This window comes from Pseudomonas sp. IT-P395, assembly GCF_949767675.1.
Taxonomy (GTDB): domain Bacteria; phylum Pseudomonadota; class Gammaproteobacteria; order Pseudomonadales; family Pseudomonadaceae; genus Aquipseudomonas.
The window spans coordinates 56,572-113,919 of the sequence record NZ_CATKPW010000061.1 but is presented as its reverse complement, the minus strand read 5'-3'; the positions used below and the strand labels follow the sequence as shown (position 1 = coordinate 113,919).

The 57,348-nt window shown below is 59.8% G+C and carries 50 protein-coding genes (1 of these 50 only partly in view); 30 read left to right on the top strand and 20 right to left on the bottom strand.

Annotated elements, in window-relative coordinates:
* From ACM6IN_RS28480 to ACM6IN_RS28435, 10 genes are all read right to left on the bottom strand, one after another.
* Positions 1 to 721, bottom strand: partial view of a fumarylacetoacetate hydrolase family protein gene (locus ACM6IN_RS28480; RefSeq protein WP_414917129.1) — the 5' portion only. The gene continues 263 nt to the left of window position 1, outside the view; 721 of the gene's 984 nt are visible here — the first part of the coding sequence; its start codon is at positions 719 to 721; the stop codon falls past the left edge of the window.
* Entirely contained in the window at positions 718 to 1,299 is a 582-nt protein-coding gene (locus ACM6IN_RS28475; protein WP_414917128.1) for a cupin domain-containing protein, read from the bottom strand. Before ACM6IN_RS28475 ends, ACM6IN_RS28480 begins: the two co-directional genes overlap by 4 nt.
* 13 nt (positions 1,300 to 1,312) lie before the next feature.
* Entirely contained in the window at positions 1,313 to 2,560 is a 1,248-nt protein-coding gene (locus tag ACM6IN_RS28470; protein ID WP_414917127.1) for an MFS transporter, read from the bottom strand.
* Positions 2,550 to 5,024, bottom strand: coding sequence for an efflux RND transporter permease subunit (locus tag ACM6IN_RS28465; protein WP_414917126.1), 2,475 nt, complete (start codon positions 5,022 to 5,024; stop codon positions 2,550 to 2,552). Before ACM6IN_RS28465 ends, ACM6IN_RS28470 begins: the two co-directional genes overlap by 11 nt.
* A gap of 4 nt (positions 5,025 to 5,028) precedes the next feature.
* On the bottom strand, positions 5,029 to 6,132 hold the full coding sequence (locus ACM6IN_RS28460; RefSeq protein WP_414917125.1) for a WD40/YVTN/BNR-like repeat-containing protein: 1,104 nt from the start codon (positions 6,130 to 6,132) through the stop codon (positions 5,029 to 5,031).
* Between the two features lie 60 nt (positions 6,133 to 6,192).
* Entirely contained in the window at positions 6,193 to 7,581 is a 1,389-nt protein-coding gene (locus tag ACM6IN_RS28455) for a DUF1329 domain-containing protein (protein WP_414917124.1), read from the bottom strand.
* 12 nt (positions 7,582 to 7,593) lie between these two features.
* Positions 7,594 to 9,291: a DUF1302 domain-containing protein gene (locus ACM6IN_RS28450; protein WP_414917123.1), complete on the bottom strand. Its 1,698-nt coding sequence runs from the start codon at positions 9,289 to 9,291 to the stop codon at positions 7,594 to 7,596.
* A gap of 57 nt (positions 9,292 to 9,348) precedes the next feature.
* Positions 9,349 to 10,485 (bottom strand): FAD-dependent oxidoreductase, encoded by a 1,137-nt coding sequence (locus ACM6IN_RS28445; RefSeq protein WP_150776159.1) that lies wholly within the window; start codon positions 10,483 to 10,485, stop codon positions 9,349 to 9,351.
* Between the two features lie 134 nt (positions 10,486 to 10,619).
* Positions 10,620 to 10,982 carry a Rieske (2Fe-2S) protein gene (locus ACM6IN_RS28440; protein ID WP_414917122.1) on the bottom strand — a complete coding sequence of 121 codons (363 nt, stop codon included), beginning with the start codon at positions 10,980 to 10,982 and terminating at the stop codon, positions 10,620 to 10,622.
* 14 nt (positions 10,983 to 10,996) lie between these two features.
* Positions 10,997 to 11,938 (bottom strand): VOC family protein, encoded by a 942-nt coding sequence (locus tag ACM6IN_RS28435; protein ID WP_414917121.1) that lies wholly within the window; start codon positions 11,936 to 11,938, stop codon positions 10,997 to 10,999.
* Positions 11,939 to 12,195: 257 nt separating this feature from the next.
* Here ACM6IN_RS28435 and ACM6IN_RS28430 point away from each other — a divergent pair, with 257 nt between their 5' ends.
* The 4 genes from ACM6IN_RS28430 to ACM6IN_RS28415 all read left to right on the top strand — a co-directional run bounded on the left by ACM6IN_RS28430 (position 12,196) and on the right by ACM6IN_RS28415 (position 16,372).
* Entirely contained in the window at positions 12,196 to 13,158 is a 963-nt protein-coding gene (locus tag ACM6IN_RS28430) for a LysR family transcriptional regulator (RefSeq protein WP_007910238.1), read from the top strand.
* Positions 13,159 to 13,217: 59 nt separating this feature from the next.
* Positions 13,218 to 14,375 (top strand): alpha/beta hydrolase family protein, encoded by a 1,158-nt coding sequence (locus ACM6IN_RS28425; protein ID WP_414917120.1) that lies wholly within the window; start codon positions 13,218 to 13,220, stop codon positions 14,373 to 14,375.
* 189 nt (positions 14,376 to 14,564) lie between these two features.
* A complete protein-coding gene (locus ACM6IN_RS28420; protein ID WP_414917119.1) occupies positions 14,565 to 15,914 on the top strand; it encodes an amidohydrolase family protein in 1,350 nt (449 codons plus the stop codon).
* 11 nt (positions 15,915 to 15,925) lie between these two features.
* Complete coding sequence (locus ACM6IN_RS28415) at positions 15,926 to 16,372, top strand: GlcG/HbpS family heme-binding protein (protein ID WP_414917118.1); 447 nt, start codon at positions 15,926 to 15,928, stop codon at positions 16,370 to 16,372.
* On the opposite strand, the gene ACM6IN_RS28410 is transcribed toward ACM6IN_RS28415, so the two are convergent.
* The gene (locus ACM6IN_RS28410) at positions 16,357 to 17,292 is read right to left on the bottom strand and encodes a LysR family transcriptional regulator (protein WP_414917117.1); all 936 of its coding nucleotides are present in this window, start codon (positions 17,290 to 17,292) and stop codon (positions 16,357 to 16,359) included. The two genes, ACM6IN_RS28415 and ACM6IN_RS28410, sit on opposite strands and share 16 nt — an antisense overlap.
* Before the next feature lie 374 nt (positions 17,293 to 17,666).
* Between ACM6IN_RS28410 and ACM6IN_RS28405 the strand changes: the two genes are divergently transcribed.
* Positions 17,667 to 18,173 (top strand): AAA family ATPase, encoded by a 507-nt coding sequence (locus tag ACM6IN_RS28405; protein ID WP_123375211.1) that lies wholly within the window; start codon positions 17,667 to 17,669, stop codon positions 18,171 to 18,173.
* A 128-nt stretch (positions 18,174 to 18,301) separates the two neighbouring features.
* Here the strand turns inward: ACM6IN_RS28405 and ACM6IN_RS28400 are convergent, their stop codons facing one another.
* The 4 genes from ACM6IN_RS28400 to ACM6IN_RS28385 all read right to left on the bottom strand — a co-directional run bounded on the left by ACM6IN_RS28400 (position 18,302) and on the right by ACM6IN_RS28385 (position 21,896).
* Positions 18,302 to 18,730 (bottom strand): hypothetical protein, encoded by a 429-nt coding sequence (locus tag ACM6IN_RS28400; RefSeq protein WP_007910226.1) that lies wholly within the window; start codon positions 18,728 to 18,730, stop codon positions 18,302 to 18,304.
* Positions 18,731 to 18,954: 224 nt separating this feature from the next.
* Positions 18,955 to 19,359, bottom strand: coding sequence for an acyl-CoA thioesterase (locus ACM6IN_RS28395; RefSeq protein WP_414917220.1), 405 nt, complete (start codon positions 19,357 to 19,359; stop codon positions 18,955 to 18,957).
* 128 nt (positions 19,360 to 19,487) lie between these two features.
* Positions 19,488 to 20,237 (bottom strand): hydroxypyruvate isomerase family protein, encoded by a 750-nt coding sequence (locus ACM6IN_RS28390; protein WP_095112206.1) that lies wholly within the window; start codon positions 20,235 to 20,237, stop codon positions 19,488 to 19,490.
* Positions 20,238 to 20,330: 93 nt separating this feature from the next.
* Entirely contained in the window at positions 20,331 to 21,896 is a 1,566-nt protein-coding gene (locus ACM6IN_RS28385; protein ID WP_414917116.1) for a carbohydrate porin, read from the bottom strand.
* A gap of 166 nt (positions 21,897 to 22,062) precedes the next feature.
* Between ACM6IN_RS28385 and ACM6IN_RS28380 the strand changes: the two genes are divergently transcribed.
* The 6 genes from ACM6IN_RS28380 to ACM6IN_RS28355 all read left to right on the top strand — a co-directional run bounded on the left by ACM6IN_RS28380 (position 22,063) and on the right by ACM6IN_RS28355 (position 28,900).
* On the top strand, positions 22,063 to 23,337 hold the full coding sequence (locus ACM6IN_RS28380) for an ABC transporter substrate-binding protein (protein ID WP_414917115.1): 1,275 nt from the start codon (positions 22,063 to 22,065) through the stop codon (positions 23,335 to 23,337).
* Between the two features lie 21 nt (positions 23,338 to 23,358).
* Complete coding sequence (locus ACM6IN_RS28375; protein WP_414917114.1) at positions 23,359 to 24,321, top strand: carbohydrate ABC transporter permease; 963 nt, start codon at positions 23,359 to 23,361, stop codon at positions 24,319 to 24,321.
* On the top strand, positions 24,318 to 25,160 hold the full coding sequence (locus tag ACM6IN_RS28370; protein WP_007910217.1) for a carbohydrate ABC transporter permease: 843 nt from the start codon (positions 24,318 to 24,320) through the stop codon (positions 25,158 to 25,160). The genes ACM6IN_RS28375 and ACM6IN_RS28370 overlap by 4 nt, the downstream gene beginning before the upstream one ends.
* A 27-nt stretch (positions 25,161 to 25,187) precedes the next feature.
* On the top strand, positions 25,188 to 26,333 hold the full coding sequence (locus ACM6IN_RS28365; protein ID WP_414917113.1) for an ABC transporter ATP-binding protein: 1,146 nt from the start codon (positions 25,188 to 25,190) through the stop codon (positions 26,331 to 26,333).
* Positions 26,330 to 27,832: a glycoside hydrolase family 32 protein gene (locus ACM6IN_RS28360; RefSeq protein WP_414917112.1), complete on the top strand. Its 1,503-nt coding sequence runs from the start codon at positions 26,330 to 26,332 to the stop codon at positions 27,830 to 27,832. Before ACM6IN_RS28365 ends, ACM6IN_RS28360 begins: the two co-directional genes overlap by 4 nt.
* A gap of 75 nt (positions 27,833 to 27,907) precedes the next feature.
* A complete protein-coding gene (locus ACM6IN_RS28355) occupies positions 27,908 to 28,900 on the top strand; it encodes a LacI family DNA-binding transcriptional regulator (protein ID WP_414917111.1) in 993 nt (330 codons plus the stop codon).
* A gap of 55 nt (positions 28,901 to 28,955) precedes the next feature.
* Here the strand turns inward: ACM6IN_RS28355 and ACM6IN_RS28350 are convergent, their stop codons facing one another.
* The 4 genes from ACM6IN_RS28350 to ACM6IN_RS28335 form a co-directional block, all read right to left on the bottom strand.
* Entirely contained in the window at positions 28,956 to 31,358 is a 2,403-nt protein-coding gene (locus ACM6IN_RS28350) for a TonB-dependent siderophore receptor (protein WP_414917110.1), read from the bottom strand.
* A 67-nt stretch (positions 31,359 to 31,425) separates the two neighbouring features.
* Positions 31,426 to 32,373, bottom strand: a complete 948-nt coding sequence (locus tag ACM6IN_RS28345; protein ID WP_414917109.1) for a FecR domain-containing protein — start codon at positions 32,371 to 32,373, stop codon at positions 31,426 to 31,428.
* The gene (locus tag ACM6IN_RS28340; protein WP_038361341.1) at positions 32,373 to 32,882 is read right to left on the bottom strand and encodes a sigma-70 family RNA polymerase sigma factor; all 510 of its coding nucleotides are present in this window, start codon (positions 32,880 to 32,882) and stop codon (positions 32,373 to 32,375) included. Before ACM6IN_RS28340 ends, ACM6IN_RS28345 begins: the two co-directional genes overlap by 1 nt.
* A 90-nt stretch (positions 32,883 to 32,972) precedes the next feature.
* Complete coding sequence (locus ACM6IN_RS28335) at positions 32,973 to 33,872, bottom strand: helix-turn-helix domain-containing protein (RefSeq protein WP_123375203.1); 900 nt, start codon at positions 33,870 to 33,872, stop codon at positions 32,973 to 32,975.
* 162 nt (positions 33,873 to 34,034) lie between these two features.
* On the opposite strand from ACM6IN_RS28335, the gene ACM6IN_RS28330 reads away from it, so the two are divergent.
* From ACM6IN_RS28330 to ACM6IN_RS28310, 5 genes are all read left to right on the top strand, one after another.
* Positions 34,035 to 35,393: a glutamine synthetase family protein gene (locus ACM6IN_RS28330; RefSeq protein WP_042704900.1), complete on the top strand. Its 1,359-nt coding sequence runs from the start codon at positions 34,035 to 34,037 to the stop codon at positions 35,391 to 35,393.
* A 157-nt stretch (positions 35,394 to 35,550) separates the two neighbouring features.
* A complete protein-coding gene (locus ACM6IN_RS28325) occupies positions 35,551 to 36,639 on the top strand; it encodes a polyamine ABC transporter substrate-binding protein (protein WP_414917108.1) in 1,089 nt (362 codons plus the stop codon).
* The gene (locus ACM6IN_RS28320; RefSeq protein ID WP_414917107.1) at positions 36,636 to 37,937 is read left to right on the top strand and encodes an NAD(P)/FAD-dependent oxidoreductase; all 1,302 of its coding nucleotides are present in this window, start codon (positions 36,636 to 36,638) and stop codon (positions 37,935 to 37,937) included. The genes ACM6IN_RS28325 and ACM6IN_RS28320 overlap by 4 nt, the downstream gene beginning before the upstream one ends.
* Before the next feature lie 238 nt (positions 37,938 to 38,175).
* Positions 38,176 to 39,831: an intermembrane transport protein PqiB gene (locus ACM6IN_RS28315; RefSeq protein WP_414917106.1), complete on the top strand. Its 1,656-nt coding sequence runs from the start codon at positions 38,176 to 38,178 to the stop codon at positions 39,829 to 39,831.
* 17 nt (positions 39,832 to 39,848) lie between these two features.
* Positions 39,849 to 40,403 (top strand): membrane integrity-associated transporter subunit PqiC, encoded by a 555-nt coding sequence (locus ACM6IN_RS28310; protein WP_414917105.1) that lies wholly within the window; start codon positions 39,849 to 39,851, stop codon positions 40,401 to 40,403.
* 6 nt (positions 40,404 to 40,409) lie between these two features.
* Here ACM6IN_RS28310 and xerC read toward each other — a convergent pair whose 3' ends face one another.
* On the bottom strand, positions 40,410 to 41,255 hold the full coding sequence (gene xerC / locus ACM6IN_RS28305; protein ID WP_414917219.1) for a site-specific integrase: 846 nt from the start codon (positions 41,253 to 41,255) through the stop codon (positions 40,410 to 40,412).
* Between the two features lie 447 nt (positions 41,256 to 41,702).
* Here xerC and arnB point away from each other — a divergent pair, with 447 nt between their 5' ends.
* From arnB to ACM6IN_RS28235, 14 genes are all read left to right on the top strand, one after another.
* Positions 41,703 to 42,851 (top strand): UDP-4-amino-4-deoxy-L-arabinose aminotransferase, encoded by a 1,149-nt coding sequence (gene arnB, locus ACM6IN_RS28300; protein ID WP_414917104.1) that lies wholly within the window; start codon positions 41,703 to 41,705, stop codon positions 42,849 to 42,851.
* A complete protein-coding gene (arnC, locus tag ACM6IN_RS28295) occupies positions 42,848 to 43,864 on the top strand; it encodes an undecaprenyl-phosphate 4-deoxy-4-formamido-L-arabinose transferase (RefSeq protein ID WP_007910192.1) in 1,017 nt (338 codons plus the stop codon). The genes arnB and arnC overlap by 4 nt, the downstream gene beginning before the upstream one ends.
* Complete coding sequence (gene arnA / locus ACM6IN_RS28290; RefSeq protein ID WP_414917103.1) at positions 43,861 to 45,852, top strand: bifunctional UDP-4-amino-4-deoxy-L-arabinose formyltransferase/UDP-glucuronic acid oxidase ArnA; 1,992 nt, start codon at positions 43,861 to 43,863, stop codon at positions 45,850 to 45,852. The genes arnC and arnA overlap by 4 nt, the downstream gene beginning before the upstream one ends.
* The gene (arnD, locus tag ACM6IN_RS28285; RefSeq protein WP_414894189.1) at positions 45,852 to 46,736 is read left to right on the top strand and encodes a 4-deoxy-4-formamido-L-arabinose-phosphoundecaprenol deformylase; all 885 of its coding nucleotides are present in this window, start codon (positions 45,852 to 45,854) and stop codon (positions 46,734 to 46,736) included. The genes arnA and arnD overlap by 1 nt, the downstream gene beginning before the upstream one ends.
* Positions 46,733 to 48,385: a lipid IV(A) 4-amino-4-deoxy-L-arabinosyltransferase gene (arnT, locus tag ACM6IN_RS28280; protein ID WP_414917102.1), complete on the top strand. Its 1,653-nt coding sequence runs from the start codon at positions 46,733 to 46,735 to the stop codon at positions 48,383 to 48,385. The genes arnD and arnT overlap by 4 nt, the downstream gene beginning before the upstream one ends.
* Positions 48,382 to 48,726 carry a 4-amino-4-deoxy-L-arabinose-phosphoundecaprenol flippase subunit ArnE gene (arnE, locus tag ACM6IN_RS28275; RefSeq protein WP_007910179.1) on the top strand — a complete coding sequence of 115 codons (345 nt, stop codon included), beginning with the start codon at positions 48,382 to 48,384 and terminating at the stop codon, positions 48,724 to 48,726. The genes arnT and arnE overlap by 4 nt, the downstream gene beginning before the upstream one ends.
* On the top strand, positions 48,723 to 49,127 hold the full coding sequence (gene arnF / locus ACM6IN_RS28270) for a 4-amino-4-deoxy-L-arabinose-phosphoundecaprenol flippase subunit ArnF (RefSeq protein ID WP_414917101.1): 405 nt from the start codon (positions 48,723 to 48,725) through the stop codon (positions 49,125 to 49,127). Before arnE ends, arnF begins: the two co-directional genes overlap by 4 nt.
* Complete coding sequence (locus tag ACM6IN_RS28265) at positions 49,124 to 50,503, top strand: UDP-glucose dehydrogenase family protein (RefSeq protein ID WP_414917100.1); 1,380 nt, start codon at positions 49,124 to 49,126, stop codon at positions 50,501 to 50,503. The genes arnF and ACM6IN_RS28265 overlap by 4 nt, the downstream gene beginning before the upstream one ends.
* Complete coding sequence (locus tag ACM6IN_RS28260; RefSeq protein WP_414917099.1) at positions 50,500 to 52,095, top strand: ArnT family glycosyltransferase; 1,596 nt, start codon at positions 50,500 to 50,502, stop codon at positions 52,093 to 52,095. The genes ACM6IN_RS28265 and ACM6IN_RS28260 overlap by 4 nt, the downstream gene beginning before the upstream one ends.
* Positions 52,096 to 52,131: 36 nt before the next feature.
* Positions 52,132 to 52,650 carry a GNAT family N-acetyltransferase gene (locus ACM6IN_RS28255; protein WP_007910174.1) on the top strand — a complete coding sequence of 173 codons (519 nt, stop codon included), beginning with the start codon at positions 52,132 to 52,134 and terminating at the stop codon, positions 52,648 to 52,650.
* A 180-nt stretch (positions 52,651 to 52,830) separates the two neighbouring features.
* Positions 52,831 to 54,009, top strand: coding sequence for an MFS transporter (locus ACM6IN_RS28250; RefSeq protein ID WP_007910171.1), 1,179 nt, complete (start codon positions 52,831 to 52,833; stop codon positions 54,007 to 54,009).
* A 157-nt stretch (positions 54,010 to 54,166) separates the two neighbouring features.
* Positions 54,167 to 54,853 carry an HPP family protein gene (locus tag ACM6IN_RS28245; RefSeq protein WP_223026841.1) on the top strand — a complete coding sequence of 229 codons (687 nt, stop codon included), beginning with the start codon at positions 54,167 to 54,169 and terminating at the stop codon, positions 54,851 to 54,853.
* Positions 54,854 to 55,084: 231 nt separating this feature from the next.
* Entirely contained in the window at positions 55,085 to 56,191 is a 1,107-nt protein-coding gene (locus ACM6IN_RS28240) for an enoyl-CoA hydratase/isomerase family protein (protein ID WP_414917098.1), read from the top strand.
* Positions 56,192 to 56,194: 3 nt separating this feature from the next.
* A complete protein-coding gene (locus tag ACM6IN_RS28235; RefSeq protein ID WP_095112190.1) occupies positions 56,195 to 57,346 on the top strand; it encodes an acyl-CoA dehydrogenase family protein in 1,152 nt (383 codons plus the stop codon).
* The last annotated feature ends 2 nt before the right edge of the window (positions 57,347 to 57,348 follow it).

Here is a 57,348-nt window from a genome sequence, read left to right as displayed (position 1 = left end):
AGTGAAAGTTCATCTGCGCGCCGTGCGGCTGGCCAAACCACTCGCCGTTCCATTGCACTTGCAGGGGCAGATTGACGCGCCCATCACGCCAGGCTTCGCCGAGTTCATCCGGGGTAATCGCCAACGGGGCAAAGCTGGAGGACGGTTTCGCTTGCAGGAAACCGAACCCGGTGCGCATTTCCCGCGGTGCCAGCGCACGCAGGCTGACATCGTTGATCTGCAGGATCAGTTTGACGTGCTGTAACGCGCTTTCGGCCGAACAACCCATCGGCACATCATCGACCAGCACGACAAATTCGCCTTCGAAATCGATGCCCTGGCTTTCGCTCGGCAGTTCGATGTCATCGTGTGCGCCGATGAAGTCATCACCGGCGCCCTGGTACATCAACGGCGTGCGGTCAGCGCCTTCGATCGGCTCAAGATTGAACGCTTTCTGCATCAGTGCACCGTGACTGAGAAACGCCGAGCCATCGCACCATTGATAAGCGCGCGGCAACGGTGCCATCGCCTGCGCGGGGTCGAAGGCAAAGGCCTCGCGGCAATCGTGGTTTTCAAGCTCACGCGCCAAGGCTTGCAAACGCGGCTCGGCTTCAGCCCAGTTTTCGATGGCTTGCTGCAAGGTCGGCGCTACCGAACGGGCGTCAATAGCCCGGGAAAGGTCACGGGAAACCACCACCAATTGGCCGTCACGGGTACCGTTTTTCAGGGTTGCGAGCTTCATGCTTTTTCTCCCGGGCAGTTTTGCAGTTCAGCGGAGAAACGCCCGTCCAGCAGGATAAACACCATGCGCGCCATGGCCTCGGTACGGTTGCTCCACGCGTGATTGGTGCCGCGCTGAACCACCACGTCGCCGCGTTTGAGGTGGACCTCTTCATCGTCGAGCACCAGCCACACTTCGCCTTCGGTGACGATGCCGTAATCGAGGGTTTCGGTGCGGTGCATCAGTTTGTGCCGCGCGCTGGCGTGGCCGGTGCCGGCATGCGCCTGGCCAATCTCGGCAAATGCGGCCGCAGCAGCGGCATCACTGACGTGGTTCTGCACACTGTCTGGCGGAATGTCGACGACGCGAATCACACTGCCCTGCGGGCCGGGGCTCTGTTGTAAGGGTTTGCTGGTCGGATCGTCGGCATTGTCGAGCTGTGCCGGACTGCCGCTGCTGTTCCATATTTCATGAAACACCGTGCCTGGCACCGCTTGCAGTGCGAAGACGTTTGCGGTTGCTCCGAGACTGGCGACGACGGCGCGGCCGTGGGCGTCATGCCCGGTGACCACGCGTTTGAAGGGGGGAAGCGCTTGCATGGAAACTCCTCGTTCAATGGCCATTACTGATGGAGTCGTGCCCGCCGACATTCGTGCGGGTCAACAGTCCACCGAGCCTCGGCACGGACAGACAAAACAGCGCCACGACCAATTGCAGCCAACCGATCATGGCGAGTGCTTGAGGCAACGCCGTGGAAGCCCCGGAAGTGATGGCGAGTACCACCAGCGGGCTAATGAACTCGCCGGCAAAAATTGCGGCGGTGAAACACCCCGCCGCTCGCCCGCGCTGATCAAAGCCGACTTGCGCCATGATCCAGGTGATCAACGTCGGCAACATCAGGCCGATGCCCAGACCGTTGACCAAGACCGCGACCACCACCTGCGCGTGGCTGCCGGCAGCGGCCATCAACAGCCCGCCGATGCCGGCCAGGCCATAGGCAACCAGCAACAGATGCTGGCTGCGCAGACCGCTCAACAGGCGAAAACTCAAGGCCCCGACAAGCACACCGAGTTGATTGGCGCCCATGGTCATGCCGATCTGCTGCGGCGCATCGACGTGCAACAAGTTGAGCAAGTAGCCGGCCTGCACCGGCACGATGAACAGGCTCAGGCCCGCGAGCAGCGACAACGCATACAGGGGCGTCAGTGCCCGCCATGGAAATGCGCGCGGGGCTGACACAGATGCCGTTGCCGCCGGTTGCACACGGGGTTGCGGTTCCCAGAGTTTCCACGCCATCAGCGGCAGGAAAATCAGCCCGACCGCGTACAGCGCAAACGGTGTGCGCCAGTCTTCCTGACCGAGAAAACCACCCAGCGCGATAAACACCGCAGCGGACAGCGACGTCGCGACCATTTGCAGTGCAAACAGGCGTTCACGGCGTGCGCCGCTGTAGTAGTCGCCCATCAACGTGGTGCAGCAGGTCATGATCCCCGCCTCTGCCAGACCGATGCCGGCGCGGCTGGCGACAATGGCCGGCAGCGAATCCAGCCAAAGTGGAAGCACACCGCAGAGCGTGTACAGGGCCATGCTCGCCAACAACAGCGGTTTGCGTCCAAGCCGATCGGCGATGACCCCGGCAAACGGTGCCAGTACTGCAATCATCAATGCCGGCAAGGTCAGCACGATCGGCACCAGCACCGTGCTGCCCGCGACATCGGCAAAATGTGCCTGCATGCGCGGCAATACCGGTGCGAGCAATACCGCGCCAAGCACTGGCAGACAGCTGCCGAGCAGCAACAGCAACGATTGCGTCAAACCGGCGCGGCGGCCGCTGTTTTCCAATGAAGACTCAACGGCCATGACAGGTCTCCCGATGACGCGATTGATGAACATCTAGCGCCACGGCTCGCGACGGCACGGCCAGATTGATTGCCTCCGCCGGCGTTTCTGCGTCGATGTTCGTGTGCCGTGCAGGCAGCAGAAAGTACGCCAGCGCTGGCAACAGCAGCAGCGCGCCGACCATGTTCCAGACGAACATGAACGCCAGTAGCACGCCCATGTCAGCCTGGAATTTGATCGGCGAGAAGATCCACGTGGCCACGCCAATGGCGAGCGTGATACCGGTGAGCATCACGACTTTGCCGGTGGACACCAGGGCGCGGTAATAGGCCTCTGACAGGCTCGCGCCCTGGCGCAGATGGCCGAGCAGGATGCTCATCACGTACAACGCATAGTCGACGCCGATGCCGACACCTAACGCGATCACCGGCAACGTCGCGACCTTCACGCCGATGTTCAGCCAGACCATCAATGCTTCGCAGAGGATCGAGGTGACCATCAGTGGAATCACCGCGCACAGCGTGGCGCGCCACGAACGGAAGGTGATCAGGCACAGCACGATCACTGCCCCGTAGACCCAGAACAACATCTCGCGGTTGGCCTGCTTGACCACGATATTGGTCGCCGCTTCGATGCCAGCATTGCCCGCTGCCAGCAGGAACTGCACATCATCGTTGTTATTGGCGGCGGCGAATTGCTCGACGTGCTCGACCAGCCGCGTCAGCGTTTCAGCTTTGTGATCAGTGAGGTAGGCGTACAGCGTCAACAAGCTGCAATCTTCGTTGTACAAACCACGTGGCGCACTGGCGGTGATCATGTTGAGCATCGCCTGATTGTTCTGCAGCTCATACCACTTTGCGCTGCCTTCGCTGAGACCGACCAGCATGCGCCGGTTGAGCAAGGCCAGCGAGTTGGTCGAATCCACCCCTGGCAGCGCCCGCAGTTGCCAGTCCAGTGCATCGACCTTGGCGAGGATGTCGTAACGCGCACATTGCCCGGCCGGGGTCTTGACCATCACCGCGAACAAATCACTGCTGGCGCCGTAATGCCGGGTCAGAAACGCATCGTCCTGGTTGTAGCGCGAGTCGGCCCGCAGCTCCGGTGCGCCGGCATCCAGATCACCGATCTTCAATTGCAGGCTGACCACAAAGCCCAATGCCGCCAACGCCAGGCTGATGGCAATGCACAGGCTGGCCCAGCGACGTCGGGTAAACAGATCGAGAAAACGCCAGAAGCCATGACGCCGCGCGCCGGTCTGATCGTTCTGCTCGCTCTTCAGACTCAATTGCGCCGCACGCGGCGTTACGCCGACATAGGACAGCAACACCGGCAGCAGAATCAGATTGGTGAAAATCAGCACCGCCACACCGATACTGGCGATCACCGCCAGATCCTGAATCACCTGGATCTTGATCAGCATCAGCACGGCAAACCCCACTGCGTCGCAGAGCAATGCCGTGAGCCCGGCCAAGAACAGTCGGCGAAAGGTGAAGCGTGCGGCAACGACCCGGTGCATGCCGCGACCGATGTCCTGCATGATGCCGTTCATTTTCTGCGCGCCGTGGCTCATGCCGATGGCGAACACCAGAAACGGCACCAGCACCGAGTACGGATCCAGTTGATAGTCGAGCAACGGCAACAGACCCAGTTGCCAGACCACCGCTACCAATGAGCAGAACACCACCAGCACCGTGCTGCGCAGGCAGCGTGTGTACCAGAACAGCACAGCGGTGGTGATCAGGATCGCCACGGCGAAGAACAGCAGGATCTGCTTGAGCCCGGCAATCAGGTCGCCGACCTTTTTCGCGAAACCGGTGATGTGAATGTCGATCCTGTCGTTCTGGTACTCGCTGCGCAACGCTTCCAGTTGCTCCGACAGCACCGAGTAATTCAGCGCTTGGCCGCCAGCGGTCGTCGCCAGTAACGGCACGTAAATGATGCTCGATGTTTGATCGAACGCTACCAGTTGGCCGAGCTCGTTTGAGCGCTGCACGTTGCGGCGCAAGGCCTCAAGACTGGCCGGTGTGCCGGCATAATCGTCCGGGATCACCGGGCCGCCATCCAGGCCGTCTTCAGTCACAGCGACCCAACGCGTTGCCGGGGTCCACAGCGACTTCATGTAGGCACGATCGACGCCGGGCAGCAGGTAAAGCTTGTCGCTCAAGGCCTGCAAGGTTTTCAGATACTCAGCGTCGTAGATATCGCCCTGGCGATTGGCGACGACGATGCGCAAGGAGTTGCCTAGACCGCTGAGCTGCTTTTGATGTTGCAGATAATTGGCGATGTAGGGTTGTTGCGTGGGAATCATCTTTTCGAAACTGGCGTTCAGCTCGACACGCGTGGCCTGATAGCCCAGGAAAAGCGTGGTCACCAGGCACACCAGCAACACCCACAACCGGTGATTGAACAAAGTGCGTTCCACGACCGAGCCGGAGCGCGAGTCGAAACTCGCCAGGCTGGCCGTGGCGTTGTCGAATGGTTTCATAACCTCACTCCGAAGCTGTAGCAGTGGGCGATGCCAGGCGCGTCACCCCGGTGAAACCGGCCAGCACCAGGCTGCCATCGGCGGCCTGCACGACACTGGAAATCGGTTTGCCCAGCGGTTTGCCGAAAGGCTGCAGGGTGGGTGCGTCGCCCGTGGTGCGAAACATTGCGCCCGCCTGATTGACCAACAACAGCTGGCCGTCAGCGCTGCGGATCGCTTCACTGAAGGACACCGGCATCGGTACAGGCGCGGGCAAAAAGCTGTCGCCGCCGTCGGTGGAAATGAACGCGTTGCCTTTCAATCCTGCCGCCAGCAGCGTGCCGTCATCGCGTACTTGCAGGGCGAAAAAGCTGCCGCTGTACGGGCTGTCGAGCGCGACGAAAGATTGTCCACCGTCCTCGGAACGCGCCACATAGCCTTGCTCGCCGGCGATGAACCAACGCTCGCCGTGTTGCGCGATGGCATACAGATGCGCGCCCATCGGATTGTCGATTTGGCCCATCAGCGACTGCCAGCTCACGCCGCCGTCCTCGGTGGTAAACGCGAGGCCGTAGGCGCCGATGATCAGGCCGTGACGCGCATCGCTGAACTTGAGGCTCAGAAACGGTTTGTCCGCGCCTTCTCTGACCATCCGTTCGGCAGTTTGCACGCGCGCCGCCGCTGCGTCGGGGTCAGTCGCTGTCGGCAATTGCTCGCGTGCGGCGTCCAACTCCAGTTGCGCAGCGCGGTTGCCATCCAATTGCAAAACCCAGTTTTCGCCACCGTCGTGGGAGACCAGCACCGCACCGGCGTGACCGACCGCCCAGCCCGTATTGGCATCGACAAATTGCACCGCCGTAAGGCTGACGGAGACCGGCACCTGCGCCTGCCGCCAATTGATACCGTTGTCATCGGAGAGCAAGACGATGCCGCGTTCGCCGACCGCCACCAACCGCGCACCTGCCCGCGCCAGATCAAGCAAGACCGCTTGCCGGGCCTGCGGCGCGCGCATCGCCGGGGTGTGCAATACATCGCCGACGGCAGCGGCCTGAGCCTGGCTCACGGGTAATACGCAAGGCAGCGCCAGCAGCGCTAACAACCGCCCGAGCACCTGACAGATTCTGTTCATACCGACCTCGAAACCACCTGTGAAACCGGATCGCCGCACCGTGTGGCGATCCGGCCCGATTCAACGGACCCCGGCACCCGCCATCGCCGCCGGCGAGAATTCCGACGCCTTGTAGCGATCGACCACGCCGTACTGCTCAGGCAGGCCGGTGTAGACGTTCTGGATAAACCAGGCGCCGGAGGTCAGGTCGTAGAAACCCGAAGACAGCTGCGCCTGCGCTGGCAGATCCGGCAGCACGGCCGGTAGCGACCACAAGGTTTTGGCGAGTTGGCCATTGGCGTCCCAGCGATCGCCGAGCATCGCTTGCCAAGTATCTTCGTCGAGGTAGTAGCGGCCCTTCGGCAGTTGGTGACGCTTGCCCGGCGCGAGTTGGGCGTCCACCACCCACACGCGGTGCAACTCCCAGCGCACGTAATCGGGATTCATGTGATGGGCCAGAAACAGGTCTTCCGGTTTGCCGGCGGTCAGGACTTTGTTGGTGTTGTAGGGGATATACATTTCCTGCTTGCCGACCAGTTTCCAGTCGAAGCGATCGATGCGCCCCTGGAACACGCTCAACTCATCGAACGACATCACCCCGGCGGTTGCCGGCGTCGGTGTGTCGCAGCAGGCATTCGGCAACTTGCGCACGCGGCGCTGGCCGGTCAGATAGACGTGAGCCTGGGACTTGTCGCCGTTGATATTGGTGCGCCCCATGATTTGCTCACCGGCACGCAATGGCGGGCCGACGTTCAGCAGGCGGAACAGCCAGTAATCACCGGCGAAACTTTCCGGCGTGCCGTCCTGGTAGTAATACGGCATGTCCTGGATCGCCTGGCCGTCGGTGGTCATCACCTGTTTGCCATCTGCGGTCATCAGGTAATGGCGAAAGTGCATGGCCAGTGACGTGCCGCGCCAGTTGAGGATGTGGTTCCACATGGCTTCCGCGCCGTTATGCGGAATCGGGAATGGAATACCGCCAAACGCACCTTCGGGCACCGGTCCAGCGCTGCTGTCGACCAGCTTGGCGCGGGTCGCGTTTTTCAGAGTGTTGTCGTACACCCATTGCGGTGCGGCGGCCGAGCGACGGGTCGGATAGACATCGATGCGATAGGTGTCGGGAAAACGCTTGAACATTTCCTTGGTGCCATCGCTGAGCTTGCCAGCGTATTGCGCCAGGTTTTTCGAGGTGATGCTGAACAGCGGCTTGTCGGCCGCAAACGGATCGCTGCGTTTGCCGCCCGGTTTGTACGCCGGGTCGACCTTGGTGTAACCGCCCTGCCAGGCTGGAATGCTGCCGTCGGCATTGCCTGCGCGCTCGGCACCCATTGGCGTGAGACTGCTCGACAGTTTGGCCGCCTCTTCTGCGGTGGCCGCCGTTGCAACCTGACTCAGGACGGTCAGCGTTCCGAGCAAGGCAAAGCACAGGGCCTTCATCCGTGGGAAGCGATTGTGGTGGTGAGAAGTCATGCGCAAGTCCTCTTAAAACGTGGTCTTGACGGAGAAGGCGAGGTAATCCCGATCCTTCAGCGATTGCTTGTAATTGAACTGGCTGAGGCCGTTGAGGTTGGTGTCCTCAGCGCCGTAGTAATGCGTGTAGGTCAGGCCGGCCGTGACGCGATCGAGGTAAGTGGCGGTGATGCCGATGTTGATGTCGCCACCGTTGTCCGGGCCGAACGAACTGACCACCGCTGATTTGCCCAGCGGGAAATAACTGACGCCGACCGGAATGCTGATATCGATGCCGGAGAAGAACTGGCGGTAGGTCGGCGTGTAGACGACTTTGAAACCGAGGCCATCATCGGTGGCGTTCGGGTCCAGCGCGGCGCGATTTTTGGTGACGCTGAGCAGGCGGTTCCACGCCACTTCGCCAACCAGTCCGGACTCGCGGGCGATGAAGTTGGGGCCAAACGATGCCAACACGTTCAAGTTGACGTGAGCGGTGCGACCCACGGCGTAGAGCGCGTCATCATCGTTGTCGGCAATGACGCCGGGCAGCACGGTCTGACCGTTCGAAACCAGCGGCATGTTCCAGCGCATCGACGCTTCACCGGCGAAGCTGTACTCGTCCACGGTGGTGGAAAAGCTCGCGCCCAGCGCGCGAATATCTTCGGGGTAAACCCAGTAGTACTCGCCGATCTGGCCGGTGCTGAAGTTCGGCGCCGCCGTCGACGGTTTCAGATACAGCTTCGGCGTCTTGTCGTGGTACTGGATGGCGTAGAGGCCGTACTCGACGGTCTCAGCGCTGTATTTCAGTTGCAGACCGCCCTGCCCCGAACTGCGCGCTTCCTTATCGTTACCGTGGAAAAACGCAGCGGGACTGGCCGGGTTGCCGCCGAGGAATGCCGGAAACGGTGCCCCGACGATCAAACGCTCATTGCCTTCGCCGATAGTGTCGCTGGTGGAGAAATAGCTGCCGGCAGCGGGCAGTCGGGTTTCTTCCCATTCAAGTTGGTAGTAGGCCCCGAGCGATACGTCGTCCGTCAGTTGGAAGGTGCCAGACAGTTGATTGACCGGACGGGTGATTTCCTTGAACTGCGTGTTCGGCACCGACTGCGCCTTGACCACGTCAACCGGGGCCATGCCACCGGCAATGCCGTTGGCGCCGAAGAAAAGGCTTTCGCCCCAGATCAGGCCATGACGGCCGGCGCGCACTGACGTTGCGCGGTCGGCCAGTTCACCGTTCCAGTAGACGAACGCGTCGAGGATTTCACCGTCACCACCGTGCAAATGACGGGTGTCATCGGTGAACTCGTCGTAGCCGACCGACCGTGCGTTGGCGCGGCTCGGATCGTTATTGTCGTTGTTGCCCTGGTACTCGCTGTCGTACCACGCTGCGCCGCTCAAACGTGCGCCGAAATCCTGAAACGACAGATCCAGCTCCGAGAGGATGTCGGTGCGATTGGAGATCAGGCCCTTTTTAAAGGCACGATCGCCATCGTCCTGATTGAGCGCAACCTGCCCCTCGGTCAACTTGCTGCTCGGATTCTGCGTACGCCAGGCAGCGCTGTACTTGATCGTGTTGTCCCAGCGCAGCTTGAAATCCGGGTTGCCGGTATCGATGTCGAAAGCGTGAGCGGTCTGGCTGCACAGCACCAGCAGCGCAGCAACGCTCAAACCAAAGGGTGCAGACGAGCAGACCGGGCGACGCGCGAGCGCCGCAGTCGTAGAACTAACCATCGCGTTAACCTCTTGTTTTTATAGTGGTAACTGCTGTGGATGCGTCGCAGGTGGGGCTTAGATTGGCTCGGCAGTGCGCGCGAGCATTTGCTTGACCAGGCCAATGCGATCGAAGGCGCGGTCGTGCTGCATTTCCTTGTCACCGGCCAGCACCGAGCTTTCGCTGATGTATTTGCAACGTTCGAAGCGCCGCGCCATGAAGCGCTGCAGCTGCTGTTCGACGCTGGTGGCGGCGGACTGCTCGCGAGTCAGTTCTTCGCTGAGCACAATCGCGTCTTCGATGGCCATGCCGGCGCCTTGACCGAGGTGCGGCGTGGTGGCGTGGGCCGCATCGCCAATCAGCAGGACGCGGCCGCGATGCCACGGTTCATCGACAAACACCACTTCCATCGGCTTGTAGACGACCTGACTGTTGTCAGTGATTTGCTCGCGCAGTTCGCCGATCAGCCCGGTAAAACCTTGCAGGCGCTGGCGCATCTGCGCAGCCAGATCGGCAGGATCCATCCACGGATTGGACGGTTCGTGGGAGGTCAGAAACAGGTACATCAAGTCGCCGGCCAGCGGCACCAGCCCGGCGTTGCCGTCAGCGCTTTGATAGTTGGCCAGATGATCGATCTGTGGCGCGCGGGGAAAGTTGTAGCGCCACACCGACTGACCAGTGAAACGCGGGGTGTAGGCATCGCCGAAGACCAGGCTGCGCACTTTCGAGAACAGTCCATCGGCACCGACCACCAGGTCGTAGTGGCCGCGATTGCCGTCGGTAAACAACACATCGACCTCTGCGCCGTTGTCGTCCAGCGTTTCCACGCTCAAGCCCAAACGGACGTTGGCACCGAGTTGCAGCGCGGTTTCGCTGAGGACTTTGTGCAGTGCCAGGCGGGAAATACCGACGTTGGCAGGATACTGCGGGCCGGCCAGTCGCTGACCCGGAATGCGCGCCAGTTGTTGCCCGCCCGGGCCGTAGATGGCGACGTCTTCGAAGGCATAAGCGGCGTCCAGATAGCCGTCGAGAACGCCCAGCTTGGCCATTTCACGGACGACGTTGCTCTGTTGAATAATCCCGACGCCGTAGACTGTCCATTCGGACTTGAGCTCGATCAGATCGACCTCGATACCTTTACGCCGCAAGGCGATGGCCGCACACAAGCCGCCGATACCACCGCCCACGATCAGAACGTTGTTCACTGCACTCATGGTGTTCTCTCTTTTTATTCTTGTGATCGATGCTGCGTCGGGCACGGCATCGTTGGATGAAGCTTCCCGGCAAAGCAGGGATTTGACTAATCGCGAGTAAGGATGCGATGTATCGCCGTACGCGATACCTCGATTTATCCCGGCAGCGGCAACTCTTCAGGCATTTGCACCAGCAGCCAGCCATCCTTCTCGCAACTCGGCAGCGCCTCCAGCGTCTGGCCCAGGCACGGGCCGTAGATGCACTCGCCCGTCGCCGGCAGAAATTGCGCACCGTGGGCGTAGCAGACGATCAACTGGCCATCGGCGGACAGGAAGCGGTCCTTGCGATACTCCAGGCGCACGTCCAGATGCGGACAACGGTTGCGATAGACCCGCACCTGATGGTCATGACGCAAGGCAAACACGCTGTCGCGTCCCTGCGCCAACGGGTCGAACCCGCGCGCCCGGCCCTCCTCCAGTTCGTCCAGCCGACACAGTGGCTGCGCAATAGCGCTCATGATCAGCGCCGGCCTCAACCGAGTTTTGGCGGTGGTCCGCCCGGCGCCCATTTTTCTTTGGCGCTGAACAGGAACAGCTGCGAGTTATCCGCCGACAGCGGCGCGCGACGGGCCTCCCAGGCGTCATCGTGCTTGTCCATGTCGGCGTCGTATTCAATGTGGCAGCCCAACGGACTGTTGAAGTACCAGAACCAGTTGGAGCCAAACAGGTGACGGCCCGGCCCCCAGAAACTGGTCCAGCCTTTTTGCTCGAAACGCGTCCCGGCCAGCAGCACTTCGGTGCCACTGCCCATGTGGAAGGTGAAGTGTTCGCAGCCTTTCATGTGCGGCGGGGTCTGGATCATGAACAGGCAATGGTGATCGTCAGAGCCTGCCGGGCGCATGAACGGCCCGGCGCCAATGAAGGTGTCGGTGGTGCGAAAACCCAGGCGCTCGGCGTAGAAAACTTCTGCTTTCGCTGCGTCGGGGACGAAATACACCACGTGCGACAAAGTGCGCGGCACAGCACCCATATCGAGGGTAATGCCCGGTTGGTTAAGTGGCCGCTGTGGCGCATGGCCGGCGGCGTTGGTCAGGTCATCCGGCGCGCTGTATGGCTTGCGCACGCTGACCTGAAAAGCGATGGCGAACCCCATGTCGTCAACGCTGTGCAACACGCCGTGTTGATCACGACGGACGCTACGATCACGCGCCAGCTCATCTTCGATGGCATCCAGATCGCTGAGCGCAGCGACCCCGTAGACCGTCTCGCGAATCGACGGCGCCGGGCCGATTGCCGCCGGCAAGTCAGGATCGTCAGCTCGGCGGATAACCACGGCGGTGCCGTCCAGCGCTTCGAAACGCCCGCCGTTGCTGTCAACGCCGACCGGCGCAAGGCCGTAGTCGCGCAGGCAATCGGTGCAGGCTTGAATGTCATCGACGCCAAAAATCAGGGCATCAAGGCCAATGATGTTCATGGCTTACCACTCCATTGAAATTATGATCCGGTGACTGTCGCCATGGACGCCTTGCAGCGCGCCGGGCCTGACTGGAAACCGGTGGTGGTGTCGGCTGCAGGGCCGACTGCGGCGAAGATTGGCGTACGGGCTGAGCGCTGACTAATCGCGAGTCGGGATGCGACCTATCGGCAAACGCGATACCTGCGACGAAGGTTGACGCGCCGATGGATTCGTTCGAATGTATTGCGAAAATAAATACAAAAACGGACCTGCCCATGCGTTTCAACCATCTGGACCTGAACCTGCTGGTCGCGCTCGATGTATTGCTCGAAGAGCAGAACATCACCCGCGCTGCCGAACGCCTGCACATGACCCAATCCGCCACCAGCGGCGTGCTCGCGCGTTTGCGCACCTACTTTGAGGATGAGTTGCTGGTCCAGGTGGGACGCAAGATGCAGCCCACGCCCTACGCCACGGAATTGGCCAAACCGGTGCGTGAAGTGCTGCTGACGATCCAATCCTCGATTACCGCCAAACCGGTGTTCGACCCGGCCACCAGCAAGCGACATTTTCGCTTGGTGACCTCGGACTATCTGATCAGCGTGCTGTTCGCCCAAGTGATCCAGAACATTCATCAGCAAGCGCCCAACATCACTTTCGAAATGCTGGGCCCCAGCGACAATTCCGGCGAGTTGCTGGTACGCGGCGAGGTCGACCTGATGATTGTTCCCGAGCGCTACATCATTGAAGGCCACCCTTCGCGCCTGCTGTTCGAGGAAGAACACGTGTGCGTGGTGTGGCAAGGCAATACGCAAGTCGGCGACACCCTGACCCTTGAGCAGTACATGGAGATGGGCCATGTCTCGGTGGGCTTTGGCCGTACCCGACACATGAGCATCGAAGAGTGGTTCATGAATCAATACGGCTTCAATCGGCGCATTGAAGTGATCACCAGCGACTTCAATACCCTGCCGCAACTGATTGTCGGCACGCAGCGCATCGCCACGATGCACCAGCGTCTGGCGAACCTCTACGCGCACTATCTGCCGCTGCGCATCCTGCCGCCACCGGTGAAAATCCCGGTCATGCGCGAGTACATGCTGTGGCACCGCAGCGTTGACGGCGACCCGATGCACCGCTGGCTGCGCGAACGCATCAGCGAATCCATCCAGCATCTGCAACACGTGCCCATCGTATCTCGCGATACCTCGTATCCGCCGTCACGATTGGCCAATTAGTCGGGTGATCCTTAACGTGCCTTGGGAATGCCAAGGCAACCATAAGGACAACAATAATCATGTTTCGCTATTTCCCGACCAACTACGTTTGGAATCTCTCTGTCGACCTGGCCATTGAAATGGGCGCCCGCATGGGCGAAATCGAAGAGATGTGCGCCCCGCTGCAAGAGGCAGCCAAGCAGCCGGACGCGGCCGGCACCCGCGCCTTTCGCGAAACCTGGGCGAAAATGGCTGACAAGCTCTGCGGTTTGGCCGAAGAAGACGAAGGCAATGGCCGGATGCTCTCGGCTGGCGAAAAATACAACCGCGCCGCCACCTATTATCTGACCTGCGAGCGCCTGCAAGCCCACGGCGCACCGGGGCGTACCGAGCTCTATCAACGCTTCCTGCAAACCTTCAAGCGCGGCATCGAACTGTCGCGTGAAAACTGTGAACGGGTGGAAATCCCGTACGAGGGCAAACATCTTTCCGGCTTGCTGGTGCGCGCCGAAGGCGTCGAGGGGCCGGCACCGATTCTGGTGCAGGTCAACGGTCTGGACTCGACCAAAGAAATGAAATACCGCGTGGGCCTGCCAGCGTGGCTGGCGAAACGCGGTATCTCTTCACTGATCATCGACCAGCCCGGCACCGGCGAAGCGCTGCGCCTGCATGGCCTGACTGCACGATTCGACAGTGAACACTGGGCCAGCCGCGTGGTGGACTGGCTGGAAACCCGAAGCGATGTTGACGCTGCACGCATTGGACTCGAAGGTGTCTCGTTGGGCGGCTATTACTGCCCGCGTGCGGTTGCATTCGAACCGCGCTTCGCCTGCGGCGTCGTGTGGGGCGCCAACCACGACTGGCGTGATGTGCAAAAGCGTCGACTGGAAAAAGAAGGCAGCTTCCCGGTACCGCACTACTGGGCGCATGTCTGCTGGGTCTGGGGCGCCAAGGACGTCGAAGAGTTCATGACCATCGCCGAAGACGTCCACCTCGATGGCGTGCTCGACCGGATCAAGGTGCCCTTCCTCGTCACCCACGGTGAACAGGATTCGCAGATTCCGTTGAAATGGGCGCATCGCACCTACGAACAACTGGTCAACAGTCCAAAATGTGAACTGAAAATCTTCACCGAACGTGAAGGTGGTGTGCAGCATTCGAGCTTCGACAACAGCATCAATGCCGGGCAATACATTGCCGACTGGGTTGCCGAAACTCTGGGTGGCCACACCGCTTGATCCACTGAAAAAACACGCCATGAAAAACGCCGGTTAATCTTTCGATTTTCCGGCGTTTTGCATTAACGGATTCAAGCGCTGGCGCACCTATTGACGCCGTCAATACGCAGCCATCGATGCAATCTGCTGGTCGTCCCCTCGCCTGCTCTCTAGCCTCTCTCTGCATAACAATCACACAGTGAAGACGCCATGACTGCCCTGCACCTGAAATGCCAGACCCTGTTTGACGGCAGCGGACTGCAAACCCGCCAGCAACAGACATTGATCGTCGAAAACGGCCTGCTCAGTTACGTCGGCGCTACCGCGTTGGCACCCGCTCCCAAGCCAGGCGATACACAGGTGGATGCGGGGGACAATTTCGTCATGCCGGGGCTGGTGGATGTGCACACGCATCTGGCTTTCGGCAACGCGCAAAGCGAAGAAGACATAGATCTATGGACCAGCGACGAATTTCGCGCGTTGCGCGGGATGTTCTTCGCGCAACACGTGCTGGCCGCTGGCGTCACCAGCATGGTCTGCCCCGGCGACAGCGGCCAGCTCAGCATCGCCGTGCGCAATGCGGTGACCGCTGGTTTGTTCGAAGGCCCGAGGATCGCGGCCAGCAGCCGCGTCATCACCAACCGCCAGAGTCTGAATGACTGGTTCCCGAGTCGGGTCGGCGCCCCGGAATACTTCACCGCGCAGTTGGTCACCAGCCGTAGCGACGCCCTCGCGGAGATCCGCAAGCAGGCCAAGGACGGCGTCGACCTGATCAAAATTGCCATGGACGGCACGCACCGCCGCCCCAACGGCGAAATCATTGCGGCTTTCACCGCCGACGAAACCTTCGAAATGGTTGAGGAAGCGCATCGTCTGGGCTGCAAGGTCGCCACACATGCCTACGGTCGCGAAGCTGTGATGTACGCGGCGCGCGCCGGCGTTGATCTGGTTTTCCATGCCTTTTACATGGACGACGCGTGCATCGAAGCGCTGCTTGAGGCCGGCAGCATCCTTGCCCCGACCATGACATTCCCGCAGAACACCGTGGATTTCTGTCAGCCCCATGACCCGGCGATCAGCACGGGTTATGCCGGTTATTGTGCTCGCACATTGGAGGTCGGTTCGGCGGTACTCAAACGGGCAAAAGCGGCTGGCGTACCCTTTGCCTGCGGCAGTGACAGCGGCTTCGCGGTGACGCCTTACGGAGAGTGGCATGCTCGTGAGCTGGAGTTGCTGGTGACTCGGCTTGGATTCACACCGGCCGAAGCGTTATACGCCGCGACCGCTGTTGGTGCGCGCTGTATGCCGCGCGGGGAAACACTCGGCTCGCTGCAGGTGGGCAAGCAGGCAGACTTCCTCGTGCTTGATGGCTCACCACTGGATGACATCCGCGTCCTTCAGGATCGTTCGCGCCTGAAGGCCGTTTACAAGGCCGGCCAACCGGTGCGTATGGATCGCAGCCCCTACAACCCCAAGCAAGTGTCCGATTTCAACTCGCTGAAATGGACGGATCTTTACACCCGCGACCGCGTGGCCCAACTGGGCAAGTGGGCCGTATGAGGACAGATGCCATGCAACGACTGGATCTGCTGACTGCGACGAACATGGCCAGCGATGCCATTCGCATTGCTCGGGAAACCGGGATCAAACCGCTGGGCGTCGCGGTACTGGATGCCGCCGCCCATCCGTTAGCGATTTTGCGCGACGAAGACGCCACTTTCCTGCGCACGCAAATCGCCACAGGCAAGGCACGCGGTTGCCTGGGCATGGGTTTTGGCGGACGTGAGCTGGCGCGGCGCGCGCAGGCCATGCCGGCGTTTTTCGATGCGATCAATAGTTTGACCGGCGGCGAGGTGATTCCGGTGGCGGGCGGCGTGCTGATTCGAAATGCCGAGGGCATGGTGCTCGGGGCCATCGGCATCAGCGGCGATACCTCGGACAACGACGAGCGCTGCGCATTGCTGGCCATCGCCAAGGCCGGATTGGTCGCCGACAGCGGCGATCAGGCAGAGGGTTGATCGAGTAACGCGGCCTGTTCCAGCAGCAGGCCGCGAAACCATTGCATTGCCGGGTCATGCTCTTGATAGGGATGCCATTGCAAGACTTGAACGGCCTCGGGAAAAGCCAATGGCGCCGGGTGGACGCGCAACGGATAACGCTGAGCGAAGCGTTGCGCCTGTCGTCGAAACACCGTGGCAATGCGTGCGGTACCGACAATGAATTGCGGCATCAGCACAAAGCTTTCAACGGTCACGGCCACTTGTCGCTCAATGCCGAGTTCATGCAGGTGCATGGCATCCATCGCCAGGTTGTGCCCGTCGGCAAATTCGCGCACCACATGCGCCACGCCGCAATAGTCGGCCATGCTCAGTTGCTCGGCAAACTGTGGCTGTTGGGCGCAGACGATACAACAGAGCTGGTCAGTCATGAGCGGCACATGGGGATAGGCCGGATTTAGCCGTCGCTGCGGCACGATCACGCAATCACTGCGCCGATAATCCAGCGCTTCGCTGACGACATCACCGTCGCGTGGCACCGGCATGTCGCGCAGGCTCAAGCGAATACCCGGAGCGATACGCGCTAATACACGGCTTACCGCTGGGAGCAGCACATCGGCGACGTAATCGGAGGCTACGAGGGTGATGCGCCGGTCACAGTTGACCGGATCAAAACTTAGTGGCGCGTCGACGACTTCCCGTGTCAGCGCCAACGCAGCACGTACCTTTGGCAGCAACTCCAGACCCAGCGCTGTGGGTTCCAGGCGGCGCCCGACTTGTACCAGTAACGGGTCGTTGAAATGTTCACGCAAGCGGCCCAGTGCCGAACTGGCAGCTGACTGCCCCAGGCACAGACGCTCGGCCGCCCGGCCGACGCTGCATTCGCTCAACAAGGCGTCCAGCGCAACCAACAGATTAAGGTCGAGGCGTCGATATCGCATGTGGGTTCCGCTGAAGGTGACGGTGATGTCTTAGCGCCCGCCCGGTTTGCGGGCAGGCTCAAAAACGAATCATGACCTTAGCGAGCTGTGTAGCAATGCGCCAATCGCGTGTTTGGTTGGGAGGTATCGTTAACGAAGATACCAAGCGCCACTGCGCGTGAATTAGTTGCTCAAGGGAAGCCACTAACAGAAAGGTCAACACGCACCATCGAGGATCCAGCAGGTAAGCAAATGCCCTGCGATCACTTTTGATCGAGGGTAACTTATAGGTTGCTCGAAATTGATGCTCGTGGACGGCAATCGGCCAAAAGCGGACATTGGCTTCGGCAGGTATTGGCCTAGACTGGGTCGACTCAATAATCGAAGGACATAGAATGCTTATTGTCTTTAGCGGCCTTCCAGGTACTGGAAAAACGACTATAGCAAGTGACCTTGCCACCAGAACAAGGGCGGTGTATCTGCGGATCGATACGATTGAGCAAGCTATCCGAAACTCCGGTGCTCTGGCACAAGACGTGGGGCGGAGCGGTTATATGGTCGCTAATGAGCTTGCTCTGAGCAATCTTCGCTTTGGCAGTACTGTCATAGTCGACTGTGTTAACCCAGTAATCGAAAGCCGAAACGCGTGGAGCGAGATCGCTATTCGCTCTGGTACTCCATTAGTGAATATCCAGGTGGTTTGCTCTGATAAATATGAACACCAGCGACGGGTAGATACCAGGAAGATTGATATTCCTGGTCTGTCGCCCCCGACCTGGCAATCTGTATTGGATCATGAATATGAGCCGTGGGATGACGCTCCCTTTGATATAGACACAGCCTTGACGTCCCCGGCGGAGGCAGTGGCAATGATCACTAAACGATTTTTTTCCGAGGAGTAGCGCCAGCTAAAAGCTCTACTTAGCAAGGTGCGATCAGCAGACGCTTGCCGCTTTTGGCCGAACACTGGTGGTCGAGAACGGCTGCTTTACGCCTCCACTCTCAGCAAAGGGCCGACACCCTGATGAACTCACTCACTGAGCATGTCGCCAGTTTGACGTCTTTTTCTCACACAACTGATCGTCAAAAGTACGCCGGCTGCAATGCCTTGTGTACCGCACATAAGCCAGATTAGGCCTATGTGAAAAAGGACCCAGGCACTCAAACCTAAAATCAGTGTTAACAATACCCCAAGTAAAAGTAGTGGCAGGTGTTGCACAGAGGGGCTGTCCTCCAGCGAGTCGGAAAAAATGCTCCAGCATGCCCATTGCGAGAACAGCGACAGCAGAAGCCACAACATGATCACCCCCCAACCAGAAAAGGATTGTGAGGTGAAGAGGTTGATCGTCGAGGTGATGGTGAACCAAAGAGTGAAGGCGAATGTAGTGCTTGAAGGTACGGTATAGGCTGGAAGGGCAATGGCTATCTGAATCAACTTGAGTGTTTGCAATCGAGTCATTCATACGCTCCCTGCAAGTTGAATTTCACCGCGTCCTATGGATTCTTCAGTGACTATAGATCAGGAGTCCTTCGAGGGGGAGCATGCGGGCGGTCAGCTATTGGCCCATTGCTGCCGGTCACCAAGGCCGCAATCGCCTATAGCTGCCGGTGAGGAACGGTAGATTTTGGCCATAACCGGACACTCGACAGCCCCCGAACGTTTGTTGAGATCCATCTGATCGTCTATGAAAGAAGCGCTCGCAACGGAGCTGGAATGGATACAACTTCCTTACTTTCCGGCGAGACACAAACGTGTGTGACATTCGCGGTAAATGCCAGCACGCCTTCGTCTGTAAACCCCTCAACCAAAAAAGTAAAAGAGTGCTCGCCCAACCTGGCCACGCTGACGTTAATAGTCAATTCGTCATCCCACGTCACCGGAGCCAGCAACTCGATCGACATCGCACGCACCGGCGGCAATATATTAAAACTCATCACCGCTCTAAGCCCCGGCCCCCCTACCCATCTGTCGAGTGCTACACCAATGGCCTCTACAGCAAAATATGAGAATCGCGGGGTGTAAACCACCCCTGCCGGATCACAATCTCCGAACAAAATAGTTCGACTTATAAAAACCGCGTCAGGCATTAACTCCCCCCTACTCGCCAGCGTCAGGCCGATATCGATGAGTTCTTTTCGCTCGGCCATCAAGGGCTTCTGCCTTTGATGGCGGCGATTGCCCCCACATCAGCGACTCAAAGATTTTCGCCTGGAACCTAAGCACTCAGCTGCTTGAACCAGTCAAGACTCTCAACGGTAGTTCCAGAAGGACGGTATTCACATCCGATCCATCCTGCGTAGCCGCGCTGCTCCAGCGCCGCGAACAAGGCAGCAAAGTCGATACTCCCCGTTCCCGGCTCGTGACGACCCGGGCAATCGGCTATTTGCACATGCACGGTTCTGTCATAGAAACGCGCCAGCACATCGGCTGCATCTCCGGTCAAAAGCTGCGCATGGTAAAGATCAAGAATCAGCCCGACACTCGGGAAGGTCTCCAGTACCTGTTGTGCCTTGCTGAAGTCAGACATGTAATAGCCCGGCATCGCCTCCGCGCTGATCACTTCGATCAGCGGCCGCAGCCCCTGGTCTTCCAAGTACTTGACCGCATATTCCAGGTTGCCCGCGTAGGTTCGCTCAGCGTCATTCTGCGTGGTAACGCCCGACATGATGTGGACATCCGCACACGCCAAGGTCTTTGCGTAGCGGGCGGCCTGGAGCAACCCGTCACGAAACTCCTCGCCCCTGCCCTGTAACGCGGCGATGCCTTTGGTCACGCCAGCCGGGGCGGCGAACTGAATCAACGGCAAACTGTATTGGGCTAGATGGTCGGCAAGCAGGCTGGCGTCGAATTCGTACGGTGACGGGAACTCCACTGCCCGGAAACCGGCGGCTGCGGCGGCTTCGATGCGTTGTAGAAAAGGCAATTCATTGAATTGGAAGCCGAGATGAGCATTGAACTTGAGCATTGGGTAATCATCCATCCTGGGAAGAAACGACATCATTAGCCTGGAGCATCCTTTGCCGCTCCAGCACTGCACTATCGCAAGTGCGTTCAACAATTAAAACCAGGTTTCCATCTGGATACCGTATTGCCACACCCCTCCCGCCTGGAAGTCGGACATGCCAAAGGAGTCGTTAGTACTGAACCTGTCCAGATCCGAAGACCAGTTCATGTAGCTGGCGAACACTCGCAACTCCGGACGCGAGAGTAGATCGCCGACGTCGAGTTTGAATGTCGGGGCGACCGTGAATTTCCAGAAGTTACCATCGACCGCATTACGTTGTAGATAGCCTTTGGGGTCGAGGTTCATGGTTTGCCAGCTCATTTCGTAGGCCATTTCGAAGTTGCTGTTGATTTTGTTGGCCAAGCGCACGTTGAGGGTGAGCCAGCGGTAGTCGTCACCTTTGACGTATCTATCCTTGCTCTGTTCAGCCAGCAAGCTGGGCCCGATGCGCCAGTCAGAGGTCAGCGGGGTCTCACCGTAAAGTGCCAGACGCAGCGCGCGGGCGTCGTCGATCAGTTCACCGTCCGAGCCGACGTTCTTGACCTCTGCCCCCAGGCCTTGCCCATAGAGCAGCGCCGTTTTGAAGAAGCCTTCCCTGCCGAAAAAGGTTTTCTGGTGATTGGCCAGCATGCTGTGCAAACCGGAATCCGCAGGCGTCAAACCGGCTTTATTGGTGCGGGTGCCAAAATCGTTTTTCTTGGCGCCGATGGCGTTGTACATCCACTGCCACTGGCCATCCTCAAAGAACTGGTTGGAGGTCAGGATGTAGCTTTCCACATCGGCATTGATACCGCCCTGACTGAAATCCCCGTAGCTACGCCCAATCAACGAGTAATTCGAGCGCCAATGCTTGTTCATCTGCACATCGTAAATTCCACCGCCGGTGCCGGCCAGGTAAACGACGTCCGAGTCCAGCCAGTGGATATCGAAATTATCTCTATCGAATCGCTTGCCTGCCCACAGCGTAGCGTTCTCGAAGACTGAATTGCCTTTGAATGCAGCGACATGGTCGAGCGTGGCGAACACTTGGCGTACGTTGAGTTTGCTTTCGTCGGCCGTCCAGTCATTGGAGCTTTCCACACCGTCGGCGATGGAGACGGTGAATTTGGAACGGGTACCGTTTTGCGCATAGACCTCTTTCGACAGGTCGATACGCATGTAGGTGTCGTCCTCGTTACCGAGTCGCCCGACTGCCCCGCCCACCGAACCGGCCGGCGTTGTATAAGGGCCGCCACGCCCGCCACCCAGCCCCTCGTCAACCAGCAATCCGGAGCGCGCATAGCCGTTGAAGCTGAATCCATCGGTGAGGTTCCCGGTACTGCCCTCCTTGTCCAGGCTTTGCTGACGGGCTTCGAGTTTTGCCAGTCGGGTATCCAGAGCCGGCGCCGAAATGGCTGTTGCGTTAGCCGCGACGGACTGCGAGGGAGGCGTCGCGAATTTGATCTGCTGCAATTCCCGGGCAAGTGCCTGGGTCTGCTGTTCGGCCGTGGTTGCACGCTTTTCTGCTGCGCTGGCACGCGCTTCAAGTGCGGCCATGCGCTCTTCCAGCGTCGCGGCCTGAGAAGCCGCTGCCGATGTGCCGAGCACGCCGACCAGTAGCCAGCTTGATCCTTTCTGCATGTTGATTCCCTGTTTTTTTTTTATTTTTTGGTTGCCGCAATTGCCTTTTTTGCGTGAGTCGCGAGTTGTCACAAACGACAAAAAAAGGATGCCTCCTCGCAAATACGCTGCTACATTTGGCGATGTTAACGTTAACTTTTCTAAAAACAAAAATAAAGGACGCTCGATGAAACACCTGAAATCGCTCCTGCCAGTTGCATTGATCACCCTGTCTGCCGCACTGCCATCCGTGTCGAACGCAACCGATCTGACGATCTCCTGCGGTGCGGTGGGTGCGGAGTTGCAGCTGTGCAAGGAAGCCGTCGATACATGGTCGAAACAGACTGGCAACAACGTCGAGGTGGTCTCCACGCCTAACTCGGCAACCGAGAGGTTGTCGTTCTACCAGCAGATCCTTAGTGCGCAGTCCGCCGACATCGACATCATTCAAATCGACATGGTCTGGCCGGGGATGCTGGCCAAACACTTGATGGATCTGCGTGAGGCGCTTCCCGCCAACGCGACCCAAGGCTACTTCCAGGCGCAGATCGATAACGCCACGGTCAACGGACGGCTGGTGACGATGCCGTGGTTCACCGACTCGGGGCTGCTGTATTACCGCAAAGACTTGCTTGAGAAATACAACAAACAGGTTCCTCAGACGTGGGAGGAAATGACCGCTACTGCCAGGGATGTGCAACAGGCTGAACGCAACGCCGGGAACGCCAATGCCTGGGGTTACATCTTTCAGGGGCGCGCCTACGAAGGGCTGACGTGTAATGCGCTGGAGTGGATCAGCAGCCAGCCGCAAGGCGGACTGATCAATCAACGCGGCGACATCGTGGTCAACAGTCAGGCCTCAAGAGCGGCGTTGACCCTGGCGAAAAGCTGGGTCGGAGATATCTCACCGCGTGGCGTGCTCAATTACACCGAGGAAGAAGGACGTGGCGTATTCCAGTCGGGCAATGCGCTGTTCATGCGTAACTGGCCTTATGTCTGGGCCCTGGTGCAAAGCCGGGACAGCGCCGTAAAAGACAAGGTCGGCGTCGCTCCCCTGCCCCGCGGCGGCGAGACCGGCGAGCATGCCTCCACCCTTGGTGGCTGGGGCCTGGCGGTCTCGCGTTACAGCGCCCATCCCAAACTTGCCGCCGAACTGGTGAGCTACCTGAGCAGTGCCCAAGAGCAAAAACGTCGAGCGCTGAAAGGCGCCTACAACCCGGTGATCGAATCGCTGTATCAAGATCCCGAGTTGCTCGCGGCCATGCCTTATTACGCTCAGTTGCACAGCATTCTCAACGCTGGAGTCATGCGCCCCGCCGCCATTACTGCCGATCGCTATCCACGGGTCTCCAATGCGTTCTTCGATCGGGTGCATGGCGTGCTGGCCGGCGAGTTGCAGGTCGATCAGGCACTCGCCGAACTGGAAAGCGAACTCACGCGCATCAAACGCCGGAACTGGTAAGCCACAAGGAAGGAAATCACCATGTCTGTCTCTACGACCCATGCCCCCTTTGACGAGCTGCTGCTCACGAGGGAAACGCCTGTACAACGTCGCCGGGTGCGCGCTGCCTGGCTGTTTCTGACGCCAATGCTGGTCTGCCTGGCCTTGGTGGCAGCCTGGCCGCTGCTGCGCACATTCTGGTTCAGCCTGACCGACGCCAGCCTGGCGGACACCGGTGGCGCAACCTTCATCGGCTTGAGCAATTATCTGCTGTTCAGCGGTTCCGGCTGGTCGGGCATCCTCGTCGATCCACAGTGGTGGAATGCGGTGCGCAACACGTTGTATTTCACGGTGGTCTCGGTGGGACTGGAAGTCATCCTGGGGCTGTTGGTGGCGTTGCTGCTGAACATCAAGTTCACCGGCCGTTCGCTGGTGCGGGCGTTGATTCTGATTCCGTGGGCGATTCCGACGATTGTCTCGGCGAAGATCTGGTCATGGATGCTCAACGACCAGTTCGGCATCATCAATCACCTGATGCTCAGCCTCGGTCTGATCGACGCACCTCTGGCCTGGACGGCAGATGCCGACCTGTCGATGTGGGCGGTGATCATTGTTGACGTCTGGAAGACCGTGCCCTTCGTCACGCTGCTGATGCTGGCGGCTTTGCAGATGTTGCCGAGCGATTGCTACGAAGCGGCCCGGGTCGATGGCATTCATCCGCTGAAGGTGTTCTGGCGCGTCACGCTGCCACTGTTGATGCCTGCACTGCTGGTGGCGGCGATCTTCCGCATCCTCGATTCCCTGCGGGTATTCGACGTCATCTATGTGCTGACCTCGAACTCGTCGAGCACCATGAGCATGTCGGTGTATGCCCGCCAGCACTTGGTGGAGTTCCAGGACGTCGGCTACGGCAGCGCGGCGTCGACACTGTTGTTTCTGGTGGTCGCGGTGATCGCCATGCTTTATCTCTACCTCGGACGCCGTCAAATGGAGGTCCGCGCATGAGCCCGCGCCTGCTGAAAAAAGCGCTGTTGCGCCTCGGATTCTGGTGCCTGATCGGGGTGTTGCTGCTGTATGCGGTTTTCCCGTTCTACTACGCCATCGTGACCTCGCTGAAGCCCTCCAGTGCCTTGTTCGAGGTGAGTTACTGGATCGAAAATCCTGACTTCTCCAATTACGCGGCGGTCCTCCACCAGGCCTCATTCCTGCGAGCGATCGGTAATTCGCTGGTGGTTGCGCTGTGCGTGGTGACACTGGCGCTGTTCCTCAGCCTGACTGCTGCCTATGCCTTGGGCCGGGTGAAATTCCGTGGGCGTGGCACGGTGTTGATGATGGTGCTTGGCGTGTCGATGTTTCCTCAGGTCGCGGTGCTGTCGGGACTGTTCGAAGTGATCCGCGCCTTGGGTCTGTACAACACCTCGTGGGCGTTGATCCTCAGCTACACGATTTTCACCCTGCCCTTCACCGTCTGGGTGCTGACCACGTTCATGGGGCAACTCCCCCATGAACTGGAGGAAGCGGCAATCATGGATGGTGCGTCCCCGTGGGTGACGCTGACCCGCGTGCTGTTGCCGCTACTCTGGCCCGCCCTGGTCACCACCGGTTTGCTGGCCTTCATCGCGGCGTGGAACGAGTTTCTGTTTGCCCTGACGTTCACCCTCACCGACAGCCAACGCACCGTGCCGGTTGCCATCGCCTTGATTTCCGGCGGCAGCCCCCATGAATTGCCTTGGGGCTTGTTGATGGCTGCCTCGGTGCTGGTCACCGTCCCACTGGTGATTCTGGTGCTGATCTTCCAGCGCCGAATCGTTTCCGGTCTCACTGCCGGCGCGTTAAAGGGTTGATGCCCAATAAAGACAAGGAACCGCATCGTGATGAAATTGAAACTGGACAACGTCAACAAACAATTGGGCGGCGCGCGGATTCTTCGCGACATCAACCTGGAGATCGCTGCGGGTGAATTCGTGGTGTTCGTCGGTCCTTCGGGCTGCGGAAAGTCGACGCTGCTGCGCCTGATCGCCGGACTGGATTCGATCTGCGCCGGCGACCTGCTGATCGACGGGCGCCGGGTCAACGACCTGGAGCCGCGCGAACGTGGCGTCGGCATGGTCTTTCAGTCTTATGCGCTGTACCCGCACATGAGCGTCTACGACAACATCAGTTTCGGTCTCAAACTGGCCAAGACTGAAAAGAGCAGCCTGCGCGAGCGGGTGCTGAAAACTGCGCAAATCCTGCAATTGGACAAACTGCTGCAACGCAAGCCAAAAGAACTGTCTGGAGGGCAGCGTCAACGTGTGGCCATGGGCAGGGCCATGGCGCGCGAGCCGGACATTCTGTTGTTCGATGAGCCGCTGTCCAACCTGGATGCCTCCTTGCGGGTGCAGATGCGCAACGAAATCGCCCGACTGCATGACCGATTGCGCTCGACCATGATCTACGTCACTCACGATCAGGTGGAAGCGATGACCCTCGCCGACAAAATTGTCGTGCTCAATGGCGGCCATATAGAGCAGGTCGGCTCACCACGCGAACTCTATGAGCGCCCGGCCAGCCGCTTTGTCGCCGGTTTTCTCGGTTCGCCGAGAATGAATTTCCTGCCGGCACGCTTGCAGGCGCCGGGAGAAACCAGCCTGGTTGATACTCCGGTTTTGGGGATGACCACCCTGCCCTTCGACAGTTCGAACCTGGCGGCAGACGCCTCGCTGAGCCTGGGCGTTCGCCCGGAACACCTGTCGCTCAAAGCGGCGCCGGGAGCGGCTGGCGTCGTCGTGACCGGGGTCGAATACCTCGGCAGTGAAACCTATGTGCACCTCGATACCGGGCAGGACGAGCCACTGATCTGTCGTTGTGAAGTCAACGCCGGATGGCAGACAGGCGATCGGGTCGAACTGCAACTGGACATCGACAAGATCCACCTGTTCGACGCCGACGGCACGGCATTGAAGCGCCACCCGCACGCCATTCAATCCGTGGCGGATGACCTCTCTCTGCGCTCAATCCGGGCACGCGCCCTATGACCTTGTCTTTGAATACCCAGAGCGATCCCATGTCTTCGACCCTTGACCTTGCGCAGCGCGCCCTGGCTGACAGCCAGTCTCGCGTCATCGAGGATTATCGTCCCGGTTATCATATTGCCCCGCCGGCCGGCTGGATGAACGACCCGAACGGGGTCGTGTACTTCCGTGGCGAGTATCACGTTTTCTATCAGCATCACCCCTTCGACGCGAAATGGGGGCCGATGTATTGGGGCCACGCCAAGAGTGCCGATCTGGTGCACTGGCAGCACCTGCCCATTGCACTGGCACCCGGCGATGACTGCGACCGCGACGGCTGTTTTTCCGGTAGCGCCGTGGTCTGTGGCGATACCCTGGCGCTGATCTACACCGGGCACACCTGGCTGGGCGAAGTGGGTGACGAGCGCCTGATCAAACAGGTCCAGTGCCTGGCCACCAGCAACGACGGCATCCGCTTCGTCAAACACGGCGCGGTGATCGACAGCGCGCCGCAAGACAGCATCATGCACTTTCGTGACCCCAAGGTCTGGCAGGACGATGGTTATTGGTACCTGATTGCCGGCGCACGTCTGGGCGACAGGCCGCTGCTGCCGTTGTACCGCTCCACGGATCTGCACGTCTGGGAATTCCTCGACTATGTGTCCGCCGGCAGCGAGGGCGATGGCTATATGTGGGAATGCCCGGACCTGTTTCGCCTGAATGGACACGATGTGCTGCTGTACTCCCCACAAGGCATGCAAGCCGACGGTTATGACCGGCTCAACAAATACCAGACCGGTTATCGAGTGGGCCAGCTCGATAACCAGTGGCACTTCACCGGTGGACCTTTTATCGAGCTGGATAACGGCCACGATTTCTATGCGGCGCAAACGCTGTTGGCCGCCGATGGCCGGCGCCTCGTATGGGCGTGGCTGGACATGTGGGAAAGCCCGATGCCGAGCCAGGCCCATCACTGGTGCGGCATGCTAGGATTGCCACGCGAACTGGAACTGTGCGCCGATCGCCTTTGCGTATATCCGGCACGCGAGCTCAGCGCGCTGCGAATGGCGCAATTGCCGGGTACGCCGTGGTGGGAAGCGTCGGGAGCCCGCTGGGTGCCGGAGGTAAGCGGCGACATGCTCGAAATCCATGTGCATCTGGATCTGCTCGGCTGCACTGACGGCCACTTGGGAGTCGCCTTGCGCAGCAGCGTCGATGGCCGTGAAGAAACCCTGCTCTATTACGATGCATCACTGCAGCGTCTGGTGCTTGATCGCAGCCGCTCGGGTGCGCAAGTCACGGGCCAGCGCAGCGTGGCGATAGACCCGACACAAGAGCGCTTGGAACTGCGCGTGTTTCTTGATCGCTCATCCATCGAGGTATTCGACGAAAACGGCCGCTTCAGCCTCAGCAGTCGCCTCTATCCGCGCTCCGACAGTCTGGGCGTGAAGCTGGTGGCAGGCGGGAGTGGCGGGCGCGTCTCGATTGCCAAGGCATGGCCGCTCGGTTCTGGATGGTCATGAGCGGCGTCATTCGGGTCGCGAGAAGCCCGGGCCCTGTGTCATGATTCTGCGTCAACCTGACCGGCCGCACTTCGCATGACTTCAGTGAAAGACGTTGCACAGCTGGCCGGCGTGTCCCTGATGACGGTGTCTCGAGCGCTCAATTCTCCGGAAAAACTGAGCCCCGAAACCCTTCTACGGGTGCGTCGTGCCATTGATGAACTGCAATTCGTACCCAGCCTGTCAGCGCGCAAGATGCGCGGTGACAACCTGCAGTCGCGCACCATCGGTGTGTTCGCGCTGGACACTGCGACCACGCCCTTCGCGGTCGAGCTGCTGCTGTCCATTGAACAGACCGCGCAGCAGGCCGGCTGGAATGTCTTTATCCTCAACCTGCTAAGCAATCCGCCCACCGACCAGAACATCGATCTGATGCTGTCGCACCGTCCGGACGGCTTGATCTTCAGCGCCATGGGATTTCGCCAGGTCAGCATTCCCGAGCGATTGAAGAGCAAGCCGCTGGTGCTCGCCAATTGTCTGGCAGATGACAGCCGCCTCGTCAGCTATGTACCCGACGACGAAATGGGCCAGTATCGCGCCGTACACCACGCGTTGAGCCTCGGCTACAAGCGTCCTCTGTGTATCAATCTGCCGAAACAGAGTCTGGCATGGGGGCTGCGACAGAAAGGCCTGCAGCGTGCCTGTCAGGCATTCGGTCTGGCGCCTGACACGCTCCTGCAATACGACCTATCCGATCATGATGCCTACAGTGAAACAGCCGCTATCCTCGACCGGCATGTCATTGATGGTCGTCCCCAATTCGATATTTTGATCTGTGGCAACGACCGCATTGCCTTTTGTGCCTATCAGCTGTTGTTGGGGCGTGGCCTGAAAATTCCCGACGATGTTGCCGTCCTCGGCTACGACAACATGATCGGCATTGCCGAGTTGTTCATCCCGCCGCTGACCACGGTGCAACTGCCGTACTACGAGATTGGTCGCCAGGCTGCACGGCATCTGATCGAGACTCTGGAGCTATCGGGAACTCAGCGCGTTGACTGTCCATTGGTGGTCAGGACATCACTATAAGAGTTGGGCCGTTCGCTGAGAGCACTCCCGATTGCTTACGATTTGCCGATTGGGATCAGAAATCAACCGTCGCTGAAAGCAGATAGGTTCTCGGTGTCGACAACGTCAGTCCCGGTTCACTGTCATCGGACGCCCCTGCCGAACTCCAATAACGCTTGTCCAGCACGTTCTCGATATTCCCGCGCAAGGTGATGGTTTTGTCGTCAACCTTGAACGCATAGCGCGTGCCCACATCGAAGCGCTCCCAGGAATCGATTTCCTTCTCGTTGGACTGATCCAGGTACTGCGAACTGGAATAGATGCCACGGGTTGTCAGCGTCAGCCCTTGCACCGTCGGCACGTCCCACTCGGCGCCCAGATTGACGTTGTATTTCGGCGTCGCCGGCGCACGATTGCCGTCGAAGGTGCCATTGGTGGTCTTGGTCAATTCGCTGTCGATGTACATCACGCCGCCAAGCAAACGGAAGCCTTTGAGCGGTTCGCCGAACACGCTCAGCTCCACACCATTGTTCTCGCGTTTGCCATTGGGTCCGAAGACTCGCGTGGTGGCGTTGGTTTCGTACGCCGGTTGCTTGATGCGAAATACCGCAGCGGTCAGCGCGTAGGCGCCGGCATCGTACTTGGCACCGACTTCAACCTGACGGCTGATAAACGGCGGGAAGATTTCGTCTTCGTTGATGGAAGTCGACGGCGCGATTTTGCCCTGGCTCAGGCCTTCCATGTAGTTGGCGTACAGCGACAGCTTGTCAGTCGCCTTGAACAGAATGCCGCCCGAGGGCGAAACCTTTTCTTCGTCGTAAGCGGTGTCACCTTTGACGTCATCGCTCCAATCATCAACTTTCACGCGCTGCCAGCGAGCGCCGAGGGTCAGCAGCAATCGATCGTCGAAAAAACCCAAGGTGTCGGACAACGCCACGCCGCTGAAGCGGTTTTCCGTGTAGACCTTGGCGTCATTGCGTGTCGGCGTACCGGGTTTGGCGATTTCCACCGGGTCATACAGATTGCTGCGACCGGCCGCATAACGCGCGCCGCCATTCTCGAAATCCATATAAAAGTAGCTGGCCGCCAGATTGACTTCGTGGCTCACCGGCCCGGTGTAGAACCAGTTGCGCACGCCGGCCGTGGCGGTACGGACATTCTCGTCGCGAGTGAAATCTCGCGGTTGAACGCTGAAATCGCCGGCATCGTTGGTCACGGAAACGGCGTGGCGCAAGAAGTCATGATTACTTTTGCGCGCGCCGACGCCGCCGTACAGCATCACCGAGTCATTGACGTCGAACTCAGCGTTGAGCGTGCCGAAGGTGTCCTCGGTTTTCGCCTGAGTCCACGGTTGCGCGTAATTGCGATGCACGCTATTCGCGCTCGGAACCTTGGCATTCGCCGCGACCTGCACGCGCTCCTGCGGCGCGTCGGTATCGCGCTCGGTATGGCCGATATCGGTCGAAAGTCGCAAGCGATCACCGCGAAAATCCAGGCCGAGCACGGCCATGTCACGGTCGACACTTTGATGATCCCACTCGGTATCACCGGACTGTTTGACGCCGTTGAAACGCAGGCCGAACTGATTGTCCTCGCCAAACCGCCGGCCGACATCCACTGCGCCGCCGACCTGATTGTTCGACGCATAATTAGCCGTCAGCGAAGTGATCGGTTTGTCGGTGGCACGCTTAGGCACCACATTGATGCCTCCGCCCACGCTACCCCGTGGCGAGATGCCGTTAATGAGTTGGCTCGGGCCTTTGAGGATGTCGACGCGATCGGCCATTTCCATGTCAATGGTGTACGTCGGCAGCACGCCATAGAGCCCGTTGTACGCCACGTCGCTGTTGAACAGGCTGAAACCACGGATGGTGAACTGCTCGTAGCGGCCACCGGCCGGGTTGGTTGCACGCACCGAAGGGTCGCTGGCGATCAGATCGCCCAGCGTGCGTGCCTGCTGGTTTTTCACGGCTTCGCTGGTGTAGGTGGTCATGCTGAACGGGGTTTCCATGAAGTCTTTCGACCCCAGCAAACCCTGCGAGCCACGCCGCGCGACTTGGCCGCCGGCAAACACATCGGCATCGCTGGAACCAGTGGCACCGAGAATCGACGTCGGCGCCAGTTGCAGGCTGCTGCCCTCGGCGACTGGAATCAATGTGTAGGCATGATCGCCCAGCGGTTGCAGTTGCAGACCGGAACCCAGCAACAAGCGAGCGAACCCCTCTTCCACAGCGAATTCGCCGGATAAACCATTGCTGTTGCGCCCACTCACCAGTGCCGGATCGACCGACAGATTGACCCCGGCCAACCCGGCAAAGCGGGTCAGTGCGGCGCTCAAACTACCGGCCGGCACCTGGTAACTGCGCCGAGCGGCGTCTTCGGCCCAACTGGACTGGATCAACACAGGGCTGGCAGTCAGGCTCAGCAGGAGGCTCAACTGCAACAACGGACGCAAACGACTTGGGAATACTGCGGGCATTGGAAGAAGCTCTCGATTTTGTTCACTTACCTGCAATGACCGGTGAGGCGAAAAAAAGGGACAGGCTTCAGACGATATTTTTTCGCGGCGCCAGCGTTACCCAGAAACGCGTGCGCGAATGGACCTCCAATGGCAGGCTCGCCGCCAGCAGCGCCAGCACTTTATCGGTGTCGTCGAGACGGAAACTGCCGGTGACACGCAGACTTTCAAGTGCTGGCTCCCAGCGCAGAAGCCCCGAGCGATATCGGCTCAACTCGCGCAGGAAATCCCCCAACGGCTGGTTTTGCGCCATCAACACACCGTCACGCCAACCGGGCATTTTGGCGTCGAACAACGTGACCGGTCCGGCGCCGGAGGTCTGCAAATTGACCAGTTGCCCGGCGTTCAACTGCAGCGCCGGCCCGTGCAACGGCTGCAATTGCACCGAACCACTGACCACCGACACGGTGCAATCACGTTCGTTGAGGCGCACGCAGACTTCGCTGCGGCTGACAATGATCCGACCGTACGGCGCGTTGACCGTCAATGCCGTGCTACCCGGAACGTTGAGCGCCATTTCGCCGCGCACCAACGTCAACTGACGGCTGGCCAGAACGACGTTCACCGCGCTGGCGGTGTTCAGCTGCAAGGTGCTGCCGTCGGCTAGCCGTGTTCGCGTGTGCTCTCCGGTGGAAGTCTGCAAATCCGCGCGCCAGACGTCGAGCGGCAACTGGCGACTGATCAGCCACGCCGCAGGCACCAAAGCCGCCAGCCCCAGCGCCCTTTTCAATGCTGCACGCCGCGCCAGATCCGGGCGATCGAGTGTGGCCATGGCCAATTCTGTCGGCAGACTGGAAAAGCGCTGGCGCAGCAATTGAATCTTCTGCCAGGCGTTTTCATGGCGGCTATCGCTGTCGCGCCAGTGCTTCAGTCGCGCGTGATCGGCTTCACTGGCCTCGCCGGATTCGAGCAATGCCAACCACTGTGCGGCGGCTCGCGCCACTTCACGCGCTTCGGTGTTGGGTGCGACGCGCATCATAGATCCAACATCAAACAATGCTCGTAAGCCATTGCCATGTAACGTTTTATACTGCGTTCAGAAACCTGCAAACGTTCGGCGATTTCACGGTAACCGAGGCCTTCAAGCTGACTCAGGAGAAAGGCCCGACGCACCGCTCGCGGCAAACCATCGAGCAGCTCATCCAGCGCTTGCAGGGTTTCCAGCAACAGCCAACGTTGCTCGGGCGACGGCACGCATTCTTCGGGCAACTGCGCGAGGGCTTCGAGATAGGCCTTTTCGAGGCTGCGGCGGGTGTAGAAATTGCTCAGCAGGCGTTTGCCCACGGTCAGCAAATACGCACGCGGTTCGCGCATGTCGGCGATCGGTTGCGCACTGCAGAGTACGCGCAGGAAGGTGTCCTGACTCAGGTCCGCCGCATCCCACGCGTTGCCCATGCGCCGCCGCAGCCAGGTTTCCAGCCAGCCTCGATGGTCGCGATACAGTTCGTGCAGGTGCTGCGGCGATGGCGTCGCTGCTTCAGTCATCTCAAGAGTCCTGCGCGAAGTCAGTTTCAAATGAGAGTGATTCTATTTAACTTGCGCGCCGAGACAAAGCCTTTTTATCCAAGACGGCTTTCATGAGCGCTTCAAGGTCTCGCTCGGCAACTCCTTGAACAACGCCCGGTAACTGCTGGAAAACCTTCCCAAATGCCAGAACGACCACTGCATCGCCACCTCGGCAACCGTAGTTTCCGTGGGCCGACGCTTGAGCAATTCGCGGTGTGCACTGTTCAATCGGCGCAGGCGCAGCCAGTGACTTGGCGTCATGCCGGTGTAGGCCTTGAAGGCTTGTTGCAACTGGCGCAGTGGCACGCCCGCAACGTGCGACAGTTCGAGCAGATTGACGGTGTCTTCCGGCGAATCCGCCGCCCACTCTCCCACCCGTTTCATGATCATTCGCTCTTCGGTGCGCCGCTGTAACCCACCTCGATCAAGACTTGTATGAGCGTTGTCGAGGATGAACAGACAGTCTTCCAGCAGCTGCTGTGTCAGCGCATCTTTATCAAGCGGATCAACAGCTTGCGACAACTTTGTGAGAATCGAGCTTAACCAGCGACTGAACAAGGCGTTCTGCCCGCAATTGAGTTGGGTCATGAACAAGCCTTCGAGCTTCGCCACATTCAGACCGTGCTGACGGACAAACTCCGGGCCGAACACGACGGCGATTTCCTGATAGTTCTCCGGGGTGATCCAGATGTTGCGGCTGTCTTCATTGAGCAGGTACAGCGCGTTGTCGCTGCGATCAAAACAGAACGCCAAAGCACCCGATGGCGCACTGAAATTCTGCTCGACCCGGGTGTTCATCTGCTCTTCGTAGACCTCGACACCCTGCAGATCCAGATAGCGGATCTGCCCGGCGAAATGACCCGGCGACATCTGTTGGTAATGCTGGACCCAGCCCGGTGTGGCGCGGACTTGCTCAGCCACATCGGCGGTGTTGAATGCTTGAACCTGGAGCGGATTGCACGTTGTCATGGGGTGACCTTGCGCACTCTTTTGGTGCGCTTTGGTGCTGCTTAAAGTGGATAGATGGAACTGCAAGGCTCGCCCAAGATAGTCGTCAACGCGCCACAGGGGAAGGGGCGGAAGATGAAACCCGCCCTCCCCGGCGTCTATAAAACCAATAACGAGGTCTTTATGAATGCCCCTTTCGATCAGCTGTTCACGTGGCTGAAAGATCACAAGATTACCGAAGTCGAATGTGTGGTCAGCGACTTGACCGGCATTGCCCGCGGCAAGATCGCACCGACCAACAAGTTCCTGCATGAGCGAGGCATGCGTCTGCCGGAAAGTGTGCTGCTGCAAACGGTAACCGGGGATTTTGTCGACGACGACATCTACTACGACCTGCTCGATCCTGCCGATATCGATATGGTCTGCAAGCCCGTGGCTGACGCGGTCTACGTGATTCCATGGGCGATCGAGCCGACCGCCATCGTCATTCACGATACCTTCGACAAGTTCGGCAACCCGATCGAACTGTCGCCGCGCAACGTGCTGAAAAAAGTCCTGCAGCTGTACACCGATAAAGGCTGGAAGCCCATTGTTGCGCCGGAAATGGAGTTCTACCTGACCCAACGCTGCGAAGACCCGGACTTGCCGCTCAAGGCACCATTAGGCCGCTCGGGCCGTGCAGAAAGCGGTCGGCAGTCGTTCTCCATTGATGCTGCCAACGAATTCGATCCGTTGTTCGAAGACGTCTATGACTGGTGCGAACTGCAAGGACTGGATCTGGACACGCTGATCCACGAAGACGGCCCGGCGCAGATGGAAATCAACTTCCGTCACGGCGACGCCCTCGATCTGGCCGACCAGATCACCGTGTTCAAGCGCACCATGCGAGAGGCCGCACTCAAGCACAACGTCGCCGCGACCTTCATGGCCAAGCCGATCGGCGATGAGCCGGGCAGCGCCATGCACATCCACCAGAGCGTGGTGGACATCGCCACTGGCAAACCGATTTTCGCCAATGAAGACGGGCAGATGAGCGAGCTGTTCCTGCACTACATCGGCGGATTGCAGAAGTACATCCCGAAAGTGCTGCCGATGTTCGCGCCCAACGTCAACTCGTTCCGCCGCTTCCTGCCGGACACCTCGGCACCGGTCAACGTTGAATGGGGCGAAGAAAACCGCACCGTCGGCCTGCGTGTGCCGACTTCCAGTCCGGAAGCCATGCGCGTGGAAAACCGTCTGCCGGGCGCCGATGCCAACCCGTACCTGGCGATTGCCGCGAGCCTGCTCTGCGGTTACATCGGCATGGTCGAAGGCATCGCGCCGAGCGCTGCGGTCCAGGGCCGCGCTTACGAACGCCGTAATCTGCGCCTGCCGATCACCATCGAAGAAGCGCTGACGCAGATGGAAGAATGCGAAGCCGTAGCGCAATACCTTGGCGACAAGTTCGTCCGTGGCTATGTCGCGGTGAAACGTGCCGAGCATGAAAACTTCAAGCGCGTGATCAGCTCGTGGGAGCGTGAGTTCCTGATGCTCAGCGTTTAACCCAAACCAAAATATCCCCTGTGTCGATCGTTCCCACGCTCTGCGTGGGAATGCAGCCCGGGACGCTCCGCGTCCCATCCAAAGCCGAACGCGGAGCGTCCGTTGAGGCATTCCCACGCAGAGCGTGGGAACGATCATTATAAGAAGAGGTGTCGATATGCGTCTGTTGAAATCCGTACTCCCGGTCGCCCTGAGCGTGCTGTTCAGCGCTGTAGCTCACGCCCAACCGACGGTCAGCGTCTACAACTGGACCGACTACATCGGCGAAACCACCCTCGCCGACTTCCAGAGCCAAACCGGGATCAAGGTGATCTACGACGTTTTCGACTCCAACGAAACCCTCGAAGGCAAACTGCTCGCCGGTCGTACCGGTTACGACGTGGTCGTACCCTCCAACCACTTCCTCGCGCGTCAGGTAAAGGCCGGCGCGTTCCTTAAACTTGATCGCTCGCAGTTGCCGAACTTCAAGAACCTCGACCCGAAACTGCTCGAACTGCTACAGAAAAACGACCCGGGCAACGAGCACTCGGTGCCGTACCTGTGGGGCACTAACGGCATCGGTTACAACGTCGACAAGGTCAAACAGGTGCTGGGCATCGACCACATCGATTCCTGGGCGGTGCTGTTCGAACCCGAGAACCTGAAGAAACTCACCCAGTGCGGCGTGTCGATGATGGATTCCGCAGACGAAGTCTTTCCCGCCGTGCTTAATTACATGGGCATGGACCCGCGCAGCGAAAACCCCGAAGACTATAAAAAGGCTGAAGCGAAACTGCTGAGCATCCGTCCGTACATCACCTATTTCCATTCCTCGAAATACGTATCGGATCTGGCCAACGGCGATATCTGCGTAGCCTTCGGTTATTCCGGCGACGTGTTTCAGGCCGCCAACCGCGCCAAGGAAGCCAAGAACGGCGTGAACATCGCCTATGCGATTCCAAAGGAAGGCGCCAACCTCTGGTTCGATCTGTTGGCGATTCCGGCCGATGCGAGCAACACCAAAGAAGCCCACGCCTTCATTAATTACCTGCTCGATCCGCAGGTGATTGCCAAGGTCAGTGCGTCCGTCGGTTACGCCAACCCGAACCCGGACGCCAAGCAATACATGGATCAAGAGCTCGTCAACAACCCTGAGGTTTATCCATCCCAGGCAGTGCTCGACAAGCTCTACATCTCCTCTACCCCGCCCCAGGCGATCATGCGTCTGATGACCCGGTCCTGGAGCAAAGTGAAGTCGAACAAATGAATCAGTACACCCAGGAACACGCCCGCTCTTATTACGCCGCTTCGGCCCGGGCGAGCACACCCTATCCGCTTTTGGACAGTGACTTGACCGCCGATGTCTGCGTGATCGGCGGCGGGTTCACCGGGGTTAACACCGCCATCGAGCTGGCCCAGCGCGGATTGTCGGTGGTGTTGATCGAAGCCCGACGTATCGGCTGGGGCGCCAGCGGGCGCAATGGCGGCCAGTTGATTCGCGGCATCGGGCATGAGGTTGAAGGATTCGCCAAGTACGTCGGTCAGGAAGGCGTGCGTTACTTGCAGCGCGCCGGCATTGATTCGGTGGATCTGGTTCGGCAGCGCATTGCTGACAACGGTATCGAGTGCGACTTGCGCTGGGGCTTCTGCGATCTGGCCAATACCCCCGCACAATTCGCTGCGTTCAAGGATGAGCTAGTCGACCTCGCCGAACTCGGTTACGCCCACGAAACCCGACTGATCGGCCCGGAGCAGGTCCGCCAGCAAGTGGTCAACTCCGACATTTATGCCGGTGGCCTGGTGGATATGGGATCCGGCCACTTGCACCCGCTGGATCTGGTGCAAGGCGAAGCGCGACTTGCAGCATCGTTGGGCGTAAGGATTTTCGAGCAGAGTGAAGTGCTGGAAATCATCCATGGCCCGACCGTGCAGGTGCGCTGCGCAAGCGGCACGGTGCGGGCTGGCAGTCTGGTGCTCGGCTGCAATGCGCATCTGGACGAACTCGAACAACAACTCAGTGGCAAGGTGCTGCCGGCCGGCAGTTACATCATCGCCACGGAGCCATTGTCCGAGGCGCGCGCCGCGCAACTGATCCCACAGAACCTCGCAGTGTGCGACCAGAAAGTCGGCCTCGATTACTACCGGCTCTCGGCGGACCGGCGCTTGTTGTTCGGCGGTGCCTGCCACTATTCCGGACGCGATCCTTCGGATATCGCGGCTTATATGCGACCGAAGATGCTCAAAGTCTTCCCGCAACTGGCGGACGTGCGCATCGATTACCAGTGGGGCGGCAAGATCGGCATCACCGCCAATCGCTTTCCGCAGGTCGGCCGGCTCAAGCAGCACCCGAACGTGTTCTATGCGCAGGGTTATTCCGGGCATGGCCTGAACGTCACCCACTGGTGCGCGAAACTGCTCGGCGAGGCGATTCATGCCGGTCACAGCCAGGGCATGGACGTGTTCAGCGGCGTGCCGCACATGACCTTCCCCGGCGGCCCGGCCCTGCGTTCGCCACTGCTGGCACTGGGGATGTTCTGGTATCGCCTGCGGGAAATGCTCGGCTGACAGCACAAGCAGCGCTGTCGCGGTCTGATCGTTCCCACGCTCTGCGTGGGAACGCAGCCCGTGACGCTCCGCGTCACTGGACGCAGAGCGTCCCTTGAGGCATTCCCACGCAGAGCGTGGGAACGATCATCAAGCACAGGTGAGCTATACACATTTGCTCTATCGCCAAGCACTTCTATATTGATGAGGTGCTTTTGCGTTCCTGACGCTCAGTGCCCATTCAATCGAGGAGACATGGATGAAGTCGTCAACCACCGACGAGCCGCGAGCGCCAGGCCAAGCACCCGTCAAAACCCGCCGTTTCGGCATTTCACTCGTCTGGATTGTGCCGATTGTGGCGGTGCTCGTGGGCATTTCGCTGGTGGTGCACAACATCATGCAGGAAGGGCCGACCATCGTGGTCACCTTCAAGACCGGCAGTGGTCTGACGGCCAATAAGACCGAAGTCAAATACCGTAATGTGGTGATTGGCCAGGTCACCGATGTCGAGTTGAGCGACGACCAGAAAAGCGTCAACGCCACGATCAAACTGGCCAAACAGGCCGAAACCTTCACCCGTGAAGACTCACAGTTCTGGGTGGTACGCCCGCGAATCGGTGCCGGAGGCGTGTCGGGTATCGACACTCTGCTCTCCGGCGACTACATCGGTGCCGACATCGGCCAGTCCAACTCCCGAGCGAAAAACTTCAAAGGCCTTGAAAACCCGCCGCCGATCACCTACGGCGAACCGGGCAAGCGTTTCATGCTGCACACCCAGGATCTCGGTTCGCTGGACATCGGGTCGCCGGTGTATTACCGCAAGATCCCTGTCGGCCAGGTCGTCACCTACGCGCTGGCGCCTGACGGTAAAGGCGTGAACATCGAAGTATTCATTCACGCGCCCAACGATGCGTTCGTCACCGAAAACACCCGATTCTGGAACGCCAGTGGCATCGACGTCAGCGTCGGCGCCAACGGTTTTCAGGTGAAAACCGAATCCCTGTCCTCCATGCTGGTGGGCGGCATCGCTTTTCGCGCCCCGGATTACAGCCCCAACGACGTCGCCGCCGCCGATGACAAAGACTTCGAACTGTTCGCCGACCAGACCACCGCCCTCGCCCCGCCCAATGGCAAGGCGCAATACCTGAGTCTGCGTTTCGACCAATCCCTGCGCGGCTTGAAGGTCGGCGCACCGGTGGAATTCCTCGGCATGGAAATCGGTCGGGTGGTGGCGATCAATCTGGATTTCGACGCGAAAAAACGCAGCTTCCCGCTTAACGTCGGCATCGTTATTTACCCGCAACGTTTGGGCATGGCTTACGGAAAAATGCTCACCGCGTTCAAGCATGATCCCAACGATGAGGCCGCCGGTATTCGTCTGATGGGCACCTTCATCGACAATGGCCTGCGCGCCCAGGCCCGCAGTGGCAACCTGCTGACGGGGCAACTGTACGTGGCGCTTGACTTCTTCCCGAAAGCCGAAAAAGTTGCCTTTGACCCCACGGCGCGCCCGGTGGTGATTCCAACCGTGCCCGGCAGCCTCGAACAGCTGCAGGAAAAACTCGAAGCCGTGGTCGACAAGCTCAACAAGTTGCCGGTCGATCGCATCGCCAGCAACCTCGACAGCAATCTGGTCGAGCTGCGCAAAGGCCTGACCCAGTTCAACGCCAAGACTCTGCCGGGCGTGCAGAGCACCCTCGCCGACGTCAGCAAGACCTTGCAGTCCGCCAGCTCGACCCTGGCCGAAGATTCGCCGCAACGCGAGAAACTCACGGAAACCCTCGACGAACTCGGGCGCATGTCGCGTTCGCTGCGAGAGCTGTCGGATTACCTCGGCCGGCATCCGGAATCGCTGATCCGTGGTCGCCCCGATAACGCCGCGCCGCTGGATCTGAAAGGACCGCCGCGCAATTGAGCACAGGAGCTAACCCAATGGCTTTACCGCTGAAGATCACCGTGCTCGCTGCCTTCATGCTGCTGGGCGCGTGCCGCAGCGACCCGATCAGCTTTCACACCCTGACGCCGGTGCAGATCGCCAACACCCGGACCGGCGCGCAGATTCCGATTGAAGCGCTGAGCGTGCCGCCGCAGGTCGACCGTGCACAAATCGTTATCCGCCAGGGCAACAGCGGCCTGGCGATTCTGGAAACCGATTGGTGGGGGGCGACATTGGCAGATGAATTGCGCGGTGCACTGGCCGATCAATTGAGCAATAGCAGTGGCCAAGGCAACGTTTCGGTGCGCATCGAAGTGCAACGCTTCGACTCGATCCCCGGTCAGTACGGCCTGATCGACGCGAAATGGCGCTTGCGTCCCGTCGGCGCCACTGACAATGGCTTGCTGACCTGCCGTTCGACCCTGCAAACACCGTCCGGCCCGACCATCGATGATCTGGTGGGTGCCCAGCAGCACAACGTCAAACGGCTGGCCGAGCAGATCAGTCGGGCGGCCACCGGCAACCCGCGCACCTGCCCTTCGCCGTCCTGACGGGGCCTACAGATCGAAACGATCGACCGCACGCCGCCGCTCGTTGTCATCACGCACATCGTAGTTGGCGGTGGTCTGGATGTTGCTGTGGTGCGCGAGCTTCTGCGCAATCGACAAATCATGCTCCTCGATCACCCGCGTAATAAACGAACGGCGGAAATCGTGCGGCATGATCTTCACCCCGACCTGGGTGCCACGCTGACGGGCGATGTAATAGATCGCGTGTTTGGTGATGCGCTCGCGGGTGATATGACTGCCGCGACGGATACGGTTGAACAGAAAGGCGTCGTCGCTCTCACCCTCCTTCAGCTCTGAACGTCGCAGCTCCAGCCATGCATCGAGTTTGGCGAACGCCCACGCCGGTGCGTACTTGATCAGTTGCTTATTGCCTTTGCCGGTGACGGTCAGGCTGCGCTCGGTGAAGTCGACCTGATTCAAGTCCAGGTCCACCGACTCCGATTTACGCATGCCGGTGCCGTACAACAACGCAATCACCGCCGCATCGCGCAGCCCTTGCGGGCGTGGATCGGCGGCGCACACTTCCATCAGTTCGTGGATCAAAGTGCGCTTCAAGTTGCGCCCCTGCGACAAGCGCGTGCCGGCAATGGCTTTGACCGAACGCATCTTCAACAAGTGATCCTGACTGATCAGGCTCATGCGCCAGGCTTCATTCATCACCCCGCGCACGGCATTCACATACAGCGACGAGGTATTCGGCGCATAGCCGTCGGCGCGCAATGCGGCGACCAGCGCCACGACGTCTTCCGGTTGCAGCCCGTGCCAGGGTATTTCTTCGATACCCACGTCTTCGAAACCGAGACGGTCAGCGGCATCCTGCAAGACATAACGCATGGTCAGTTGGCTGGACGGCGCCAGGCGGGCCAGATAAAGCGTCAGCGGATTAGTGGTGGACGGGGTGGATTCAGTACTCGACAAGTCAATCAAACGAAACGGCCTTGAATAGAAAACAGTTCAACAAAACAACTTAAAAGTGCAAACAAACTTATATAAAGAGCGACTCTTCCGTAGGACTTTTCGATTAAAAGAGCCGATGAACGGAAGAAGTCTGAACGGTGGCTGTATGGCTTACAGATAGACGAATCGCCGACCGTTTTTTCATGTTCCTTTGACAAAAACGCGCATAACCTTAGTTACAACAGGTTGCCCCGAAAGGCCTGCAACCCTGCCGTCCGTGGACTTAAAAGTCAATCAGGCATTCCCCGGCCGGTATCTCAACCCTTTGAAATTCCGTGTTTTTCAGACAATCGGCTGAAGGATGGCTGTCGCCCCGAGGTTCTTATGAGTCAAGCGTTTCTGCCGTTTTCCCGGCCGAGTATCGGCGATGAAGAAATAGCCGCAGTTGAACAAGTACTGCGTTCGGGCTGGATTACTACAGGCCCTAAAAGCCAGGCACTGGAAGAACAGTTTGCCGACTATGTCGGCTGCAAGCATGCAGTGGCACTTTCCTCGGCCACCGGAGGTATGCATATCACCCTGCTGGCCCTGGGCATTGGTCCGGGCCACGAAGTCATCACCCCGTCGCAGACCTGGGTGTCGACCGCCAACATGATCTCGCTGCTCGGTGCAAAACCGGTATTCGTCGATGTTGATCGCGACACCTTGATGACCGACGCCGCGCGCATCGAAGCCGCCATTACCCCACGCACCAAAGCAATCATTCCCGTGCATTACGCCGGCGCCGCGTTTGATCTTGACCCGCTGTATGCGCTGGCCGACAAGCACGGCATCGCGGTGATCGAAGACGCCGCGCACGCTGCCGGCACCCGCTACAAGGGGCGTCACGTCGGCGCGCAGGGCACGGCGATTTTCTCCTTCCATGCGATCAAGAACATGACCTGTGCCGAAGGCGCGATGTTCGTCACCGACGACGAAGCCTTGGCCAGCCGCGTGCGCATGCTCAAGTTCCATGGTCTGGGCGTCGACGCCTACGATCGCCTGACCGGTGGCCGCAAGCCGCAGGCGCAAGTGATGGAGCCGGGGTTCAAATACAACCTCGCCGACATCAACGCCGCGATTGCGCTGGTGCAACTGGAGCGTCTGGACGCAATCAACGCCCGCCGCACGGAACTGGCCGCCGCCTACCGGCAAAAACTCGAAGGCCTGCCGGTGCAACCGCTGGCCCTGCCCGCTTACGCACAAACCCACGCCTGGCACCTGTTCATCCTGCGCATCGACAGCGAGCGCTGCGGCATGGACCGCGAAGCCTTCATGAAAGGCTTGCAGGACCAGGGCATCGGCACCGGTATCCATTTCATCGCCACCCACCTGCACACCTGGTATCGCCAGCGTGATCCCGATCTGTATCTGCCCGACACCGAGTGGAACTCGGCGCGGCTGTGCTCGATTCCGTTGTTCCCCGACATGAGCGATCAGGACCTTGATCGCGTGGTCGGCGCCATCGCCACTCTTATGGACAAACGCCCGTGAAACCCTATCCGATCCGCTGTGTGTCGATCGTTATCCCGGTCTACAACGAACAGGACAGCCTGCCGCAACTGCTGCGCCGCACCGAGGCGGCCTGCCGGATGCTGCGTCACGATTACGAAATCGTCCTCGTTGACGATGGCAGCCGTGACGAGTCCGCCAACCTTCTGGAAGAAGCTGCGAGCCGTGAGGACAGCCCGTTCGTGGCGGTCATCCTCAACCGCAACTACGGCCAGCACGCAGCAATCATGGCCGGTTTCGAACAATGCAAAGGCGATGTCGTCATCACCCTCGACGCCGACTTGCAGAACCCGCCAGAAGAAATCCCCCGGCTGGTTGCTGAAGCGGAAAAGGGTTACGACGTGGTCGGCACCGTGCGCGGCAACCGTCAGGATTCGGCCCTGCGCCGCTATCCGTCGAAGCTGATCAACCTCGCCGTGCAGCGCTCTACGGGCGTCGCCATGAGCGACTACGGCTGCATGCTCCGCGCTTACCGGCGGACGATCATCGACGCGATGCTCGCCTGCCGTGAACGCAGCACCTTCATTCCGATTCTGGCCAACAGTTTCGCCCGCCACACCACCGAAATTGTCGTCGCCCACGCCGAGCGTGAGCACGGCGATTCGAAGTACAGCCCGATGCGTTTGATCAATCTGATGTTCGACCTGATCACCTGCATGACCACCACACCTTTGCGCCTGCTGAGCATCGTCGGTTTCACCATGGCCGGGCTTGGATTGCTGTTTGCCTTCGCGTTGATCGTCATGCGCCTGGCGTTCGGTGCCGGCTGGGCCGGTGACGGCATGTTCGTACTGTTCGCCGTGCTGTTTGTGTTCACCGGTGGCCAGTTCATCGGCATGGGCCTGCTCGGTGAATACCTCGGGCGCATGTACAGCGACGTGCGCGCCCGCCCGCGTTTCTTCGTTGAAAAAGTCTTGCGCGGCCAACCCGCCATGCCGCCGCGCGCCATCACCGTCGACGGTCTCTCCTCCTCCAATGATCAGGTTCTCTCATGAGCGCAAAAACTGTTGTCTTCGCTTATCACGATATTGGCTGCGCCGGCATTCAAACGCTGCTCGACAGCGGCTATGACATTGCGGCGGTGTTCACTCACGCCGATGACCCGAAAGAGAACGCCTTCTACGGATCGGTTGCGCAACTTTGTGCCAACAAAGGCATCCCGGTGCACGCGCCGGAAGACGTCAACCATCCGTTGTGGATCGAACGGATTGCCAAACTCGCCCCTGAGTACATCTTCTCCTTCTACTACCGCAACCTGCTGAGCGAGTCGTTGCTGGCCGTGGCCAAAAAAGGCGCGTTCAACCTGCACGGCTCGCTGTTGCCGAGCTACCGCGGCCGCGCCCCGGCGAACTGGGTGCTGGTCAATGGCGAAAGCGAAACCGGCGTCACCTTGCACCGCATGGTCAAACGTGCCGATGCCGGCGCCATTGTTGCCCAACAGCGCGTGGCCATCGAACGCAGCGACACCGCTTTGAGCCTGCACGGCAAGTTGCGCATCGCCGCCACCGATCTGCTGCGCGACACGCTGCCGGCGATGCTGCAAGGCAAGACCAGCGAAACCGCGCAGGACGAATCGCAAGCCACCGTGTTTGGTCGTCGTACCGCAGCGGACGGCAAACTGGTCTGGGCGAAACCTGCCGAGCAATTGTTCAACCTGGTTCGCGCGGTGACCCAACCGTATCCGGGCGCTTTCTGCGCGGTCGGTGAGCACAAACTCATCGTCTGGAGCGCCGAAGTCGTCAAGGGCAACGACGGCCAGGCACCCGGCCGCGTAATCAGCGTTGATCCGCTGCGCATTGCTTGTGGTGAAGATTCGCTGGTGATCCTCTCCGGCCAACGCAACGACAACGGCCTGTTCCTCAGTGGCCCGCAACTGGCCAACGAACTCGGTCTGGTCGACGGCTCGCTGTTGCGCGGAGCTGAATCCGGCCGCGCACCGCGTCGCACTCGCGTACTGATCCTTGGCGTCAACGGCTTCATTGGCAATCACTTGTCCGAGCGTCTGCTGCGCGATGACCGCTACGAAGTCTATGGCCTGGACATCGGTTCCGATGCCATCGACCGTCTGCGCAGCCATCCGCACTTCCACTACGTCGAAGGCGACATCAGCATTCACTCCGAGTGGATCGAGTACCACATCAAGAAGTGCGACGTGGTCCTGCCGCTGGTGGCCATCGCCACGCCGATCGAATACACCCGCAACCCGCTGCGCGTGTTCGAACTCGACTTCGAAGAAAACCTGAAACTGGTGCGCTACTGCGTCAAGTACAACAAGCGCGTGATCTTCCCGTCGACCTCGGAAGTCTATGGCATGTGCCAGGACAAGCACTTCGACGAAGACACCTCCAACCTGGTGGTCGGCCCGATCAACAAGCAGCGCTGGATCTATTCGGTGTCCAAACAACTGCTGGATCGGGTGATCTGGGCCTACGGCGCCAAGGGTCTGAATTTCACCCTGTTCCGCCCGTTCAACTGGATGGGCCCGCGCCTTGATCGCCTGGACTCGGCACGCATAGGCAGCTCCCGCGCCATCACTCAGTTGATCCTCAATCTGGTTGAAGGCACGCCAATTCGCCTGTTCGACGGCGGCGAGCAGAAACGCTGCTTCACCGATATTGCTGACGGCGTCGAGGCACTGGCGCGGATCATCGATAACGACAACGACGTCTGCAACGGCCAGATCATCAACATCGGTAACCCGGACAACGAAGCGAGCATCCGTCAGTTGGGCGAAGAGTTGCTGCGTCAGTTCGAAGCGCATCCGCTGCGTGACAACTTCCCGCCGTTCGCCGGTTTCCGCGACGTCGAGAGCAAGGCGTTCTACGGCGCCGGTTACCAGGACGTCGAGCACCGCAAACCAAGCATTGCCAACGCCAAGCGCCTGCTTGACTGGACGCCGACCGTGGAAATGCGCGAGACCATCGGCAATACGCTGGATTTCTTCTTGCGTGAAGCCATGCTCGAACAAGCGGACAAGCGTTGATGCAGGCCGGTCTACGCATCGACGTCGACACTTTTCGCGGCACCCGTGAAGGTGTGCCGCGCTTGCTGGAAATGCTCGACGAGGCGCAGATCAAGGCGACGTTTTTCTTCAGTGTCGGCCCCGACAACATGGGCCGGCATCTGTGGCGTCTGATCCGCCCGCAGTTCCTCTGGAAAATGCTCCGCTCCAATGCCGCCGGCCTGTATGGCTGGGACATTCTACTGGCCGGCACCGCGTGGCCGGGCAAACCGATTGGCCGTGACCTCGGGCACCTGATGCGTCAGGCCCGCGATGCCGGTCATGAAGTCGGTCTGCATGCCTGGGATCACCACGGCTGGCAGGCCAACGCCGGGCGCTGGAGCAATGCGCAACTGATCGAGCAGATCCGTCAGGGCGTCGACACCTTGAGCGACATTCTCGGTGAAAAAGTCGAGTGTTCGGCCGCCGCCGGTTGGCGTGCGGATGAACGCGTGATCGAAGCCAAGCAAGCCTTCGGCTTTCGCTACAACAGCGATTGCCGTGGACAACGCCTGTTTCGCCCGTTGCTGGCCGACGGTACGCCGGGTACTCCACAGATTCCCGTGGACCTGCCGACCTTCGACGAAATCGTTGGCCCCATCGTCGCAGCGCGCGACTTCAACAGTTTCATTCTCGATCACTTCCGCCCGCAACAGCTCAACGTCTACACCATTCATGCCGAAGTGGAAGGGATTCTGATGGCTGAGGATTTTCGTCAATTGCTGGCCGCTGCACGTCAGCGCAACATCGAGTTCAAACCGCTGGGCGATTTGTTGCCCGAGTTCTTCAACACCTTGCCCGTGGGCCGTGTGCAACGCGGCGCCCTCGACGGCCGTGAAGGCTGGCTGGGAGTGCAAGGCGCATGACTAAACGCTGGACGCTGCCACTGTTGTTGCTGGTCATTTGCTTGCTGGCCTATCTGCTGCCGCTGAGCACGCATGGTTTGTGGATTCCCGACGAAACCCGTTACGCGCAGATCAGTCAGGACATGCTGCTGAGCGGCAACTGGGTGTCGCCGCACTTCATGAGCCTGCGCTATTTCGAGAAGCCGATTGCCGGTTACTGGATGATCGCGCTGGGGCAGGAATTGTTTGGGCAGAACCTGTTCGGCGTGCGCTTTGTGTCGGCGCTGAGCACCGGATTGAGCGTGCTGCTGTGCTATCTGGTCGCCCGGCGTTTGTGGAACGAACCGCGCAAAAGCTTCGTCTGCGCCCTGCTCTACATGAGTTTCACCATCGTCGCCGGGCAGGCCGGTTACGCCAACCTCGATCCGCAATTCACCTTTTGGGTCAACCTGAGTCTGGTGGCGCTGTGGTTTGCCCTCGACAGCTACACCAGCGGCAAGCGCATGGCGGCCTGGGCACTATTGGGCCTGGCCTGCGGCATGGGTTTCATGACCAAGGGATTCCTCGCCTGGCTACTGCCGGTGTTGATCGCCCTGCCATGGATGCTCTGGCAAAAACGCTGGCGTGAACTGCTGATGTTCGGCCCGGTGGCGATTGCCGTGGCGATCCTCGTCAGCCTGCCGTGGGTGCTTTCGGTGCATGCACAGGAGCCGGACTACTGGCGGTTCTTCTTCTGGCACGAACATATTCGTCGCTTTGCCGGTGATGACGCGCAACACGATGCGCCGTGGTGGTTCTATCTGCCGCTGCTGGTGGCGTTCAGTTTGCCGTGGGCGGGATTGCTACCGACGGCGTTCAAGCAAGCCTGGCAAAGCCGCGCTCAGCCCAACGTCGTGTTTTTGCTGCTGTGGCTGCTGATGCCGCTGCTGTTTTTCAGCCTGAGCAACGGCAAATTGCCGACCTACATCCTGCCGTGCCTGCTGCCGATGGCGTTGCTGCTCGGTCATGCGCTGGCCGATCGTTTGCGTCTGGAGCAAGGTCGCGCGCTGAGCATCAACGGTGTGCTGAATCTGTTGCTGGGCATCGTCACGTTGATCGCGCTGGTCTATCTGCAACTGACCAAACCGGTCTACGACCACGAACTGCACAGCATGGTGCTGGTGTTTATCGCGCTGATCGGCTGGATCATCGCCAACCTGCTGCAAGCCTTTCTGCCGCTGCAATGCTGGGCAGCACCGGCGCTAGGCAGCCTGTTGCTGATCGCAGTGTTGCCGGCAGCGCTGCCGAAGTCGGTGGTCGCCAACAAGATGCCCGATCAGTTCATCAAGCATCACGTCAGCGAACTGGCGCAGACCGATCACCTGCTGAGTAACGACCTCGGCGCTGCGTCGGCGCTGGCCTGGCGCCTGAAAACCCCGCAAGTGGCGTTGTACAACACGATAGGCGAATTGAAATATGGCCTTGCCTATCCTGACGGCATTCAACAACGGGTCGATCCCGAACACGTACAACAGTGGATGCGTGAGGCGCGCCGCAGCGGTTCAGTCGGCGTGGTGATGCGCGTCAAGGGGCAGGACGAACTGGACGAAATCGATAGATTGCCTAAGGACGGCATCCGTTATGAGCAGGGCAACCTGGTGATCATGATCCTGCCCAAGGAGGCGTCATGAGCCTGTTGCTCCTGTTGGCTGCGTGCCTGCTGACTTGTCTGGGGCAGATTGCGCAGAAGTACGCCGTGGAGAGTTGGCGCGGGGGCGATTCTTCGCTGACCGCCAAACTGCGCTCGCCGTGGTTATGGCTGGCCCTGCTCGCCCTCGGCTCGGGCCTGTTGGTCTGGCTGCTGGTGTTGCAGCGGCTGGAAGTCGGCATTGCCTATCCGATGCTCAGCCTCAACTTCGTGCTGATCACTCTGATCGCGCGCTTCGTCTTTCGTGAGCCCATCGACCGCCAGCATTGGCTTGGCGTGGCATTGGTCATCGGCGGCGTGGTTTTGCTGGGGCAACCGTCATGAATCAACGTCGCGGCATCACGTTCGCGCTGAGCAGCGTGCTCCTCGTCAGCGCTGCGCAACTGGGCATGCGCTGGAGCATGACCCGCCTGCCCGCGCCGGAACAATGGCTGCACATCGACAGCCTCGACCTGCGAGCGTTGGCCGTGGTCGTCGCGGCGATTTTCACCTACACGCTGTCGATGCTCTGCTGGCTCGCCGCCCTGCGCGATCTGCCGCTGGGCCGGGCGTACTCGCTGCTGAGCATCAGCTATGCGCTGGTTTATCTGCTGGCGGCCAGCCTGCCGCTGTTCAACGAATCCTTCAGTTTCACCAAATCACTGGGCGTGGCGCTGGTCATGCTCGGGGTCATCACCATCAACACTCGTCCGGCTCGTGCGCCCGAATTCAGGAGTGCTCCATGAAAATCACAGTATTTGGCAGCGGTTATGTCGGTCTGGTGCAAGCGGCTGTGTTGGCCGAAGTCGGCCATGATGTCGTGTGCATGGACGTCGACCAGAAGAAGGTCGACCTGTTGCGCCAGGGTCATGTCAGCATCTTCGAACCGGGGCTGGCCAGCCTCGTTCGGGAAGGTCTGGATTCGAAACGCCTGCAATTCACCACCGATGAACAACTTGCCGTGCAGCACGCTCGGGTGGCGTTCATTGCCGTCGGTACGCCGTCGCGTGAAGACGGCTCGGCCGATCTGCGTTATGTGCTTTCGGTAGGTGATGCGATTGCCCGCCATCGTGAGCAGCCGTTGATCATCGTCGAGAAATCCACGGTGCCGGTGGGCACCGGCGATACGCTGCGCACGCACATCGAAAAGGCTTTGATCAAGGTCGGCCGCCTGCTGCAGTTCGATATCGTCTCCAACCCGGAATTTCTCAAGGAAGGCTCGGCGGTTGCCGATTGCCGGCGTCCGGACCGTATCGTCATCGGATGCGAAGGCGATGAAGTGCGCGACGTGATGCGCGATCTGTACTCGCCGTTCAACCGCAACCATGACCGCATCATGTTCATGGACCTGCGCAGCGCCGAGCTGACCAAGTACGCCGCCAACTGCATGCTGGCGACCAAGATCAGCTTCATCAACCAGATCGCCGAACTGGCCGAGCACTTGGGCGCCGACATCGAATCGGTACGCCAGGGCATCGGTGCCGACACGCGCATCGGTTACCACTTTATCTACCCGGGCTGCGGCTATGGCGGTTCGTGCTTTCCCAAAGACATGCGCGCGCTGATCCACAGTGCCGAAGAAGCGCATTGCTCCAGCGACTTGCTGCAAGCGGTCGAGGCGATCAATCAGCGCCAGAAACACAAACTGTTCGAGCGTATCAACGCGTTCTACCGCGGCGATCTGCGTGGCAAGACCTTTGCCCTGTGGGGGCTGGCATTCAAACCCAACACCGATGACATGCGCGACGCGCCGAGCCGCGTGTTGCTGGAAGAACTGTGGGCCGCCGGTGCCAGCGTGCGTGCCTTCGACCCGGAAGCCATGCAGGAAACCCAGAACCTTTACCCGGACGAGTCGAAATTGATGCTGATGGGCACGCCGGAATCGGTATTGCCCGGCGCCGATGCGTTGATCATCTGCACCGAGTGGCAGCAATTCAAGGCACCGGATTTCGACCTGATCAAACAGCGCCTTAACACCCCGGTGATTTTCGACGGCCGCAACCTGTACGACGCCGAGCGCCTGGCGCGCAATGGCTTCCAGTACTTCCCGATGGGCCGCGGCGAATCGCGTAAGTTGCCGATCCCGCTGCAACAGTGGCCGCACGCGTCCGACGTCGCTTGATTACGCTGTCGCCTGAGATTCGCCGGCAGTCGCTGATCGCAGGGCTGCTGGCGTTTTTATTGTTCATTGCCGGGGTTTTCGGGCAGGCCCCGATTGGTTTCGATTCGCGGTTTGTGTTGTTCGCGCAGGAAATGCTGCGCCATGGGCCGACGCTGTTTCCGACGACTTATGGTCAGCCGTACGCGGATTATTCAGCAGTTTCGACGCTGTTTATCTGGCTGCTGTCGTTGCCGTTCGGTGCGGTGAATGCGTTGACCGCGTGGGCGCCGAGTGCGATCGCCGGCGCACTGATCGTGACGCTGATGTACCGACTGTTGGCACCGTACTCGCGGCGCTGGGCGTTGATCAGTATTGCGTGGCTGATGCTCACCAGTGGCTTTGTCACCGAAGTGCGCGCGGTGTCGCAGGATTTGATGCTCGCGGCGGTGGCGTTCGCGGTGTTCTATCTGGGGTATGCCCATGATCATTTTGGCGGCAGGCGTCACTGGCCGCTGATCTTCGTTTTGCTGTTGCTCGGTTTCGGCATTCGCGGGCCGATTGGTCTGGTGGTGCCGACCGGCATGCTCTGCAGTTATTACCTGTTCAACCGGCAATGGTCGCGACTCTTGGTGTTCGGTGTGTTGGCTTCGCTGTTGCTTGCCGCGTGTGTCGGGTTGTTGTTATGGCTAGCGCAGGTCAGCGGTGGGCCGGTGTTTTTGCAGGACGTGATCCGCATGCAGTTCATGGGGCGCATGGACGGCAGCGAAGGCGTCAGCGGTTCGCTGTATTACTTCACTAGCTCCTTTGGTAACTATGCCCTCGCCTACCCGTTGGCATTGCTGGTGTTGGCGGCGGCCTGGCTGAGCAAACCACAGCAGCGTGGCCCGGCGTTACGCCTGGTGCAGTATTGCGCGGCAGCCGGACTGATTGTGATGGTCGGCTTGTCGATTCCCCAGGCGAAGAAGGCGCGGTATCTGCTGCCGATGCTGCCCATGGCGGCGATCATTGCGGCGTATCCGTTTCAGGTGGCGCATGGGTGGGTATTCCGGTCGTTGCGCGGCTTGATGCTCGGCTTGTGGCTGGTCACGCCGGGCTTGTTGATGGTGGTGTTGCTGATCGCCCGACGGCGGTTTCCCGAGCAGTTGAGTGACGTGTCTGTTGTCTTGATCGTGCTGGGCGTGCTGCAACTGCTCGGGCTGTCACGCTTGTTGATCCGGCGTTGGCGCCCGGAAGTGCTCGCGCTGGGTGCGGTGTTGGCACTGTGGTCGGTTTATGCGGCCGTGTTCGAACCGGTGGAGCAGCGTCTGTACGACACGCAAACGTTCAGCCGCGAGGTCTTCGCTCAGATCCAGCATAACCCCGCACCGCTGGTGCTGCACGGCATGGGCAAGGACGCGAAGGCGATCAAGTTCATGGTCAATCTCCCGCAGGATCTGCAACCGCAGTTCAGTGACTCGATCCAGCAACTGGAGGCGATCAAAGGCCCGGCGTGGCTGATGATGGACCGCAGTGATCTGGCATCCCTCAAGGGCACGCCGCTGGAAAGCGCGCAGCCAGTGTTGAGTGGGCGTTTCGACAAAAACGACTATGTATTGCTGTGGCTGAAACCGTAACCTGTCCAGCTCTCGACCGGCAGGATGCGCCTCAACATGACCTTCGACGTACGCCGCGCCAGCCTTGCTGACGCGCAAGCCCTCCCCGCGATCGAGCATTCGGCAGCGCAATTGTTTCGTCTTGATCCGCCATTGGCGTGGCTGGCTGATGCCGAGGTGCCCGATGCTGGCCAACATCTGCTGGCCATCGAACAGGCGTACGTGTGGGTTGCTGAACATAGCGGTGGGCAACTGACTGGATTTGTTCGTGCTGTCGACATTGATCAGCACCTGCACATTGAGGAGCTATCCGTCAGTCAGGCTTTTCAAGGACAAGGCATCGGTCGCGCACTGGTTGCGGCAGTCATTGAACAAGCGCGCGCGATGCAGTTGAACTCAGTGACATTGACCACCTTTCGCGATCTGCCATGGAATGCACCGTTTTATCAGAGGATGGGGTTTGTCGAGTTGGCGAATGTAAAAGCCGAACGCCATTTACGCGATGCGCTGCAAGCCGAAATCGTCTGCGGATTTCCCCCAGAGCGGCGCTGCGCCATGCGCCTGCGCCTGATTTGAAAGCAATGAAGATCCTTGTGGGAGCGAGCCTGCTCGCGAAGGCGGAGTGTCAGTCAACATTGATGTATCTGGTACAACGGCTCCCACAGGAATTGTGGTGTGGCGGCTTGACCGGTGGTGACTGCCCGGTAAGGATGGCGTACGCCCGCCCAGCATTTGAAATAAGGACATTGACCCTTCGTGGCCACCTACTCGCGCCTCATCCGCCGGTTGATGATCAGTTCGCTGACCGTCGTTATCAGCCGCGCCCTGATCAGCCCGCTGCTGACCCTGTTCCTCAGCAACAAGCTCAAACTCAACCCGCAGGATGTCGGTCTGCTGTTGGGCATTGCGGTGTTCAGCGCCACGTTGCTGTCGCTGTATGGCGGCTACATCATCGATCGGCTGGACAAGCGCCGGTTGCTGATCCTGACCATGCTCTCCAGCGGCATCGGCCTTATCCTGCTGACCTTCGCGCAGAACCTGTATCTGGTCACCCTGGTGCTGATCATCAGCGAAACGGCGTCGGCGCTGTTCCTCATCTGCGCCAAAGCCATCCTCAGTGAAAACCTGCCGGTGGGCCAGCGGGTCAAGGCGTTTTCCCTCAACTACACATTGACCAATATCGGCTATGCGGTCGGCCCGATGATCGGCGTGGTGATTGCCGGGGTGCAGCCTTCGGCGCCCTTCATCGTTGCCGGTGCGATTGCCATCGGCAGCATATTTTTGCTGCTCGGCGCCGCCCGGGAAGCCAGCCCGATCGCTCCAGTCGCTGCGCCACCCAGCTTTCTGAAAACCCTGATCATCCTGAAAAACGACCGCACGATGATCCTGTTTACCCTGGGCTGCCTGCTCAGCACGCTGGTGCACGGGCGTTTCACCCTGTACCTGTCGCAATACCTGCTGGTCACCCACACCCAGCAACAGACGCTGGAGACCATGGCCGCCCTGCTCGCCTGCAATGCAATCACGGTGATCCTGTTGCAGTACCAGATCGGCCGCCTGCTCAGCCGAGAACACCTGCGTCACTGGATTGCCGGCGGCACTGCGTTGTTCATCGTCGGGCTGATCGGTTTCAGTCTGGCCGACAGTCTGCTCGGCTGGTGCGTGGCGATGTTTATCTTCACCTTGGGCGAGATGATCATTTACCCGGCCGACTTTTTGTTCGTCGACACCCTCGCCCCGGAAGAACTGCGCGGCAGCTACTACGGCGCGCAGAATCTGGCGGCGTTGGGTGGTGCGGCCAGTCCAGTCATGTGCGGATTTCTGCTGATGCACACACCGGCGCCGAGCATGTTTTATGCCTTGAGCGCACTGGCGGCTGTGGGCGGCTACTTGTGCTTCGTCAGTGGCCGTCGCGTCGCTTCAATGCAAAATTAATGCACTAAATCTTCATTAATATGAATTTGTCAGCATCGAGTTTGCCCGGCACACTGTGCACGTTCCTCCCCCAATGTTGGAACACTTCGAGGGCTTTCCGGATATGCCGGACAAGTCCTTTTTTTTGCCTCGAATTTGCTGCAAGGATCGGATTCACATGCTCGCTCGCTGGTTGCCCGCCGCCATCAATACCCGCCCGACCGAATGGAGCCGCGCCGCCATTGGCATGGCATTGGGCACATTGTTCAGCGTGTGGTTGTGCGCGCAGGTGTTCGGTCACGACGTCGCCTATCACCTGATTGGCCCGCTGGGGGCATCGGCGGTGTTGCTGTTCGCCGTGTCATCCGGCGCCCTCGCCCAGCCATGGTCGATTCTCGGTGGTTATTTGTGTGCCGGCGTTGTGGCGTTGCTGGTCGCTCACGTGCTCGGCCGAACTCTGGGCAGCGCCTGCCTGGCGGCGGGCATGGCGCTGATTCTGATGTGCTGGCTGCGTTGCCTGCATCCGCCGGCCGGGGCGTTGGCATTGACGCTCGTATTGGCCGATCCAGCGACCATCGCGATGGACTGGAAAGCCATGGAACCGGTGATGCTCGGCGCGGCGTGCATGCTGCTCAGTGCCTTGGCCTACAACAACCTGACGCGCATTCGTTATCCGAAACGTCCGGCTGAACCGGCGCCGATCGTTGCCCCCGTCGACAGTCAGGCCATCACCGCAGAAGACCTCAAACTCGCCTTGGCCGATATGGAAGCCTTCATCGACATCACCCCCGAGGATCTCGAACAACTGATCCACGCCAGCGAACTGCACGCCAAGCGCCGCAGCATTACCCAAACCTTCCGCTGACTCCGTGTAGGAGCTGCCGCAGGCTGCGATCTTTTGATCTTGCTTTTTAACGGTCAACAGATCGCAGCCTTCGGCAGCTCCTACATGAGCGCGCACATTTTCGACCAAGGTAAAAACGCAAACTCCCCCTGCGAATTTCCCGGTTGTACACGGCAAATTTGCACTGTTACGATCCGGTAACGCTCGCGCGCGAGCTTCTCGAATAAAGACAATAAAAGCAGGGAGTTACTGATGACAGCTCAGGCTTCATCTCCGCGGACCCCGTCCATGGATGCCACGCAACACGAAGTGCTGGCCGACGTTCGCAACCACATCGGTCACCTGACCCTCAATCGCCCCGCCGGTCTCAACGCCATTACCCTCGACATGGTGCGTTTGCTGCAGCGCCAGCTCGATGCCTGGGCGACTGACGCCAATGTTCACGCCGTGGTCCTGCGCGGTGCCGGTGAAAAAGCCTTCTGTGCCGGGGGCGACATCCGTTCGCTGTACGACAGTTTCAAAAGCGGCGACACGCTGCACGAAGATTTCTTCGTCGAGGAATATGCCCTCGACCTGACCATTCATCACTACCGCAAACCGGTGCTGGCGCTGATGGACGGTTTTGTCCTCGGCGGCGGCATGGGTCTGGTGCAAGGCGCGGATTTGCGCGTGGTCACCGAGAAGAGCCGTTTGGCGATGCCGGAAGTGGCCATCGGGTATTTCCCGGATGTCGGTGGCAGCTATTTCCTGCCGCGCATTCCCGGTGAGCTGGGCATTTATCTGGGTGTCAGCGGCGTGCAGATCCGTGCCGCCGACGCGCTGTATTGCGGCCTCGCCGACTGGTACCTGGACAGCAGCAAACTGGCGCTGCTCGACGAAAAACTCGATCAGATGGAATGGCAGGACACGCCGCTCAGAGCACTGCAAAACCTGCTGGCCAAACACGCCGTGCAAACCTTGCCCGATGCGCCACTTGAGGCTTTGCGCCCGGCCATCGACCATTTCTTCGCCTTGCCGGACGTACCGAGCATGGTCGAACAATTGCGCGCAGTGACCGTCGCCGACAGCCACGAATGGGCGACCACTACCGCTGACCTGCTGGAAACCCGCTCGCCACTGGCCATGGCGGTGACCTTGGAAATGCTGCGTCGCGGCCGCCACTTGAGCCTGGAACAGTGCTTCGCATTGGAGTTGCATCTGGATCGCCAGTGGTTCGCCCGCGGCGACCTGATCGAAGGCGTCCGCGCCCTGCTGATCGATAAAGACAAGACACCTCGCTGGAACCCGCCGACCCTCGCTGCGCTGGACGCTGCGCATGTCGCGAGTTTCTTCCACGGTTTTCCTGAGAGCGGGAGCTGAGCCATGCACGATCTCGAACTGACTGAAGAACAAGTGATGATCCGCGACATGGCCCGGGACTTCGCCCGTGGTGAAATCGCGCCGCACGCGCAGGCCTGGGAAAAGGCTGGCTGGATCGACGATGCGCTCGTTGCGAAGATGGGTGAGCTCGGTTTGCTTGGCATGGTGGTGCCTGAAGAATGGGGCGGCACTTACGTCGATTACGTCGCTTATGCATTGGCCGTGGAAGAGATTTCTGCCGGTGACGGCGCGACCGGCGCCTTCATGAGCATCCACAACTCGGTGGGCTGCGGCCCGGTACTCAATTACGGCAGCGAAGCACAGAAACAGACCTGGCTGGCGGATCTGGCCAGTGGGCAAACCATCGGCTGCTTCTGCCTGACCGAACCGCAGGCCGGCTCCGAAGCACACAACCTGCGCACCCGCGCCGAACTGCGTGACGGGCAATGGGTGATCAACGGCGCCAAGCAATTTGTCAGCAACGGCAAACGGGCGAAACTGGCTATCGTCTTTGCGGTGACCGATCCGGATCTGGGCAAGAAAGGCATTTCGGCATTTCTGGTGCCGACCGATACTGCGGGTTTTATCGTTGATCGCACTGAACACAAGATGGGCATCCGCGCTTCTGATACCTGCGCGGTGACGCTGAACAACTGCTGCATTCCCGAGGCCAATCTGCTCGGCGAGCGCGGCAAAGGCCTGGCGATTGCCCTGTCCAATCTTGAAGGCGGACGCATCGGCATCGCCGCGCAGGCTCTGGGTATTGCTCGGGCGGCGTTTGAGGCGGCGTTGGTGTATTCGCGCGATCGCATCCAGTTCGGCAAACCGATCAACGAACATCAGAGCATCGCCAACCTGCTGGCCGACATGCACATGCAAATCAACGCGGCGCGCTTGATGATCCTGCACGCAGCGCGTCTGCGCACGGCGGGTAAACCGTGTTTGTCAGAAGCGTCGCAGGCCAAGCTGTTTGCCTCGGAAATGGCCGAGAAGGTGTGTTCGTCGGCGATTCAGATTCATGGCGGGTATGGGTATCTGGAGGATTACCCAGTCGAGAAGTACTACCGTGATGCGCGGATTACCCAGATATATGAAGGCTCGAGCGAGATTCAGCGGATGGTGATTGCGCGGGAGTTGAAGAACTATCAGTTGTAACG

What these genes read in the sequence shown, in the direction of transcription:
- ACM6IN_RS28240 (WP_414917098.1), top strand. Translation starts at nt 55,085, where the DNA reads ATGACAGCTCAGGCTTCATCTCCGCGGACCCCGTCCATGGATGCCACG.
- ACM6IN_RS28325 (WP_414917108.1), top strand. Translation starts at nt 35,551, where the DNA reads ATGCGTCTGTTGAAATCCGTACTCCCGGTCGCCCTGAGCGTGCTGTTC.
- ACM6IN_RS28435 (WP_414917121.1), bottom strand. Translation starts at nt 11,938, where the DNA reads ATGAACATCATTGGCCTTGATGCCCTGATTTTTGGCGTCGATGACATT.
- ACM6IN_RS28440 (WP_414917122.1), bottom strand. Translation starts at nt 10,982, where the DNA reads ATGAGCGCTATTGCGCAGCCACTGTGTCGGCTGGACGAACTGGAGGAG.
- arnB (WP_414917104.1), top strand. Translation starts at nt 41,703, where the DNA reads ATGAGTCAAGCGTTTCTGCCGTTTTCCCGGCCGAGTATCGGCGATGAA.
- ACM6IN_RS28430 (WP_007910238.1), top strand. Translation starts at nt 12,196, where the DNA reads ATGCGTTTCAACCATCTGGACCTGAACCTGCTGGTCGCGCTCGATGTA.
- ACM6IN_RS28310 (WP_414917105.1), top strand. Translation starts at nt 39,849, where the DNA reads ATGGCTTTACCGCTGAAGATCACCGTGCTCGCTGCCTTCATGCTGCTG.
- ACM6IN_RS28400 (WP_007910226.1), bottom strand. Translation starts at nt 18,730, where the DNA reads ATGACTCGATTGCAAACACTCAAGTTGATTCAGATAGCCATTGCCCTT.
- ACM6IN_RS28465 (WP_414917126.1), bottom strand. Translation starts at nt 5,024, where the DNA reads ATGAAACCATTCGACAACGCCACGGCCAGCCTGGCGAGTTTCGACTCG.
- ACM6IN_RS28450 (WP_414917123.1), bottom strand. Translation starts at nt 9,291, where the DNA reads ATGGTTAGTTCTACGACTGCGGCGCTCGCGCGTCGCCCGGTCTGCTCG.
- ACM6IN_RS28475 (WP_414917128.1), bottom strand. Translation starts at nt 1,299, where the DNA reads ATGCAAGCGCTTCCCCCCTTCAAACGCGTGGTCACCGGGCATGACGCC.
- ACM6IN_RS28265 (WP_414917100.1), top strand. Translation starts at nt 49,124, where the DNA reads ATGAAAATCACAGTATTTGGCAGCGGTTATGTCGGTCTGGTGCAAGCG.
- ACM6IN_RS28385 (WP_414917116.1), bottom strand. Translation starts at nt 21,896, where the DNA reads ATGCAGAAAGGATCAAGCTGGCTACTGGTCGGCGTGCTCGGCACATCG.
- ACM6IN_RS28375 (WP_414917114.1), top strand. Translation starts at nt 23,359, where the DNA reads ATGTCTGTCTCTACGACCCATGCCCCCTTTGACGAGCTGCTGCTCACG.
- ACM6IN_RS28470 (WP_414917127.1), bottom strand. Translation starts at nt 2,560, where the DNA reads ATGGCCGTTGAGTCTTCATTGGAAAACAGCGGCCGCCGCGCCGGTTTG.
- ACM6IN_RS28235 (WP_095112190.1), top strand. Translation starts at nt 56,195, where the DNA reads ATGCACGATCTCGAACTGACTGAAGAACAAGTGATGATCCGCGACATG.
- ACM6IN_RS28460 (WP_414917125.1), bottom strand. Translation starts at nt 6,132, where the DNA reads ATGAACAGAATCTGTCAGGTGCTCGGGCGGTTGTTAGCGCTGCTGGCG.
- xerC (WP_414917219.1), bottom strand. Translation starts at nt 41,255, where the DNA reads ATGCGTTATGTCTTGCAGGATGCCGCTGACCGTCTCGGTTTCGAAGAC.
- arnE (WP_007910179.1), top strand. Translation starts at nt 48,382, where the DNA reads ATGAGCCTGTTGCTCCTGTTGGCTGCGTGCCTGCTGACTTGTCTGGGG.
- ACM6IN_RS28405 (WP_123375211.1), top strand. Translation starts at nt 17,667, where the DNA reads ATGCTTATTGTCTTTAGCGGCCTTCCAGGTACTGGAAAAACGACTATA.
- ACM6IN_RS28415 (WP_414917118.1), top strand. Translation starts at nt 15,926, where the DNA reads ATGCAACGACTGGATCTGCTGACTGCGACGAACATGGCCAGCGATGCC.
- arnT (WP_414917102.1), top strand. Translation starts at nt 46,733, where the DNA reads ATGACTAAACGCTGGACGCTGCCACTGTTGTTGCTGGTCATTTGCTTG.
- ACM6IN_RS28425 (WP_414917120.1), top strand. Translation starts at nt 13,218, where the DNA reads ATGTTTCGCTATTTCCCGACCAACTACGTTTGGAATCTCTCTGTCGAC.
- ACM6IN_RS28335 (WP_123375203.1), bottom strand. Translation starts at nt 33,872, where the DNA reads ATGACAACGTGCAATCCGCTCCAGGTTCAAGCATTCAACACCGCCGAT.
- arnD (WP_414894189.1), top strand. Translation starts at nt 45,852, where the DNA reads ATGCAGGCCGGTCTACGCATCGACGTCGACACTTTTCGCGGCACCCGT.
- ACM6IN_RS28370 (WP_007910217.1), top strand. Translation starts at nt 24,318, where the DNA reads ATGAGCCCGCGCCTGCTGAAAAAAGCGCTGTTGCGCCTCGGATTCTGG.
- ACM6IN_RS28445 (WP_150776159.1), bottom strand. Translation starts at nt 10,485, where the DNA reads ATGAGTGCAGTGAACAACGTTCTGATCGTGGGCGGTGGTATCGGCGGC.
- ACM6IN_RS28345 (WP_414917109.1), bottom strand. Translation starts at nt 32,373, where the DNA reads ATGCGCGTCGCACCCAACACCGAAGCGCGTGAAGTGGCGCGAGCCGCC.
- ACM6IN_RS28420 (WP_414917119.1), top strand. Translation starts at nt 14,565, where the DNA reads ATGACTGCCCTGCACCTGAAATGCCAGACCCTGTTTGACGGCAGCGGA.
- ACM6IN_RS28380 (WP_414917115.1), top strand. Translation starts at nt 22,063, where the DNA reads ATGAAACACCTGAAATCGCTCCTGCCAGTTGCATTGATCACCCTGTCT.
- ACM6IN_RS28355 (WP_414917111.1), top strand. Translation starts at nt 27,908, where the DNA reads ATGACTTCAGTGAAAGACGTTGCACAGCTGGCCGGCGTGTCCCTGATG.
- ACM6IN_RS28320 (WP_414917107.1), top strand. Translation starts at nt 36,636, where the DNA reads ATGAATCAGTACACCCAGGAACACGCCCGCTCTTATTACGCCGCTTCG.
- ACM6IN_RS28455 (WP_414917124.1), bottom strand. Translation starts at nt 7,581, where the DNA reads ATGACTTCTCACCACCACAATCGCTTCCCACGGATGAAGGCCCTGTGC.
- ACM6IN_RS28315 (WP_414917106.1), top strand. Translation starts at nt 38,176, where the DNA reads ATGAAGTCGTCAACCACCGACGAGCCGCGAGCGCCAGGCCAAGCACCC.
- ACM6IN_RS28350 (WP_414917110.1), bottom strand. Translation starts at nt 31,358, where the DNA reads ATGCCCGCAGTATTCCCAAGTCGTTTGCGTCCGTTGTTGCAGTTGAGC.
- arnF (WP_414917101.1), top strand. Translation starts at nt 48,723, where the DNA reads ATGAATCAACGTCGCGGCATCACGTTCGCGCTGAGCAGCGTGCTCCTC.
- ACM6IN_RS28255 (WP_007910174.1), top strand. Translation starts at nt 52,132, where the DNA reads ATGACCTTCGACGTACGCCGCGCCAGCCTTGCTGACGCGCAAGCCCTC.
- ACM6IN_RS28360 (WP_414917112.1), top strand. Translation starts at nt 26,330, where the DNA reads ATGACCTTGTCTTTGAATACCCAGAGCGATCCCATGTCTTCGACCCTT.
- ACM6IN_RS28245 (WP_223026841.1), top strand. Translation starts at nt 54,167, where the DNA reads ATGCTCGCTCGCTGGTTGCCCGCCGCCATCAATACCCGCCCGACCGAA.
- ACM6IN_RS28330 (WP_042704900.1), top strand. Translation starts at nt 34,035, where the DNA reads ATGAATGCCCCTTTCGATCAGCTGTTCACGTGGCTGAAAGATCACAAG.
- ACM6IN_RS28395 (WP_414917220.1), bottom strand. Translation starts at nt 19,359, where the DNA reads ATGCCTGACGCGGTTTTTATAAGTCGAACTATTTTGTTCGGAGATTGT.
- arnA (WP_414917103.1), top strand. Translation starts at nt 43,861, where the DNA reads ATGAGCGCAAAAACTGTTGTCTTCGCTTATCACGATATTGGCTGCGCC.
- ACM6IN_RS28390 (WP_095112206.1), bottom strand. Translation starts at nt 20,237, where the DNA reads ATGCTCAAGTTCAATGCTCATCTCGGCTTCCAATTCAATGAATTGCCT.
- ACM6IN_RS28410 (WP_414917117.1), bottom strand. Translation starts at nt 17,292, where the DNA reads ATGCGATATCGACGCCTCGACCTTAATCTGTTGGTTGCGCTGGACGCC.
- ACM6IN_RS28340 (WP_038361341.1), bottom strand. Translation starts at nt 32,882, where the DNA reads ATGACTGAAGCAGCGACGCCATCGCCGCAGCACCTGCACGAACTGTAT.